The organism is Petropleomorpha daqingensis, from assembly GCF_013408985.1.
GTDB classification, from domain to species: domain Bacteria; phylum Actinomycetota; class Actinomycetes; order Mycobacteriales; family Geodermatophilaceae; genus Petropleomorpha; species Petropleomorpha daqingensis.
Genome location: NZ_JACBZT010000001.1, coordinates 3,547,798 through 3,603,388, shown reverse-complemented (window position 1 = coordinate 3,603,388; position 55,591 = coordinate 3,547,798). Strand labels below are relative to the sequence as shown.

Here is a 55,591-nt window from a genome sequence, read left to right as displayed (position 1 = left end):
CCTGCACCGAGTCGTAGACCAGGTCGGTGCGGACCGTCACGTCCTCGGTCACGAGGCCGTGGTCTCCCGGCGGACGGCGGGGATCACCTCGTCGCGGAACAGCCGCAGCGACCGCAGCGACGTCTCGACGTCCAGCGACCCCCAGGCGAACGAGCCGGCCACGTAGTTCACCTCGCCGGCCGTCACCGCCTCGGTCACCTGCCGGGCGACCGTCTCCGGCGACCCGGCGTAGAGCCGGCCGTCGGCGAGCAGCTGGTCGACGTCCACCGGCCGGCTGCGCTTCTCGTCACCGTGCAGCCGCCACAGGTGGGTGAAGTTGGTGTGGTGGTCGGCGAAGGCCGGCCGGAGCAGCTCGAGCGCCTCGTCGTCGGTGGGCGCGACGAGGACGTGCCGCATGAGCCCGAACCGCGGCGTCGTCCCGGGCAGACCGTAGCGGACCGTGCCGCGCTCGGCCGAGGCGCGGAACCGCTCGAAGAACAGCTTGCTCTGCTCCCGGATGACGTCCAGCGGCGGCGAGACGAACCCGAAGCCGAAGATCACGTTGTAGCCCTCGTCGCCCAGCCGCGGGATCGAGGCGGCGTTGGACGTCGGGTACCACAGCGGCGGGTGCGGCCGCTGGGCCACCGGCACGTGCAGCGGGATCGGGTCGCCGCCGCCGGGACGACGGAAGACGCCGGTCTCCAGCGCCTCGAGGATCGCCGGCATCAGCTCCTCGAACCGCTCGGCCGGCTGCGGACCGGTGAGCCCGAACATCGCGGCCTCGTGCGGCGAGGACCCCTTGCCGACGCCGATGTCCAGCCGGCCGCCGCTGAGGTGGTCGAGCATGCCGATCTCCTCCACCAGCCGGAGGGGGTCGTACAGCGGCACGATGAACGTCGTCGGCGCCAGCCGGATGCGCGAGGTCTCCCGGGCCGCCGCGGCGAGGAACACGGCGGGCGACGGCGACAGGCCCAGCGGCGCCCCGTGGTGCTCGGCGAGGTGGTAGACGGCGAACTCGCTCCGGTCTGCCTCGGCGAGCAGGCGCAGGCGGTCCTCGTAGACCTCGCCCACCGTCCTCCCGGGCGCTTCGTCGATCCAGTCGAACAGCCCGAAGGCCAGGTCCTGCATGCGTCGGTCCTCCCGTCCCCCGACGCCCGCGTCGTGTGGCGTCGTGAGCCCTAACGTATGCCGCGCTCGTGCGGCGTCTGCTCCCCGGCCTCGACCGCGATCGGCAGCCGGTTCTCGGCGGGCGGCAGCGGGCAGGTGGCCAGGTCGGTGTAGGCGCACGGCAGGTTGGTCGCGCGGTTGAAGTCGAGGACGACGGAGCCGTCCGTGTCCGGCACCGCGCGCAGCGACCGGTTCGCCGCGTACGTGGTGAGCCCCGAGGTGGCGTCGGTGAACAGCACCATCAGCTCGCCCGGAGCGTGGCCGGGGAAGGCGGTCAGGGCGAACTGCTGCCCGTCCAGCTCGAACTCGATCCGGCCCGGCGCGTCGTAGACGTGCTCGAGCCCGTCGACCGCTGCACCCACCGTCGTCGGGCGCGGCGCGTCGAACGGCACGTAGCGGCCGGTCACCCGCCAGCGCGGGTGCGGCGGGTAGGCCGGCGTCCCGGCGAACGCCGTCCGCAACGGGTTGTCCGGGTGGCGCGGTCGCACGATGTCGTGACCGCCGCGCTTGGCCACCTCGATCACCGCGTCGCCCCACACCGCGGTGCTGCCGCCGCGCTCCGGGACGACGCCGAACGCGTGCCGCCCGCGCACGGTGACGCCGTCGACGACCAGCTCCTCGCCGTCGGCCAGCTCGACCACGACGCCGTCCGGACCGGTGGACCACCCGCCCGGCGCGTCGGGGAAGCGCTGCGGCTCCCGGCTGAGCCAGTTCAGGCTGGTGACGGCGAGGAAGCCGTGCGGATCGGCGAGCCGCGCCTCCTTCTGCCGGTGCCACTGCGCCCAGTCGGCGGCGAAGACGTCGCGCGCCTCGGTGGTGGTCATGCGGTGCTCCCCTCGGGGACGCGGACGGCACCGAAGGGAACCGTCCGGCGCAGGCGGAAACCCAGCTGCTCGTACAGCCGGATGGCATTCGTGTTGCTCGCGGCCGCGTGCAGGAACGGCGTCTCGCCGCGCTGCCGGATGCCGTGCGCGACGGCGAGCACGAGCCGGCTCGCCAGGCCCCTGCCCCGGTGCGCCGGGTCGGTGCAGACGGCGCTGATCTCGGTGAAGCCGGGCGGGTGCAGCCGCTCGCCGGCCATCGCGACGAGTGCGCCGTCCGCGTCGCGCAGGCCCAGGTACGAGCCCATCTCGACGGTCCGCGGCAGGAACGGCCCCGGCCGCGTGCGCTCGACCAGGTCGAGCATCTCGGGCACGTCGGCCGTGGTGAGCCGCACCGCCTGCTCCTCGGGCGCGGCGGGCAGCCCGTCGTCGACCATCTGCACGCCCGGCATGAAGAAGACGGTCTCCCAGCCGGCCGGGGCTTCCGGACCGACCACCGCGAGGGGCACGACCACGCCTGGTCCGGCCAGCTCGGCCAGGTCGGCCCAGTCCTGCGCGGAGGGCTCGTCGGGCAGGGCCAGGAACGGCGAGACGTCGACCGGGTAGCGCAGCACGTTCCCCCGGCGCTCGGCGAAGCGAGCGTGCGGACCAGCGAGCGCGGCGCGCACCGGGTGGTCGAGCGGATGACCCGCGTGCCCGTCGACGGCCACGACCTCCGGGCACGCACTGGTCACGGAGAAAACCCTACCAATCCAGTGGAGAAAGGTCTCTACTCGAGGGGCGAACCGGCGCCGGCCTCCTGCATCGCGACCTCGCCGGAGCCGGCCAGCCCCTCCTCGGTCTCCTCCAGCAGCGGCCGCTCGACGTGCGGACGGGTCTCGGCACCGCGCAGCCAGGAGAAGATCGCGGCGAGGAAGCACAGCACCCCGGCCATGAGGAAGGCCAGGTGCAGGCCGTGCCCGAACGGCGAGGAGATGAGGTCGGGGAAGAACCCGCGGCCGGTCAGGAAGTCGTACTGCGACTGCGACACGTGCGCGGCCGAGGCCGAGGGCAGCAGCTGCTGGATCGGGTTGAAGCCGAGGAAGGAGGCGAACAGCAGACCGATCGGCGGCAGCTGCGCCACCTGGCCGGCCAGGTCCGCCGGCACACCCTGCCCGGTCAGCCCGCTCGACAGCGCGTGCGGCAGCGTGGCCGCGAGACCAAGCGTGATGACGGTGAAGAAGATGCCGATCGACAGCACGCTCGCGCTGTTCTGGAACGTGTTGAGCATGCCGGCGCCGCCACCGCGCTGGTTGGCCGGCAGGGAGTTCATGACGCTGGCCGTGTTCGGCGCCGAGAACAACCCCATGGACAGGCCGGCGAGGAACACCAGCACCGCGAACGACCAGTAGGGGAAGTCGATCGGCAGCAGGTCGAACAGCAGGAAGACGACGCCGGAGAGCGCCGCGCCCGCCGTGGCGAACGGCCGGGCGCCGTACCGGTCGGCCAGCCGGCCGGCCAGCGGCCCGGCGACGAGGAAGCCGATCGTCAGCGGGACCAGGTAGATGCCGGCCCACAGCGGTGTCTGCTCGAACGTGTAGCCGTGCAGCGGCAGCCAGATGCCCTGCAGCCAGATGATCAGCATGAACTGCAGCCCGCCGCGGGCGAGCGCGGCGAGCAGCGCGCTGAGGTTGCCCATGCTGAAGGCGCGGTTGCGGAAGAGCGTGAGCCGGAACATCGGGTCTGCGACGTTGAGCTCCACGACCACGAACAGGAGGAGGACGGCGGCGCCGCCGATCAGGCAGACCAGCACGAACGGCTTGGTCCAGCCCATGGTGTGCCCGCCGTACGGGTTCAGCCCGTAGACGATGCCGGTCAGGATCCCGATCAGGCCGACGGCGAACAGCGCGTTGCCGAGCCAGTCGATGCGACCCGGCGTCCGCACGCTGTTGTCACGGAGCTTGAGGATCGACCACACGGTGCCGAAGGCACCGATCAGCGCCGAGACGACGAAGACGAGGTGCCACTCGATCGGCGCCAGGAAGCCGCCCAGGATCAGGCCGAGGAACGACCCGCCGATCGCGGCGACGCCGTTGATGCCCAGCGCCAGGCCGCGCTGGTCCTGCGGGAAGGCGTCGGTGAGGATCGCCGAGGAGTTCGCGAAGAGGAACGCACCGCCCACGCCCTGGCCGAGGCGCATGAGCACGATCCAGAGCGCGGCCGCCGTCCCGGTCGTCCAGGTGACCGACAGCAGGATCGAGAACAGCGTGAAGATCGCGAAGCCCAGGTTGAACATGCGGACCCGGCCGTACATGTCCCCGATGCGCCCGAGGCTGACCACCAGCACGCTGGTGACCAGCATGAATCCCATGAGGATCCACAGGAAGTAGGACGTGTTCTCCGGGGCCAGCGGGTCGAGGCCGATGCCCCGGAAGATGTCCGGGAGCGCGATCAGCAGGATCGAGCTGTTGATCGTCGCCATCAGGATGCCGATGGTCGTGTTCGACAGCGCGATCCACTTGTAGTGCGCGCCCCGCGCAGGTTCCGCCATGTCCCCCAGAGCCCTTCCTCGCGCGCGACCGCACAGATAGTTGCTCGAAGCAACATATCATCGGTGGTCTGCCAGCAAGACGTGGCACGGTGGGGTGCTCCGGCGGAGGATCAGCGAGGAGAGGGCGACGTCATGTGGGAGAAGCGCCGAGCGTGGGCTGCCGGGCTGGTCGCGGCCGGTCTGGTGCTCGCGGCGTGCCAGGACGGCTCGTCGCACAGCGGCGCGGCCGCCACGTCCGCGTCGAGCAGCTCCGCCGCGCCGACGTCGTCCGCGGCACCGACCACTCCCCCTGGCGACCCGGTGCACGTGAGCACCTTCGAGGCCGACGGCAAGACCTACGGCGTCGGCATGCCGGTCATCGTGTACTTCTCGAAGAAGATCACCGACGCGTCGGCCTTCCGGAAGGCGGCCACGGTGACCGTCAACGGCCAGAAGGCCGACGGCGCGTGGTACTTCGAGCACTCGCAGCGGGACAACGCGGCGCTGGAGGCCCACTTCCGGATGCAGCAGTACTGGCCCGGGCACGCCAGCATCCACGTCGACCTGCCGCTGGAGGGCAAGACGGCCGGCACGGGGCTGACCTTCGACAACAGCCTGACGCTGGACATGGCGACCGGCGCCGCGCAGGTGTCGCAGGTCGACGGCAACGCCCACACGATGACCATCACCTCCGACGGTGCACCGGTGAAGACGCTCGAGGTGTCCCTGGGCAAGGCGACCACGCCGACCTACCTCGGCACCGCCGTCGTCATGGCCAAGTCCAACCCCGAGGAGATGAAGAGCGACCCGGGTGAGACGCCGGCCTACGACATCGAGGTGCCGTGGTCGGTGCGGGTGACCAACTCGGGCGAGTTCATCCACGACGCCTACTGGAACGGCTCGATCGGGACGCAGAACCTCTCGCACGGCTGCACGAACCTCAGCCCGGCCGACGCCGAGTGGTACTACGGCTTCGCCCAGATCGGCGACCCGGTGACCTGGACCAACACGGGGACCGGCACGGTCATCCCGGTCGAGGACGGCTGGGGCGACTGGAACCTCGACTGGGCCACCTGGTCGCAGGGCGGCCTGGTGCCGACCACCGGGAACTGAGCAGAATCCGGCATGCGACTCGTCCTGCTCGGCCCGCCGGGCTCCGGCAAGGGGACCCAGGCCGCCGTCCTGGCCGAGGAGTTGGGCATCCCCGCGATCTCCACCGGCGAGATCGTCCGGGCCCAGATCGCCGCCGCGACGGAGGCCGGCCGGCAGGCGGAGGTGTACTCCTCGGCCGGTGAGCTCGTGCCCGACGAACTCACCGTCGCGATGCTGGCGACGCGCCTGGCGGAGGCGGACTGCCGGGGCGGCTACCTCCTCGACGGCTTCCCGCGCACGCTCGGGCAGGCCGAGCGGCTGCACGACCACCTGGCCGCCGCGGGACTCTCGCTGGACGGTGTGCTCGAGCTCGTGGTGGACGAGGACGAGGTGGTCCGGCGGCTGGGTGCGCGGCGGGTGCAGGTCGACGGTGCCTGGGTGACCCGGGACGACGACCGGCCCGACACGGTCCTGCGGCGAATGCAGGTCTACCGGGAGCTGACCGCCCCGCTGTCGGACTTCTACGCCGCCGCGGGCCTGCTCCGGCGGGTCGACGCGCACGGCGAGGTCGCCGAGGTCACCGCCCGCCTCCGCGCGGCGCTGCCGCCCGCTGCGGCACCTGGCGGCTCAGGCGGGTGAACCGAGGGGGCGCACCGCGTCCATGGGCAGGTGCGCGTGCCGGGCCTTCGGGGAGCCCGGCCCGGGGACCACGAACCGCACCGCCGCGCGCCAGCCGGTCCCGTCGTCGTACATGCGCCAGCCGTACTGGACGCCGGGCCACCACCGGCCGTCGACGAGGACCTCGACCGGGCGCGCTCGGTGCATCTGCCGTTCCACCAGGCACTGCCCGCCGTTCACGGCGCGGACCCTAGGGGGTGGCGGTCGCGCGGGTCGACGCCTGTTCCGCGAACGTCCACCCAACGGGTGGTCGCTTCCGTGGCCGAGCGCGGTTTCTCAGGCGGCCAGCGGGACGGCGGCCGGGGCCTCCAGCGCGCGGGCCACGAGGTCGGCGACGTCGCCGACCAGGTGCACGGTCAGCCGCTCGCGGACCTCGGCCGGGACGTCGTCCAGGTCGGGCTCGTTGCGCGCGGGCAGGAACACCGTGGTCAGGCCCGCCCGGTCGGCGGCGAGCAGCTTCTGCTTCACCCCTCCGATCGGCAGCACCCGCCCGGACAGCGTGACCTCACCGGTCATGCCGACCTCGGCCCGGACCGGACGGCCGGAGGCGAGCGAGGTCAGCGCGGTCACCATCGTCACGCCGGCGCTCGGGCCGTCCTTGGGGACGGCGCCGGCCGGCACGTGCAGGTGCAGGCGCTTGGTCAGCACCGCCGGGTCGACGCCGAGCTCGGCGGCGTGGCCGCGCACGTAGGACAGCGCGATCTGCGCCGACTCCTTCATGACGTCGCCCAGCTGCCCGGTCACGGTCAGCCCGGGCTCGCCGTCCACCGCGGTGACCTCGATGAACAGGACGTCACCGCCGGTGCCGGTCACCGCCAGGCCGGTCGCCACGCCGGGGACGGCGGTGCGCTCGGCCGTCTCCGGCGTGAACCGCGGCCGGCCCAGGTAGGTGCGCAGCTCGTCGCGGGTCACCCGCAGCGGCGCGGCGGCCGGGTCGGTGGCCAGGGTGGCGGCCGCCTTGCGCAGGATCCGGGCGAGCGCCCGGTCGAGCTGGCGGACGCCGGCCTCCCGGGTGTGCTCGGCCGCGATGGCCCGCAGGGCGTCGTCGTCCACGGTGACCTCGTCGGTCGTGAGCGCGGCCCGGTCCATCTCCCGCGGCAGCAGGTGCCCGCGGGCGATGGCGACCTTCTCGTCCTCGGTGTAGCCGTCGAGCTGCACGAACTCCATGCGGTCCAGCAGCGGCCCGGGGATCGTGTCGATCACGTTCGCCGTCGCCAGGAACAGCACGTCGGACAGGTCGAGGTCCAGGTCGAGGTAGTGGTCGCGGAACGTGTGGTTCTGCTCCGGGTCCAGCACCTCCAGCAGCGCGGCCGCGGGGTCGCCGCGGTAGTCGCTGCCGACCTTGTCGATCTCGTCGAGCAGCACGACCGGGTTCATCGAGCCGGCCTCGCGGATGGCCCGCACGATCCGGCCGGGCAGCGCGCCGACGTAGGTGCGCCGGTGGCCGCGGATCTCGGCCTCGTCGCGCACGCCACCGAGGGCGACGCGGACGAACTTCCGGCCGAGCGACCGCGCGACCGACTCGCCGAGGCTGGTCTTGCCCACCCCGGGCGGGCCGACCAGGGCGAGGACGGCGCCGGAGCCACGGCCGCCGACCAGCTGCAGGCCGCGCGACGAGCGCCGGGCCCGGACGGCGAGGTGCTCGATCATGCGGTCCTTGACGTCGTCGAGGCCGAAGTGGTCGGCGTCGAGCACCGCGCGGGCGGCGCGGACGTCGTCGTTGTCCGGGGTGCGGACGTTCCAGGGCAGGTCGAGGACGGTGTCCAGCCAGGTGCGGATCCAGCCGCCCTCGGGGCTCTGCTCGCTGGTGGCCTCGAGCCGGTCGATCTCCCGGACGACCGCCTCGCGGACCTTGTCGGGCAGCTCGGTGGCCTCGGCGCGGGCGCGGTAGTCGCTGCCCCCGTCACCGTCCTCACCGAGCTCCTTGCGGATCGCGGCCAGCTGCTGGCGCAGCAGGAACTCGCGCTGGGACTTCTCCATGCCCTCACGGACGTCGTCGGCGATCTTCTCCGAGACCTGCATCTCGGCGATGTGCGCCAGCGTCCACTCGATCAGCCGGTGCAGCCGGTCGTCGACGTCGGTGGTGTCGAGCAGCTCGAGCTTCTGCCGGGCGTCGAGGTAGGAGGCGTAGCCGGCCAGGTCGGCCAGCCGGCCCGGGTCGGTCATGCGCTGGACCGAGTCGATGGTCTGCCAGTTGCCGCGGGTCTGCAGGACCGAGACGACCAGCCGCTTGTACTCGGCCGCCAGCTCGGCGGTGCCCGCGGTGGGCGCGGTGTCGTCGACCGGGGTGGCCTCGACCCAGAGCGCCGCGCCGGCGCCGGGCACACCCGTCCCGATGCGCGCGCGGCCGGTGCCGCGCAGGATCGCGGCCGGCTCGCCGGAGGGCAGCCGGCCGACCTGCTCAAGGGTCGCGAGGACGCCGACGGCGCCGTAGACGCCGTCGAGCCGGGGCACGACCAGCAGCTTCTTGTCGGCGGAGGACACCGAGGCGTCGACCGCGGCCTGGGATTCGGAGTCGAGGGTGACCGGCAGGACCATGCCGGGCAGGAGGACGGTGTCGTTGAGGGGCAGGACGGGAAGCCGCAGGGCTTCGGCCATGTCGTTCACTTCCTAGGGTTGAGCCTGCCCCACTCAACCCCGGCGTCGTCCCCTCTGTTCCTGTTCAGCTCTGGGCGGACGTAGCGTCGCGTCCTGCCCCTCCGAGCGCCGCCGGGAGCCCAGCCGTGGACACCGAAGCCCTCATCGACCCGGCCACCTACGAGAACGGGCCTCCCTTCGAGCTGCTGCGCCGGCTGCGCACCGAGGCGCCGGTCGCGTGGGTCGAGGAGCCGGCGCTGCACGGCCAGGCCGCCGGGCCGGGGTTCTGGCTGGTGCTGCGGCACGCCGACGTCGACCGGGTCCTGCGCGACCCGGCCACGTACTCCTCCTGGCTCGGGGCGACCCAGGTCCGCGACGCCACCGACCTCGAGTGGGTGCGCCGGATGATGCTGAACATGGACCCGCCGGACCACTCCCGGCTGCGGCGGCTGCTGTCGAGGTCGTTCACCCCCCGGGCGGTCGCGGCGCTCACCTCGTCGATCGAGGCCACGGCCGCCGGGCTGGTCGACCGGATGATCGGCGGGGCGAGGTCAGGATCCTGCGATTTTGCGAAGGACGTCGCCGCCGACCTGCCGCTGCTCACCCTCGCCGACGTCCTCGGGGTACCGGCCGAGGACCGCTGGCTGCTCTTCGACTGGTCCAACAGGGTGATCGGCTGGCAGGACCCCGACTACGCGAACTCGGCCGCGTTCGACGGCACCGGCGGGACGGCGATGGCCCGCGAGGCGCTCACCGTCCGACCGCGGCCGGACGACAGCGGCCGCATGCCGGACCCACGGACCCGCGCCGGGATGCCGGACCTCTACGCCTACGCCGGGCTGCTCGCCGAGGAGAAGCGCCGACACCCGGGCGACGACGTCATGTCGGTGCTGCTGGCCCAGGTCGACGAGGGCGGCGGCCGGGTCAGCGACGCGGAGTTCGAGAACATGTTCTGGCTCTTCGCCGTCGCCGGGAACGAGACGTTGCGCAACGGGCTGCCCGGCGGCCTGATCGCCCTGCTGCAGCACCCCGCCGCGCTGGCGGCCCTGCGCGCGGACCCGTCCCTGCTGCCCGGCGCGGTCGAGGAGATGCTGCGCTGGTGGACGCCGGTCATGGTCTTCCGCCGCACCGCGACCACCGACGCGCGGCTCGGCGACGTCGACGTCCGGGCCGGCGACAAGGTGGTCGTCTCCTTCACCTCCGCCAACCGCGACGAGTCGGTCTTCCCCGACCCCGACCGCTTCGACCCGCGCCGCGCGCCCAACCCCCACCTGTCCTTCGGCCACGGGCCGCACTTCTGCCTCGGCGCGCAGCTGGCCAGGGTGCAGATGCGGGCGCTGCTCGGCGAGCTGCTGCGCCGCACCCGGACGCTGGAGCCCGACGGGCCGCCTGCGCTGCTGCGGTCGAACTTCCAGCGGGGCGTGAAGAGGCTGCCGATCCGCTGGACCGCCGAACCGGCTCGGCTCAGGCCTGCGGCCAGGTCTTCGCCACCATGGTGAGGACGTCGTACGTGGCCACGGGCTTGCCCTCCCCGTTGACGACGACGGCGTCCCAGCGGACCTCGCCGTGGTCGGCGCCGCCGCGCGGGCTGATCTGCTTGGCGGTGAGCGTGACCGTCAGCTCCTCCCCCGGCTTGACCGGCGTGAGGAAGCGCAGGTTGTCCACGCCGTAGTTGGCCAGCACCGGGCCCGGCGCCGGGTCGACGAACAGCCCGGCCGCCCAGGAGACGATGAGGTAGCCGTGCGCGACGCGGCCGCCGAACAGCGGGTTGGCGCGGGCGGCCTCCTCGTCCATGTGCGCGTAGAAGGTGTCGCCGGTGAACTCGGCGAAGTGCTCGATGTCGTCGAGGGTGACCGCGCGCGGGCCGGCGGTGATCGAGTCGCCGATGCGCAGCTGCGCCAGCGACTTGCGGAACGGGTGGACGCCGTCGTCGGTCCGGTGCGCGCCGGTCACCCAGCGGCCGCCGATCGCGGTGAGCATGTCGGGCGAGCCCTGCACGGCGGTGCGCTGCATGTGGTGCAGCACGCCGCGGATGCCGCCGAGCTCCTCTCCCCCGCCGGCGCGGCCGGGACCGCCGTGCACGAGCACCGGCAGCGGCGAGCCGTGCCCGGTGTTCTCCTCGGCGTCGTCGCGGTCGAGCACCAGGATCCGGCCGTGGGCGTGCGCGGCGCCCAGCACGAACGCCCGCGCGAACTCGCGGTCGTGGGTGACCACCGAGCCGACCAGGCTGCCCTGGCCCCGGACGGCGAGCTCCACGGCCTGCTCGACCCCGTCGTAGGGCAGCACGGTGCTGACCGGACCGAACGCCTCGACGTCGTGCGGCTCGGCGGCGGCGAGGTCGTCGCAGCGCAGCAGCAGCGGCGGGAGGAACGCGCCGCGGTCGCGGTCGGCGCCGACCACCTCGAAGTGCTCGGGGTCTCCGGCGACCAGCTCGGCCACGCCGCGCAGTGCCTTGAGCGAGCGCAGCACCTCCTCGCGCTGGTCGAGGGAGGCCAGCGCGCCCATCCGGACGCCTTCTGCGCCGGGCGCGCCGACCACGACCTGGGCCAGCCGGTCGCGCGTGGCCTCGACGAAGTCGTCCACCAGCTCGCGCGGGACGAACGCGCGCCGGATCGCCGTGCACTTCTGCCCGGCCTTGACCGTCATCTCGGTGACCAGCTGACCCACGAACAGCTCGAACTCGGGGGTGCCGGGCGTGGCGTCCGGGCCGAGGACGGCGCAGTTGAGCGAGTCGGCCTCGGCGTTGAACCGGACGCTGTTGGCGACCACCGCCGGGTGGCTGCGCAGCTTGCGGGCGGTCGCGGCCGAGCCGGTGAAGGCGACGAGGTCCTGCCCGGCCAGCCCGTCGAGCAGGCCGGTGGCGCTGCCCGCGAGCAGCTGCACGGTGCCCTCGGGCAGCAGCCCCGACTCGACGATCGCCCGGAACACGGCCTCGGTGAGGTACGCGGTCTGGCTGGCCGGCTTGACGATCGTCGGCATCCCGGCGAGGAACGCCGGGGCCAGCTTCTCGAGGAAGCCCCAGACGGGGAAGTTGAAGGCGTTGATCTGCACCGCGACGCCGCGCAGCGGGGTGTAGAGGTGCTGGCCGGCGAACGTGCCGGCCCTGCCCAGCGGCTCGACCGCGCCGTCCAGGACGACGGTGTCGTCGGGCAGCTCGCGGCGGCCCTTGCTCGCGTAGGACAGCAGCGTGCCGAAGCCGCCGTCGACGTCCACGGCGCTGTCCCGGTCGGTGGCGCCGGTGCGGCGGGACAGCGCGTAGAACGCGTCCTTGTCGGCCATCAGCTTCAGCGCCAGGGCCTTGAGCAGGCCGGCGCGCTGGTGGAAGGTCAGCTCCCGCAGCGCGGGACCGCCGACGTCGCGGGCGTGCGCCAGCATCGCCGGGACGTCGAGGCCGGTGCTGCTGATCCGGGCGACGGTCTCCCCTGTCACCGCGTCGGCGATCGGGGTGCCGGCGTCGGGCGCGGCGTACCAGCGGCCGGCGACGTAGCTCTCGAGAAGCGGTGCGGTCATCGGGGAGTCCTCTCTGATGCGGTTTCGCGCGCTTAACCGTGCGCGGTTAAGCGCGCGAAACCGCAGATCGGCGGGGGCGGGTGCGCAGGCCGTCGAAGGTGGTGGCGACGAGGGCGTCGGCCAGGGCGTCGGCGGACAGGCCGCCGTCCGGCCGGTACCACTCGGTGAGGGAGTTGACGGTGCCGAACAGCAGCCGGCTGGTGACGGCCGGGTCGACGTCCTGCCGGACGTCTCCCTCGTCCTCCGCCGCGGCCACGAGGTCGGTGACGATCCGGTCGAACTCGCGCCGGCGCTTGAGCGCGGCCTGCTCGACCTCGGAGTTGCCGCGCACGCGCAGCAGCAGGGTGACGAACGGCAGCTCGCCGACCAGCACGCGGACCGAGCCGCGCACGACGTGCTCGAGCCGGTCGATCGCCCGCCCGGTCGTCGCAGCCGGCTCCTCGGTGACGGCGAACAGGCCGTCCAGCGCGCGGTCGAGCGCCAGGCGCAGCAGCTCGACCTTGCTCGGCACGTGGTGGTAGATCGCCGACTTCGTGATGCCCAGCCGGCCGGCCAGCTCGTCCATGCTCGTGGCGTCGTACCCGCGCTCGTTGAAGACGGCGACGGCGACGTCGAGCAGCGACTCCAGCGAGTGCCCGGGCCGGCCTCGGCGCGCGGTGGCGGTCACACGCGGTTCCGGTGGTCGACCAGCCGCTGCAGCTTGCCCACCGACCGGGCCAGGGTCTCCGGGTCGACGACGAGCACCTCGATGCTGGTGCCGACGGTGTCCTTGACCCCCTTGGCCACCTCGGCGGCGGCCGCCTCGCGGCGCTCGGGCGGGCAGTCGGGGCGGGCCTCGATCCGGCAGATGAGGTGGTCCATCCGGCCCTTGGTGATCAGCTCGAGGGCGAAGTGCGGCGACAGACCGGGGGTGCGCAGCACGATCTCCTCGATCTGCGTCGGGAACAGGTTCACCCCGCGCAGGATGATCATGTCGTCGGTGCGGCCGGTGATCTTCTCCATCCGCCGCATGCCCGGCCGGGCGGTGCCCGGGAGCAGCCGGGTCAGGTCGCGGGTGCGGTAGCGGATGACCGGCATGGCCTCCTTGGTCAGCGAGGTGAAGACCAGCTCGCCCTTCTCGCCGTCCGGGAGCACCTCGCCGGTGATCGGGTCGATGACCTCCGGGTAGAAGTGGTCCTCCCAGACGTGCAGGCCGTCCTTGGTCTCCACGCACTCCTGGGCGACGCCGGGGCCCATGACCTCCGACAGGCCGTAGATGTCGACGGCGTGGATGCCGGCGCGCTCCTCCATCTCCAGGCGCATCTGCTCGGTCCACGGCTCGGCGCCGAAGATGCCGATCTCCAGCGAGCTGTCCCGGGGGTCGACGCCCTGCTTCTCGAACTCGTCGATCACGGTGAGCATGTAGGACGGCGTGACCATGATGATCCGCGGCTCGAAGTCGCGGATGAGCTGGACCTGCCGCGGGGTCATGCCGCCGGAGACGGGGATGACGGTGCAGCCGAGCTTCTCCGCGCCGTAGTGCGCGCCGAGCCCGCCGGTGAACAGGCCGTAGCCGTAGGCGTTGTGCAGCTTGTCCCCGGGCCGCCCGCCCGCGGCGCGGATCGACCGGGCCATGACGGTCGCCCAGGTGTCGATGTCCTTCTCGGTGTAGCCGACGACGGTGGGGCGCCCGGTCGTGCCGGACGAGGCGTGCACCCGGCGGACCTGGTCCTGCGGGACGGCGAACATGCCGAACGGGTAGTTCTCGCGCAGGTCGGCCTTGCTCGTGGTGGGGAACCTGGCCAGGTCCGACAGGTCCGTGCAGTCGTCGGGGTGGACGCCGGCCTCGTCGAACGCGCGCCGGTAGTGCGGGACGTTCTCGTAGGCGTGCCGCAGGGTCCACTGCAGCCGCTCGAGCTGCAGGGCGCGCAGCTCGTCGAGGTCCAGCCGCTCGGCGTCGTCCAGGAGGGCGGGGTCCGGGGCGCTGCCCAGCCGTCGGTTGGTCTCGCTGGTCGCCGTCGTCATCGTCGGTGTCTCTCCCGCCGTCCTTGTGCCACCCGTTCCGGTGATGCACACTATTACCGACCGTCCGGTCAGTAAAGACCTCCGAGGAGTCCGATGTCCGCGCCTCCCCTCGACCGCCCGACCACCGACGAGTCCGCGCTGCAGGCCCACTTCGACGCGACGATCGCGGCCGACCACCGCATCGAGCCGCGCGACTGGATGCCCGAGGGCTACCGCAAGACGCTGATCCGGCAGATCGCGCAGCACGCGCACTCCGAGATCATCGGCATGCAGCCCGAGGGCGACTGGCTGCTCGCCGCGCCGTCGCTGCGCCGCAAGGCGATCCTGCTGGCCAAGGTGCAGGACGAGGCCGGCCACGGGATGTACCTGTACTCGGCCACCGAGACGCTCGGCGCCGACCGTGCCGACCTCACCGACAAGCTCATCGAGCAGAAGCAGAAGTACAGCTCGATCTTCAACTACCCGACGCTGACCTACGCCGACGTCGGCGTCATCGGCTGGCTGGTCGACGGGGCCGCGATCTGCAACCAGGTGCCGCTGTGCCGCTCCTCCTACGGGCCCTACGCCCGGGCGATGATCCGCATCTGCAAGGAGGAGTCGTTCCACCAGCGGCAGGGCTACGAGCTGCTGATGACGATGATGCGCGGCACCGAGGGCCAGCGGGCGATGGTGCAGGACGCCGTCGACCGGTGGTGGTGGCCGTCGCTGATGATGTTCGGCCCGCCGGACGCCGACTCCCCCAACTCGGCGCAGTCGATGGCGTGGGGCATCAAGCGGCACACCAACGACGAGCTGCGCCAGCGGTTCGTCGACATGACCGTCCCGCAGGCCGATGTCCTCGGTGTCACGCTGCCCGACCCGGAGCTGTCGCTGGACCCGGAGACCGGGCACTACCGGTTCGGCCAGATCGACTGGGCCGAGTTCAAGCAGGTCGTCTCGGGCAGCGGACCGATGAACGCGGTGCGGATCGCCCGCCGGCGGGCCGCCCGCGACGACAACGCCTGGGTGATGGACGCGGCCACGGCGTACGCGGAGAAGCACGCATGAGCTCCGACATGACCGCCGAGGGCGGGCACGGCGCCGTCCCGACCTCGGCCGACGTCCCGGTGACGCCGAAGGCGAGCACCGCCAAGCGCGACTGGCCGCTGTACGAGGTGTTCGTGCGCGGCAAGCGCGGGCTCAACCACGTGCACGTCGGGTCGCTGCACGCGCCGGACGACGAGATGGCCGTGCACGCCGCGCGCGACCTGTACACGCGGCGCAACGAGGGCGTGAGCATCTGGGTGGTCAAGGCCGCCGACATCACCGCCTCGAGCCCCGACGAGAAGGACCCGATGTTCGCCCCGAGCGGCGACAAGGTCTACCGCCACCCCACCTTCTACGAGATCCCCGAGAACGTCCCCCACATGTAGAAGGACCCCCTCCCTCCCCCGCACCTCGTACCTCGGCGCGGGGACCCCTGGGAGGGAGCCGTTCCAGCACCTCACCTGGAGTCCCCTTGCACGAAGAGACCGTCTACGACGCGCTGGCGAATGCGCACGACGACGCGGGGCACTGGGCGTTCGGCACGGGGTTCGACGACCCGCTGGCCGGCGTCGACACCACGGTGCCCGACGGCGTCGTCCCCGCCGACCTCGGCGCGTACTGCCTGATGCTCGGCGACGACGCGCTCGTGCTGGCGCAGCGGCTGACGCAGTGGATCACCAACGCCCCCGAGCTCGAGGAAGAGGTCGCGATCGGCAACATCGCCCTCGACCTGCTCGGCCAGGCGCGGCTGCTGCTCGCCCGCGCCGGCTCGGTCGGCGTGCTCGGCCGGTCGCGGGAGCGCGCGACCGAGTCCATCCCGGACGAGGACGCGCTGGCCTACTTCCGGGACGCCGACGAGTTCCGCAACACCGGGCTGGTCGAGGCGCCGAACGGGGACTTCGCGCAGACGATGCTCCGGCTGCTGGTCGCCTCCACCGTGCGGCTGGCGGTGCTGGCGCGGCTGCGGCAGTCCCGCGACCCGGTGCTCGCCGCGATCGCCGTCAAGGGCGTCAACGAGCTCACCTACCACCGCGACCACGCCGCGCGCTGGGTGCTCCGGCTCGGTGACGGCACCGAGGAGTCGCACCGCCGGGCGCAGGACGGCGCCACCGCCGTCTGGCCCCTGCTGGCCGAGCTGTTCACGGCGACGGACGTCGAGCGCCGGCTGGTGGAGGTCGGCGTCGCCGTCGACCCGGCCGCGGTGCGCGACGAGGTGCGCGAGGTGCTGACGACCGTGCTCGAGCGGGCGACGCTGCGGGTGCCGGAGTGGCCGTCCGACACCGGGCCCCGCGGACGGGACGGCGAGCACGGTGAGGAGCTCGCCGAGCTGCTGGCCGAGCTGCAGGGGCTGGCCCGCGAGCACCCGGCGGCGACCTGGTGACCGCCCTGCTGACCGACCCCCGCGCAGTCGCGGAGACGGTGACCGACCCCGAGCTGCCGATGCTCACGCTCGCCGACCTGGGCGTGCTGCGCGACGTCCGCGTCGAGGACGGCACCGTCGTCGTCGAGATCACCCCGACCTACAGCGGCTGCCCGGCGATGGGCGTCATGCGCGCCGACCTCGTGCACGCCCTGCACCGCGCCGGCTTCGCCGACGTCGACGTCCGCACCGTCCTGTCCCCCGCCTGGACGACGGACTGGATCAGCGACGCCGGCCGCCGCAAGCTCGCCGACGCCGGGATCGCCCCGCCCGGGACGGCGCCGGTGCGCGCGGCCGGCCCGGTGCCGCTGAGCCTCCTCCCCACCCGCCGCACCGCCGCCTGCCCGCTCTGCGGCTCGACCGACACCGTCGAGCTGAGCGAGTTCGGCGCCACCGCCTGCAAGGCCCTGCGCCGCTGCCGCGAGTGCGGCGAGCCGTTCGAGCACGTCAAGGAGATCTGACCCGTGACCGCACCCGCCCGGCGCCGACCGCAGTTCCACCCGCTGAGGATCGCGAAGGTCGAGCAGCTCACCGACGACGCCGTCGCGGTCACCTTCGAGGTCCCGGCGGAGCTGGCGGAGGACTACCGCTTCAAGCCGGGTCAGGCGCTCACCCTGCGCCGGGTCGTCGGCGAGCAGGACGAGCGGCGTTCCTACTCCATCTGCGCGCCGATGGGCGCCGCGCCGCGGGTCGGCGTCCGCGAGGTGCCGGGCGGCTTCTTCTCCTCCTACCTGGTGCACGAGGTCCGGCCGGGCGACGAGATCGAGGTGCTGCCGCCGTCGGGCACCTTCACCGCGGACCTGTCGGTGCCCGGCGACCACGTCTTCGTCGTCGCCGGCTCGGGCATCACGCCGGCGATCAGCCTGGCCGGCAGCGTGCTCCGGGACGGCGAGTCGACGGTCACCGTCTTCTACGGCAACCGGCGCACCAACACGGTGATGTTCGCCGACGAGCTCGCCGACCTGAAGGACCGCTACGGCACGCGGCTGCAGCTGGTGCACGTCCTCTCCCGCGAGCCCAGGGACGCCGAGCTGACCACCGGCCGGCTCGACGCCGGACGGCTGCGCACGCTCGTCGACGCGTTCACCGATCCCGAGCACGTCGACCACTGGTGGCTGTGCGGGCCGCACGGCATGGTCACCGACGCGAGGGAGCTGCTCACCGAGCTCGGCGTCCCCCGCGAGAAGGTGCACCAGGAGCTGTTCTACGTCGACGACATCCCGCCGCAGCCGGTCCGCGGCGACGACCAGCTGGTCGTCGGGCCGAGCAGCCAGGTCACCGTCGTCCTCGACGGGCGCTCGACGACGCTGGCCCTGCCCAAGGACGAGCCCGTGCTCGACTCGGCGCAGCGGGTGCGCTCGGACCTGCCCTTCGCCTGCAAGGGCGGGGTCTGCGGCACCTGCCGCGCCCGGGTCACCGACGGCGAGGTGGAGATGCGCCGCAACTACGCCCTCGAGCCGAACGAGGTCGCGGCCGGGTACGTGCTCACCTGCCAGAGCCTGCCGCTCACCGACGCGGTGACGGTCGACTTCGACGCCTGACTTCGCGGGCTCAGCACTGATCAGGTGACCTGATCGAAGGCTGTCCTCCTGCGGCAACGTTGCTGAGGGAGGACAGCTGTTGGTGCAGGGGGACCGTCCGCGTAGCGTCCGCCCATGGCAGCGAAGCCGTTCGCCTCCTCCGCCGACCTGGGCGTCAAGGAGCAGACCCTCGAGGTGCTCGCCGACGGCGTCTACGCGCTCACGGCCGAGGGCGACCCGAACATCGGCGCGATCGAGGGCGAGGACTTCCTCGTCTGCTTCGAGGCGCTGGCCACCCCGGTCGCCGCCCGCCGGTGGCTGGCCAGGCTGCGCGAGCACACCGACAAGCCCGTGCGCTACCTGGTCCTGTCGCACTACCACGCGGTGCGCGTGCTCGGCGCCAGCGCGTTCGACGCCGAGGTGATCGTCAGCTCCGAGCAGACCAGGCACCTCATCGCCGAGCGCGGCCGGCAGGACTGGGAGAGCGAGTACGGCCGCATGCCGCGGCTGTTCGAGGAGCCCGAGTCGATCCCCGGCCTGACCTGGCCGACGCTGACCTTCCGCGACACGCTGATCATCGAGCTCGGCGGCGACCGCGGCCGGCTCGTCCTGCAGTTCCTCGGCCGCGGGCACACCGAGGGCGACATCGTCGCCTGGCTGCCGGAGCAGGGGATCGTCTTCGCCGGCGACCTCGTCGAGTCGCAGGCCGCGCTCTACACCGGCGACGCGTTCCACTTCGACTGGGCCGCCGGCACCCTCGACCGCGTCAAGGCCCTCGGCGCCCAGCAGCTGGTCGGGGGCCGCGGCAGGATCGCGAAGGGTCGCGACCAGGTCGACGCGGCCATCGAGCAGACCCGCGACTTCCTGCGCACCATGCAGCGCACCGTCGGCGAGGCGCACCGCGCAGGAGGCACCCTCCAGGACGCCTTCGCCGCCACCCACGCCGCGCTGGCCCCGCAGTACGGCGCCTGGCCGATCTTCGAGCACTGCCTGCCGTTCGACGTCTCCCGGCTGTGGGACGAGTTCTCCGGCATCGAGCGGCCCGTCATCTGGACGGCCGAGCGCGACCGCGCCGTCTGGGACCAGCTGCAGGGCTGAGCGGCGATGGCGGACCCGGTCCTCGTCGTCGGTTGCGGGCCGGTCGGGCAGACGGCGGCGCTGCTGCTGGCCCGCTGGGGTCTGGACGTCGTCGTCCTCGAGGGCCGCGCCCGACGCGACCTGGTCGGCAGCAGGGCGATCTGCCAGCAGCGCGACGTCCTCGACGTCTGGGACGCCGTCGGCGCCGGCGCGGAGATCGCCCGCCGCGGCGTCACCTGGACCACCGCGCGCACGTTCCACCGCGACCGCGAGCTGTTCTCCTTCACCTTTCGCGACCGCGGCCGCTCGCCGTTCCCGCCGTTCGTGAACATCTCGCAGTGCGAGACCGAGACGCTGCTCGACGAGCGGATCGCCGCCGAGCCGCGGATCGACGTCCGCTGGGGGACGCCGGTGACCGGGATCGGGCAGGACGAGGACGGCGTGACCCTCACCTGCGCGGACGGGAGCGAGGTGCGCGGCTCCTACGCCCTGGTCTGCACCGGTGCCCGCGGCGACGACCTGCGCTCGGCGCTGGGCCTGTCCTTCCAGGGCCGGGCGTTCGAGGACCGGTTCCTCATCTGCGACATCCGCGCCGAGCTGCCCGGCTGGCAGACCGAGCGGCGGTTCTGGTTCGACCCGGAGTGGAACCCCGGCCGGCAGGTGCTCGTCCACCCGTGCCCGGGCTCGACCTTCCGCATCGACTGGCAGGTGCCGCCGGACTTCGACCTCTTGGCCGAGGAGGCCTCCGGCGGGCTGGACCGGCGGATCCGGCAGGTGATCGGCGACCGGCCGTACGAGGTCGTGTGGCGGTCGGTCTACCGCTTCTCCGGCCGGCTCGTCGACCGGATGCGGGTCGGCCGCGTGCTGCTGGCCGGCGACGCCGCGCACCTGTACTCGCCGTTCGGCGCCCGCGGCCTGAACTCCGGCGTGCTCGACGCGGAGAACGCCGCCTGGAAGACCGCCTTCGTGCTGCGCGGCTGGGCGCCGGACCGGCTGCTGGAGAGCTACCACGCCGAGCGGCACGCGGCCGCGCGGGAGAACCTCGAGGTCACCAGCGCCACCATGCGGTTCCTGGTGCCCGGCACCGAGGAGGAGGCCCGGCACCGCCGCGACGTCCTCGCCCGCGCCGCGACCGACCCGGCGGCCCGGGCGCTGGTCGACTCCGGCCGGCTGGCCGAGCCGTTCTGGTACGTCGACTCCCCGCTGACCACGCCCGACCCGCGGCGGCCGTTCGCCGGCCGACCGGCGCGCGGTGAGGTGCCGACCCCCGCGCCGGGGGTGCTCGTGCCCGACTGCCCGGTCACGGTGCCCGGCCGGCCGGACGTCGTCCGGCTCCGGCAGCTCGCCCGCGAGGGGATCACCGTGCTGGCGGGGGACGACGCCGTCCTCCCCGCGGCTGGTCCGCCGGTCGCCGTCCACCGGATCGCCGACCTCGACCCCACGCCGGTGCTGCGGGATGCGCTCGGCGCCCGACCCGACGAGCTCTGGGTGCTGCGCCCGGACGCCCACGTCGCCGCCGTCCTCACCCGCACCGAGGACGTCGGCCCCGCGATCGACCGCCTTCGCGGCCTCACCCGAGCAGCGGCCCCAGCCGGGCGGTGAACTCCCGGACCAGCCCGGCGTGCGCCACGGCCGCCGCCGGATCGGTGCTGCGCACGGTGACCACGAGGGCGGCCACGAGCGCTCCGGCCGGCGCGCGCACCGGGACCGCACAGCACGCGAGGTCCTCGTGCACCTGCCCGGCCTGGACCGCGCAGCCGCCGCCGCGGATCGCCCTCAGCTCCGCGTCGAGGTCGGCCGCGCGGGTCACGGTCCGGTCGGTCAGCCGGTGCAGCCGCTGGGCGTGGACGAGCTCCTGCCAGTCCGGCTGCTCGGCCAGCAGCAGCTTGCCCGCGGCCGACGCGTGCAGGTGCCGCTCGACCAGCTCCGGAGCCTGCAGCGGGTGGTCGGGGTCGACGTCGACGCAGCGGAGCGCGGTGGGGGTGTACAGCACCAGGTGGATGCCGCTGCGCACCCGGGAACGCAGCTCGGCCACCACCTCCCGCGCCGCGGTCGACAGCGCCGGCGCCACCGACGGACCGGCCAGCCCGGCCACCTTCCGACCCAGCGCGAACCCGTGCAGGTCCGGCAGCCGGACCAGGTACTCCTCCCCCACCAGCAGGTTCAGCAGCCGGTAGGTGGTCGCCGGGGGCAGGCCGACGTCCTCGGCGACCTCCTTCGCGGTCACCCCCGCGCCAGCGCGGGCCACCGCCTCGAGGATGGCCAGCGCGCTCTGCACCGCCTTCGGCTGCCGGCCGGTCAGGCCGCGGTCGACGGCGGGCGTCATCGCACGGCCGGCACGCTGCCGGGCAGGACGCTGCTCACGGTCGCCTGGTCGTAGACGCCGACCGCCCGCAGCCGGCCCGGCGACCGCCACCGCAGCCACAGGGCCCAGACCACCCCGGGCAGCAGCGCCAGCAGGAAGACCACCCCCAGCCCGCGAGCGCCCGACCACGCCGTCCCGGCCATCGCCGCGGCCAGCCCGCCGACCCCGACCACGAAGGCCACCACGCCGGCCACCGCCGGCAGCGCCGTCAGCTCACCGATCCGGCGCAGGAACAGCGGCATCGCCAGGCAGGCCAGGGCGTAGGCCACGACGTAGCCGAACACCGAGACGATCAGCGCGTCGGTGAGCACGGTGCGCGCCTGCGCGCCGAGGGCGAGCGCGACCACCGGCACGCCGACGACCGCCGGCAGCACCGTCGCCAGCGCCACGTGCGGCGTCTCGAAGCGCGGGTGCGTCGACCCGAGCGGGCGTGGCAGCACACCCTCCCGACCCATGGAGAACAGCACCCGCCCCAGCGCGTTCGTCGACCCGGTGACGCAGGCGAAGAAGGACGCCGCGATGCCGAGATCGAGCAGCCGGCGCAGCAGGTCCAGCCCGTCGCGCTGCGCCAGCTCGGCGACCGGTACCGGGCTGGTCAGCACGTCGAGCGGCGCGGCCCGCAGCAGCACCACCTGCGCCGCGGCCGCGCCGATGAACAGCACCCCGGCCACGACCGGCGTCCACAGCACCGCCCGCGGCACCGCGATCAACGGCCGGCGGGCCTCCACGCCCAGCGTCGCGGCGCTCTCGAAGCCCATGAACGCGGTCACGCCCAGCACCACGCCGACGGCCAGCCCGCCCCAGTGCACGCCGGCGTCCACCACCGGTGCCGCGCTGCCCGGGGCGCCCCGCGGTGCCACCAGCAGCGCCGTCAGCACGGCGACCACCAGGGCGATCGAGACCACCTCCAGTCCGAGCGCGACCCGCGCGGAAAGCTGGATCCCCCGGACGGCGAACAGCGTCGCGGCCAGCCCGAGGACCGCGCCGAGCCCGGCCACCCCGAACGGCGAGGCGGTCATCCCGAACAGGCCGGCCAGGTAGATCGCGGCCCCGACCAGTGCGGCCATGGCCACGGCGGCGTAGCCGATGAGGAGGGCCCAGCCGCCGATCAGCGCACCGACCGGGCCGAGCCCCTTCGCGGTGTAGCTGTACGTGCCGCCGACCGCGGCCATCCGGCGGCCGAACTGGGTCAGGCACCAGCCCACCAGCAGCACCAGGGCCGTCGCGATCGCGAAGGCGGGCAGGGTCGCCGCACCCGACGCGACCAGCACGATCGAGGGGACGACGACCATCGCGGCCGACGGCGCCAGCGAGGACACCGACTGGGCCAGCACCTCGACGAAACTCAGCCGGCGACGCCGCAGACCGGCGACCGGCGACTCGGCAGGCAGCTGTGCCATGGGTCCTCCCGGACGACGGGGAGGCGAGCCTAACGACGGCCCGTGACGGCGGGCCGGTTCTCGAATGAGAAAAGTGTGACGCCGGTCTCCCGTTCGATGTCACGGCGATGTTTCCGGAATATGACGATCGTGTAACCGACCCCGCCCCGGAAGGCGTCAGGCTCTTCGGCCATCGGCAACCGCCCCCGGCAGTCCTGGTGCTGCCCTCTCCCGGAGGTCCTGCGATGGCCACCGTCTCCGACCCGTCCACGGCCGGCGCGACCCAGAAACGGCTCTCCGGCCGGCTGGGTGTCGGCTCGATCGTCTTCATGGTCGTGGCCGCCGCCGCGCCGCTGACCGTCGTCGCCGGCACCGTGCCGATCGGCATCGCCGCGGGCAACGGCCCCGCCTACCCGTCCATGTACGTGATCAGCGCGGTCGTGCTGATGTTCTTCGCGGTCGGTTTCACCGCCATGACCCGGCACGTGCCGAACGCCGGCGCCTTCTACTCCTACATCGGCACCGGTCTCGGCCGCGGCGCCGGCCTGGGCAGCGCGATGGTCGCGCTGATCAGCTACGTCACGGTGCAGGGCGCCGTGTACGGCTACATCGGCTTCGCCCTCGGCGACCTCGTCTCCCGCTGGGGCGGCCCGAGCCTGCCGTGGTGGTTCTGGACCGGCGTGGTGATCGCGGTCGCCGGACTGCTCGGCTACCGGCACATCGAGCTGTCCAGCAAGGTGCTCGGCGTCCTGCTGGTCTGCGAGGTCGGCATCGTGCTGCTGCTGGACGCCGTGGTCACCGGCCAGGGCGGTGGTCCGGAGGGCCTGTCGACGGCGATGTTCCAGCCCTCGGAGATCTTCTCCGGCGCCCCGGGCATCGGCCTGATGTTCGCCATCGCCGGGTTCATCGGCTTCGAGGCGACCGCGATCTTCCGCGACGAGGCCCGTGACCCGAACCGGACCATCCCGCGCGCGACCTACGCCGCGCTCGCGCTCATCGGGGTCTTCTACACCGTCTCCGCGTGGGCCATCGTGAGCGCGTGGGGCGACGGACCCGCCGTCGCCCGCGCCACCGCCGACCCGGGGACGATGGTCGTGGAGACCGCGCAGCGCTATCTCGGCACGGCGGCGTCGGACGTGATGCAGGTGCTCTTCGTGACCAGCCTGTTCGCCGCCGTCCTGTCGTTCCACAACGTGCTCAGCCGCTACTTCTTCTCCCTCGGCAACACCGGCGTGCTGCCGGGCATCTGCGGCCGGTCGCACGCGCGGCACGCCTCGCCGCACGTCGCGTCGCTGGTGACCACGGCCGTCGGCGCGGCGCTCATGGCCATCGGCGCGATCGCCGGCCTCGACCCGGTGACCCAGATCTTCACCTGGCTGGCCGGGGTCGCCAGCGTCGGCATCGTCGTCCTGATGCTGCTGGCCTGCCTGGCCGTGCTCGTGTTCTTCCGCCGCACGAACACCGACCGGCGGCCGTGGAACACGCTGATCGCCCCGTCGCTCGGCCTGGTCGGGCTGGCGCTGATCCTCGTGCTCCTCGTCCAGAACCTGCCGCTGCTCATGGGCGGTTCCACGGCCCTCGGCGTCGGCGCGGGTGTGCTGCTCGCCGTCGCCCTGGTCGCCGGCTGGCCGCTCGCCCGCCTGCGCCCCCACGCCGCCCGCGAGCTCAGCCTCGCCTCGATCGCCGACTCCGCCCCGCAGATCTGAGAGGACCTCCGATGACCCTCACCGCCCCGAAGACCACCGCCACCCACCCCTTGTCGCGGATGACCGCCGAGGAGATCGCCGCCGCGAAGGCGGTCGTCGCGGACGCCGGGCTGCTGCGGGCGACCAGCAAGTTCGTCTACGTCGGCCTCGAGGAGCCGCACAAGCGCGACGTCCTCGGCTGGACGCCGGGGACGCCGATCGAGCGGCGGCTGCGCGTGCTGCTGCTCGACCGCGCCACCGGCCACGGCCGCGACCTCACCGTCTCGGTGACCGCAGGCGCCGTCGTCCGCGACGAGGAGATCGACGCCGTCGCCGAGGGGCAGCTGCCGATCCTCGACGCGGAGTTCGAGGCGATCGAGCCGATCCTCGCCGAGGACGAGCGCTGGGTCTCCGCCATGGCCAAGCGCGGTCTGGACGTGGCGGACGTGCGCGCCGTACCGCTGTCGGCCGGGTCGTACTTCCCGGAGGAGTTCGGCCACCGCACCGTCCGCGTGCTCGGCTTCCACCAGGCCGACGAGGCCGACCTGCCGTGGGCGCACCCGGTGGACGGCGTCGTCGCCTACGTCGACATCACGCGCGGCGTGGCGACCGCGGTGCACGACCACTTCGACCTGCCCGTGCCGGCCGAGCGCGGCGAGTGGGACGGCCCCGCGCACCCGGCGACACCCCGCGACCTGAAGCCCATCGAGATCACCCAGCCCGAGGGCCCGAGCTTCACGGTCGAGGACGACGTCGTCCGCTGGGCGGGCTGGGAGTTCCGGGTCGGCTTCGACGCCCGCGAGGGCCTCGTGCTCAACCAGCTCTCGATCGACGGCCGCTCGGTGGTCTACCGGGCCTCGATCGCCGAGATGGTCGTGCCCTACGCCGACCCCTCACCGGTCCGGTTCTGGCAGAACTACTTCGACACCGGCGAATACCTCTTCGCCCGGTACACGAACTCCCTCGAGCTCGGCTGCGACTGCCTCGGCGAGATCCACTACTTCGACGCGCTGCTCGCCGACGAGGACGGCAACCCGCGCACCATCCCCAACGCCATCTGCCTGCACGAGGAGGACTACGGCGTCGGCTGGAAGCACACCGACCTGTTCAACCAGATGGCCGAGACCCGCCGGTCGCGGCGGCTGGTGATCAGCTTCTTCACGACCATCGGCAACTACGACTACGGCTTCTACTGGTACCTCTACACCGACGGCACCATCCAGCTGGAGAGCAAGGCCACCGGCATCGTCTTCACCTCGGCGTTCCGCGGCGAGGAGCACCCGTACGCGACCGAGATCGCGCCGGGGCTGGGAGCGCCGTTCCACCAGCACCTGTTCTCCGCGCGGCTGGACATGGCCGTCGACGGGCAGCGCAACACCGTGCACGAGGTCGACGCCGTCCGCGTGCCCATGGGCGACGGCAACCCCTACGGCAACGCCTTCACCCGCCGGCTGACGCCGCTGACCCGCGAGTCCGAGGCGGCACGGGCGAGCGATGCCACCGTCGGGCGCACCTGGCACGTGCTCAACAGCGCCAGGACCAACCGGCTCGGTCAGCCCGTCGGTTACGCGCTGCACCCGCAGAACGCGCCCGTCCTGCTGGCCGACGACGGGTCGTCGATCCACCAGCGCGCGAACTTCTCGACGAAGAGCCTCTGGGTCACCGCCTACGACCCGGCCGAGCGGTATCCGGCCGGCGACTTCGTCAACCAGCACCCCGGGTCCGGCGGTCTGCCCACGTTCGTCGAGGACGACGCCCCGCTGGAGGACGCCGACGTCGTCCTGTGGCACACCTTCGGGCTGACCCACTTCCCGCGGCCGGAGGACTGGCCGGTCATGCCGACCGACTACACCGGCTTCACGCTCAAGCCGGTCGGCTTCTTCGACCGCAACCCGGCGCTGGGCCTGCCGCGGTCCACCTCGTCGCACTGCGCGTCGCACGAGTGACGACGGTGGTGCCGGTCGCCCGGCCGGGGGCGCTCGCCCTCGGCCGGGTGGCCGCCGTCCTGGTCGCGACGTCCGCGGTCGTCCACGTGCTGCAGGCCGACACGGCGTCGCTGGCCGGGCTGCTCATGCCGGTCATGGCCGTGGCCTGCCTGCCGTGCGCGTGGCACCTGTGGCGCGCGCCCACGCCGGCGGTGTGGGGCATGACCGCCGCGCTCGACGCCGGGATGATCCTGGTGCACGCGACGCTGATGGCCGGCGGTGGGATGGCGATGCACCACGGTGCCGCCGGTCCCGGCACCCTCGCATGGGCCGGCCTGGTGCTCGCCGGCGCCCAGCTCGCGCTGGCCGCCCTCGCCGCCGTCGCCGCGGTTCCGCGCGCCGGGACCAGGTGAGCTGATCGTGGCTGCGCCGACTTCGGCGCGCCTGGGCCGTTCTGTCGTACCCGGGGTCCACGCTGTCCTCGTCCGGGAGCTCCAGGAGGAGGCGACGGCGGGATGAGGACCTACGACCCCGCGGACCGCATCTGCTACGTCCACCTGGCGCAGGAGCCCGCCGGTGACCGCTGCGACCGGCTGCCCGCCGGCTACGCGAACACGTTCCTCCGGCCGCGTCCGGCCGGGGCCCGGCCCGCTCTGGTGCTGCTGTCCGGAGGGTCCGACGGCGGCTCCTCCCAGGCGCCGGCGCTGCGCGTGGCCCGGTAGGCCGCGGGCGGAATTGCCGCGACGGCCTCGGGCGCGGGTGCGAAGGTGCCCGCATGCCGGCAGTCGTGCTCCTCGAGGGTCGCAGCGACGTGGCGGCGGTCCGAGCGGTGGCGACGACGTCCGGCCTGCCCCCCGACGCCTACCGGCTCGTCGACATGGGCGGGGTCACGAACATCCGCCGGCAGCTGGCCTCTCTCGGCGGCGAGCAGGTGCTCGGGATGTGCGACGCGGGCGAGGCGCACGTCGTCGCCCGAGCGCTCCGGATCGGCGAGGAAGAGCTGGCCGAGCACGGGTTCTCCGTGTGCGACGCCGACCTGGAGGACGAGCTCATCCGCGCCTGCGGGCACGACCGCGTCCTCGACGTCCTCGACCGGCTGGGTCTGGGCGAGCGGTTCGCGACCTTCCGGAACCAGCCGACGTGGCGCGGCCGTCCGCTGGGCGACCAGCTGCACCGGTTCGCGGGGACGACGTCGGGGCGCAAGTCGCTGTTCGCGGCCGCGCTGGCCGCCGAACTGGTGCCCGATCAGGTCCCGGAGCCGCTGAGCCGGCTGCTCGAGCGGATCGCGGAGGCCGCCCGGCGCACCAGCGCCCACGCGGTCAGCATCGCGACCACGCCGGCAGGCAGAGCGAGCCCGAGCGCGAAGCCGCCGAGGGCCAGATAGGCCGTCGCGAGGAGCAGCGCGAGCAGGACCAGGGTCGACCGCAGGCCAGGAGCAGGCGGTGCACCCCACGCCGGCGCGCGCGACAGATCGGGGTCGCAGTCGTGCAGGACGATCCCCACGCGCATCTCCTCCGGGCCACCCACCGTGACGTCGATCACACCGGAAGTTACGTGGCGGAACGCGATCGCTCAAGGGCTGCCGAGCAGGGCCGCCAGCGCCGCCCGGGCCGAGGCGTTGCGCGCGGCCAGATCGGTCAGCTCGGCGGCGAGGGTCCGCACCCACTCCTCCACCGGCACCTGCTTCCGGCTGAGGACGACGCCGCGCACGACCTGCTGCACCTCGGCCTCCGGCCAGCCGCGGGTCGCGGTGAGGGACAGCCGCCGCTCGGGGAAGGTCAGCCGCAGCGCCGTCGGCGTCCCCGGGCGGCCGGCCAGCCGGTCCCCCATCGTCCGGTCGTGGTCGACGTCGACCACGCCCTCGGGCAGCGCGTCGGCCAGGCTGCGGGTGAACACCCGCACGAACATGCCGACGTCGGACAGGTCGGCAGACGCGGTCAGCGCCGAGGCGACCAGGTCGACGGAGTCCGGCCCGAGCGGTTCCAGCGTCACGGCGCGTCCGTCAGGGGCAGCACCAGCGACGGCGTGGCGATCGTGTGGTCCTCGCGCAGCGGCCGGACGGCGGTGCCGATCGCGAAGAACTCGGTGGTGTGCCCGCCCCAGCGGTGCGGCAGCGACAGCAGCTGCACGCCGACGATCCCCTCGGCCTGCAGCGACTCGGCCTCGGCCTGCATCCGGCTCATCGCCAGCTCGCGGGCGTCGTAGAGCGCCTCGGTGAACTGCGGGATCTCCACGTTCTGCCCGGTGTTGCCGATCGCCTGCCAGAACCGCTGGTGGGCGATGTGGTAGACGCAGCTGCCCATCACCATGCCGAGCGGCGCGTAGCCCGCCTGCAGCAGCGTCCAGAAGTCCTGGCCGGACAGGTCCGAGGTGAACGGCTTGCTCTGGTTGTTGCGCCAGGAGAACCCGTCCGGCGTCCGGGCGTGCGCCTCGTCGGCCTTGACCGCCGTCCCGACGGCGATGAATTCGGCCAGGTCGGAGCCGAACTCCTTGAACTCGATGTCCAGCCGCACGCCGACGATCCCGTCGGCACCGAGCACGTCGGCCTCGGCCTCCATGCGGGTCATCGCCAGCTCGCGGGCGTGGTACATCGCCTGCGAGAGCGTCTCGAGCTCCTGGTTCCTGCTCCACCGGCCCATCTGGAAGCCGACGTGGTAGATCGAGCTGCCCAGCACCAGGCCGAGCGGCCGGAACCCGGCCTCCCGGACCAGCAGGAACTCGTTGACCGACAGGTCCGAGGTGAACAGCGTCGTCCGCTGCCCCGGCCGCATCTCGGCGAGCCTGCGCAGGGCGTCCTCGGGGACGCCGAGCTCGTTGGCCTCGATGGTCATGGGGCTCCCGGAGGCTCAGACCCGCCGCAGCGGGAGGACGGTCAGGGCTCGGGTCGGCGCGGTGCGCCCCCGGTGGAAGCGGACGAGCGTGGTGCCGAAGACGGTGGACTCGGCGACGTGGTCGCGGTGGCCCTCCGCCGGCTCGCGCTCCCAGATCTGCAGGTCCATGTGCGAGACGATCGCGCCCTCGGCGCCGGCCCGGGCGGTGTGCTCGGCGAACCGGGTCCGGGCGTCGTGCCGCACGTGCTGCACCAGCTCGGTGTAGCCGGAGACCTCGGTGTTGTAGCCCCACGCGCGGGCCTGCTGCTGGGTGGCGTAGTCGTCGTGGCGGATCGCGACCGAGATGCCGAACGCGATCGAGACCGGCACCCACCCGGCGTGCAGCAGCTTGGCGACGTCGGCGCCGGGCAGATCGGTGACGAACGGCCGCGGGGCGTGCACCGGGCCGGCGGCGCGGACGGCGGTGCCGAGCGCGACGAACTCCCGGTTGTCCTGCCCGAGGTGCTCGACGGAGAGCCGGACGCCGACGACGCCGTCGGCGCCCATCGCCTGGGCCTCGGTGAGCATGCGGTGCAGCGCGGTGTCGTAGCCGCGGTAGAGCGCGTCGACGTACGGCGCGAAGCCCGCGTAGCGCGCGCCGGAGCCGCTGGTCACGGTGCCCAGGCCCCAGCCCGCGCCGGGTCCCCAGTAGCCGCAGCCGCCGAACCCCGCCCAGCCGATGTGCTCGACCATGCAGCCCATGACCTCGCCGACCGGCGGCAGGCCGACGCCGGTGACGGCGGCGGCGCCCGGGACGTCGAGCAGCGACGTGTGCACCCCGTCGGCCTGGAACCGCGCCATGCGAGCGGCCGCCGCGGGAGGGAGACCGCGGCCGTCCCACTCCGTCATGGCGCGGACCCTAGCTCCGCTTCCTGGCAGCCTTCCTGGCCGCACGGGCCACGCGGGCGAAGGACCGCGGGGAGCCGTCCCGCGCGGGCAACCGGCCGGCGAGAGCGTCGTCGAGCAGCGTGCGGACCGTCTCCGCGGCATCGACCCGGTTGTCGCCGATGCCCCCGGACGAGCCCCGCTTGAACCAGCCGACGGAGTAGGCGCCCGGAGCCCCGGTGATCCGCCCGGCCTGGTGCGGCACGGTGCCGTTGGCCCGGTCGAAGGGCAGCCCGGGCACCTCGTGGCCGCCGTAGCCGATGGCGCTGACGACCGGCCCGGCCAGCAGCGTGCTGCCGTCGTCCAGGCACACCCCGCGGACGGCGTCGTCCCCGAGCATGCGGGTCACCGAGCTGGCGAAGCGCAGCACGATCCGGCGGCCCGGCTTCGGCGGTCCGGCGTGGTCGAACGACGCCCGCCGCACCCCCTGCAGCAGCGCCGCCTGGCTGCCGGGCGCAGCTGCGTCGATGGCCTCGCCGATCGCGGGGTCGGAGTCGTCGACGACCAGCTCCACGTCGGGCAGCCGGCGCAGCGCCAGGAGCTCGGGCCCCGTGTAGGCGGCGTGCTCCGGGCCGCGGCGGCCGAGCAGCACCACCTCGCGCACCGCCGAGGTCCGCAGCGCGTCCAGCGCGGCGTCGGCGATCTCGGTGCCCGCCAGCCGGTCGGGGTCGGTGCTGAGGATCCGGGCGACGTCGAGGGCGACGTTGCCGGTGCCGATGACCAGCGCCCGCTCGTCGTCCAGCCGGACGGCGTCGGCCGGCACGTCCGGGTGGCCGTTGTACCAGCCGACGAACTCCGGACCGGTGTGGATGCCGGGCAGGTCCTCCCCCGGCACCTCCAGCCGGCGGCCGGTGGCCGCGCCGACGGCGTAGACGACCGCGTCGAAGTGCCGGGCCAGCTCGTCGACGGGCACGTCGGTGCCGACGTCGACGCCGAGCACCGTGCGCACTCGGGGGTGGTCGTGCAGCCGGCCGAGCGTGCGCCCGATCCGCTTGGTGCTGGGGTGGTCGGGGGCCACGCCGTAGCGGATCAGCCCGCCCGGTGTCGAGAGCCGGTCGACGAAGGTGACGGTCGAGCGGGTGCGCAGCAGGAGCAGCTCGGCCGCGTACAGCCCGGCCGGCCCGGTGCCGACGACGGCGACGTCCAGACCCCGGAAGTCGCTGGGCAGCGACCAGTCGAAGCGCGCCTCGTCCCAGGCGTGGAACAGCGGCCCGGAGGCCACCGGCGACACCGGCTCCCGGCCGCGGTAGTAGTCGGCGTTGAGGTCGGCGTAGACCTGCTCGGCCTCGCTCAGCGCGTCCGCCGGGACGGCGGCGTCGACCGGGCAGGCGTCGGCGCAGGCGCCGCAGTCGATGCACACCGCCGGGTCGATGAACAGCATCGGCGGCTCGTCGAAGTCCGCGGCACCGGGCACCGGCGCGATGCAGTTGACCGGGCAGGCCGAGACGCAGGTGGCGTCCTTGCAGCAGTTCTGCGTGATGACGTAGGTCATGGCGGCGCGGTCAGAGCAGGTTCGCCCGTTTGTACATCTGCGCGGCCGGTGGTGTCAGCAGGCCGACGCCGTGCAGGAACTCCATGAGGTTGCGGCAGCTGGAGCGCAGCAGCGACGTGTAGTGCTCGTTCGCCGCGGCCTCGCGCTTGGCGCGGGCCACGTCCAGGCCGACGTCGGCGTAGACCTTCGGGCTGACCATGCTGGTCACGATGTGGTATGCGGCCGACGCGACGAGCATCGCGCTGACGTGCCGGCGCACCGGCCCGGCGCCCTTCATGCGCTCGGCCACCTCGTCGCGGGCGAACTTCATGTGCCGCGACTCCTCGACGACGTGGATGTTGTTGATCGTGCGCACGAACGGCGCCACCCGCTCGTCGCGCATCCAGTCGCGCTGCATGACGTCGAGGACCTCCTCGGCGACCAGGATCGCGGCGTAGGCCGCCTCGCCCCAGGCGACCGTCTTGAAGAACCGGCCCAGCTCCAGCACCTTGCGCGAGGGCAGGTAGGCCGGCGCGTCCAGCTTCTCCACGCCGCGGGCGAACATGATCGAGTGCCGGCACTCGTCGGCGATCTCGGTGAGCGCCCACTGGAACTCCGGCGACTTCCGGTCGGCGGTGTACATGTCCCGCAGCACCATCTGCTGCAGCACGATCTCGAACCAGATGCCGGTGCAGGCGACCGACGCCGACTCGTGGCGGGTGAGCTCGGCGCGCTTGCTCTCGCTCAGCTCGTCCCAGTAGGGCGTTCCGTAGAGGGTCGACCACTCGGGGCTGGCGCCGTGGTGGCTCCGGTCGAGCGGGGTGTCCCAGTCGACCTCGACCAGCGGGTCGTAGGAGAGCTCCTGGCTGGACTGCAGCAGGCGCTCCGCGATCGAGCCCTCGCGAGTGGTGGCGGTGTCGTCGATGGTGGTCATCGCGCTGTCCCAGGTCTCGGAGTCGTGATGGACGCGTCCGGTCGGTTACCCGTGACGCCTGGACATAGATAACCCGGTTCAGCGCATGTGACACCTCTCGATGTCAGATTCCTGCGCCCCCGACGAAGATCCTGGTCAGGCGTGCATCTCCGCCCGGTGCCGGGCCAGGACGTCGAGGCCGAAGTCGGCACCCGGATCGCGCCACACGGAGTGCGCGTGGTTCGCCCCGCGCTGGGTGTTGTCCCACTCGAGAAGCAGGCGCGGCCCCTGCAGCCGGTAGTAGTTCGGCGCCCCGGGCTCGGTCGACCCGGCCCAGGCGACGTGCACCGCGTCGAGGGCGGCGTCGTCGTCGTAGCGGGAGAGCACCGACACCTCGTCGGGGACCCGGCCGAGGTAGGTGCCGAGCAGCGCCCGCAGCATGCCCCGCTGCTCGGCGTCCAGCTCGGCGGCGGCGACCCCCTTGGGCGCCGCCGTGTACTCCAGCACCGCGTGGTCCTCGTCGCGGTAGCCCGCGGCCGCGTCGATGGCGTCGCTGGCGGCCCGCAGCTTGGCCCACTCGACCGGGTCGGCGAAGGCGCCCCGCCAGATCCCGGCCAGCGGGACCACCCGGTTCCCCGGCGCGACCGTCGTGCGGTTGGCGGTGACGAGGTCGGACGGCGGGGCCGGCAGCAGCACCGCGCGGTCGGCCAGCTCCGGCGGCAGCGACCGGACGAGGTCGCGCGCGAGGTCCTCGACCCGGCCCAGCGGCCGGTTGACCGCCCCGCCCAGCAGCGGCGACGTGGCCGGGTCGGCGCCGAGGAAGCACGGGGTCGTGGCGACCACCGCGCCGCCGACCACGAGGTTGTTCAGCGAGACGTGGTGGCCGCCGAACCGCCAGCCCCACGGCGCGCTCCCGCCGGGTTCGCCGAACACGCGCAGGTAGTACAGGCCCGGGTCACGACCGCGTTCCCGGTCGAACCGGGCGAGGAAGCCCTCGACCTGATCGAGCACGTTCTCCAGGCCGATGATCGTCGCGACCGTGACGTAGGCGGCCGCGGACAGGCCGGTGGAGACCAGCCGCATGGCGGCCCGCTGCTGGGCCGGCCGCTGCTCGTGGAAGGTCAGGCCGCCGTGGTCGGTCGGCGTGTAGAACCAGCGCCGGCGCTCGGCGTCGTCGTCGTCGGGCCCCGCGCCGACCGCGACCGTCCGCTGCCCCGGCTCGAGGCTGTCCAACCAGGAGCCGGCCGCCTCGGCCATCCGCCGCGCCACCGCCCGCGCTCCGGGGTCCACGGCGACGGCCATGGGGCAATCTAGTGCCCGCGCGCGACGCCGAGGTGGTCCCGCACGGCCTCGCCCAGCGCCACGGCGTCGGCGGCGACCGTCACGATCGTCGCCCCCTCGGCGGCGTACCCGCCTGCGTCGGTCCCGCTGTAGGCGTGCACGCCGACCGGCACCCCGGCGGCACGGGCCCGGGCGATGATCGAGGACAGGACCTCGCGCAGCTCGGCCCGGCGGTCGGCACCGGTCAGGCCCAAGGACAGGGAGAGGTCGCCCGGACCGACGTACACGCCGTCGATCCCCTCCACGGCGAGGACGGCGTCGAGATCGGCGAGCGCGGTCGCCGACTCGACCATGACGATCACCAGCGGCTGGTCGGCGCCGCCCGAGAGCCGCCCGATCGACCGGCCGCCGTCCGGGGCGTACCGGCAGGCGGCGACCACCTCGCGGGCGTGCTCGGCATCGCGCACGTTGGGCACGATCACGCCCCGGGCACCCAGGTCGAGCGGGCGGCCGACGTCGGCGAAGAACGGGCTGCGGGTCCGGACCAGCGGCACGGCGTCGGCGGAGCCGATCGCCGCCGCGACGCCCGGCAGCTCGGCCTCCGCGACCGCGCCGTGCTGCAGGTCGACGACGACGAAGTCCACCCCGGTCCGGGCCAGCACCTCGCCGGTCACCGCACCGGGCAGCGAGCTCCACACGCCGTGACAGGCCTGCCCGGCGGCCCACCGCTGACGCAGGTCGACGTCGGGGCCCGCCATCTACTTCTTCTTGCCGCTCTTCGCGGCCGCCTTCTTGGGGGCCTTGGCGGCGTCGGCCTTGGCCTTCTTCGCCGACGCCTTCGCCGGCTTGGCCGCCTTGGCCGGCTTCGCCGCCTTGCCGTCGGAGGGGGCAACGGCACTCGCCACCGCCGCTGGGACGGCCTGGGCGACCGAGGCCACCTCCGCCACGGCGGTGCGCGCGGTCCCCACCGCCGTCCCGGCCGCCTGGGTGACCACCTGCCGGAGACCCGCACCGGCCCGGAACACCGGCGCCACCGTGGCGCCGATCTGGATGGTCTCGCCGGTGGCCGGGTTGCGACCCGTGCGCGGCCCGCGCTCCCGCCGGTCGAAGGTGCCGAACCCGGCGAGGATCACCCGCTCCCCGCGCGCGAGGCCCTGCTGGATCTCCTCGAGCACACCGTTGACGGCGGCGATCGCCGCCTTGCGGTCGCCGTCGAACCGGTCGGTCAACCGCGACACCAGGTCGGTCTTGTTCACCGGGTGATCTCCTGCCGTGGGAGGGTGCGCCGCTCTGCGCACGGTGGGCCAAACCTAGCGGGACGGCCGCTGAGCAGGCACTTCACGAGCGCCTGGTGTCTGATCGGTGCATGGTCAGCGAGCCAGGGGTCGAGGGCCTCGGTCGGGCGGTGGGCGCGCTGCGGCAGTGGCAGGACGACGCCGCACCGTTCCAGCTGCACCCGGGCGACCTGGGCTGGTTCTGGCGGTTCGGTGCCGAGGCGACGGCCGCGGCGGTGCGGACCTGGAGCCGGGGCGGCGAGCTCGTCGCCGTCGGGCTGCTCGACGGTCCGACGCTGCTGCGCCTGGGGATCGCGCCGGGGCTCCAGCGGGACCCGGAGCTGGCCCGGCAGCTGATCACCGACCTGGGCGCCGTCCTCCCGCCGGGGCCGGCCTCGGTCGAGGCGCCGACGGGCGCACTGGTCGACGAGCGGCTGGCCGAGGAGGGCTGGTCGAGCGACGAGGTGTGGACGCCGCTGCGCCTCGAGCTCACCGAGCCGGTCGAGGAGCCGGGGGTCCGGATCGAGGTGGTCGGGCCTGAGCAGGCGGAGGTGCGGGCCGCCGTCCACCGGGCCGCGTTCGACCGCTCGACGTTCACCGACGGGTCCTGGCACGCGATGGCGGGCGGACCGGCGTACGCCGAGGCGCGCTGCCTGGTCGCCCACGACGACGGCGACGCGGTGGCGGCGGTGACCGTCTGGTCGGCCGGCCCGGGACGACCCGGGTTGCTCGAGCCGATGGGTGTGCACCGGGACCGCCGCGGGCGGGGCCACGGCCGGGCGATCTGCCTGGCCGCGGCCGCCGCGCTCCGCGACCTGGGCTCGTCGAGCGCGACCGTCTGCACACCGAGTGCCAACGTCGGCGGAATCGCCACGTACGAGTCCGCGGGGTTCCGGCGACTCCCCGAGAGACGCGACCGACGCCGGGACGCGCCGGGGCGTCAGCCGGACGCGGCGCCGTAGACGGAGGCGGGGCCTCCGGCGGCGATCAGCGCCATCAGGCCGGCGAGATCACCGGTGGCGTCCTCGCGGCGCAGCGACCGGCCCAGCAGGACGAGGCCGACCAGGACCAGGACCGCGGTGAGCACCAGGGCCGCGACGGACAGGCCGCTCACCAGTTGGCCGGCGGGTCGCTGGCCGGGAAGGACTGCAGCCCCCACTCCTCGACGATGTCGTCGGCCGTCCGCCGCCGGGGCGCGTCGGGGACGACCCGTCGTTCCAGGACCGCGACCCGGGCGAGTTCGGACTCCGGCGGCCTGACGAGGGTGAGAGGCACGCGTTCTCCTGTTCTCTTCGAGTGCTGGTGCCTCCAGCGTGCCCTCGGACATCGGGACGGACCACGGCCGCGGCCGGACGACTCGAACCCGCCCCGGTTGCCGACGACCGGCAAGCCCGCCGCTCACTGCTCGGCGGGCAGCGCCCTCCCGGGCCACTCGAGCAGCCGTGCACCGAGCACCGCCGCGTGCAGCGCGAACCGCTGGTCGGGCTGCGCGACGCTGTGGCCGGTCAGCTGCGCGACCCGGGCCAGCCGGTAGGTGACCGTCCGGACCGACACGTGCAGCCGGCGGGCGGCCTCGGTCGCGACCTCGCCGGCGGCGAAGTACTCGCGGAGGGTCTCCAGCAGCACGTCCGCACCGCCGCGCACCCGGTCCAGCGGGGTCAGCACGTCGCGGACCAGGTCGACGAGGGCCGCCTGGTCGCGGCCGAGCACCCGGTAGACGAGCAGGTCGCGGGCGTGCACCACGTCGGCGTCCAGGCCCAGCCGGTCGGCGAAGGTCAGCGCCTCCAGGGCCTCCTCGTAGGAGCGGGCCACACCGTAGGCGCCGGGGAACGCGCGTCCGGCAGCCACGCGCCACCGGCCGGGGAGCTCTCGCCGGCGCAGGTCCTGCTGGATCGCCGTCCCCACCTCGGGTGCGACGGACCCGCCGGGGGCGACGACGACCACCCGCCCGTCCTTGGTCGCCACCAGCACCTCGCGGTCGCCGAACCGCTCGACCACCGCCCGCTCCAGCGCGATCGCCACCCGGTCGGCCGCGCCGTCCTCGTCGAGCGGGGCGACCAGCGCGACCTGGTGCGGCTTGCCCAGATCGATGCCGAACGGCTCGGCCCGCACCACCATCCGGGAGACGTCGGCGTCCCCGCGCAGCAGGTCGTCGACGAACTCGACCCGCAGCGTCTCCTCCTGGCGGATCATCGCGCGGCGCTCCGCCTGGTGGCCGGCGACCAGCACGCTGATGGCGTCGTCGAGCACCCGGAGCACCGCCTCGGCGGCCCGGCGGACCTTCTCCGGATCGGACGAGCGCTCCACGACCGGCAGCTGCCGCCACAGCCGCCACGCCGCGGACAGGTAGAGGTCGACCGCGCGGCGCGCGGTGACGCCTTCGGCGGCGGCGCGCCGGCCGAGCTCGCGCACCGCGTCGAGCTCGAACGAGTCGGGACGGCGGCCGTTGATGGCCGCGTCGGCCAGCAGCGGCAGGTACTCCCCGAGCAGCTCCTCCGGCGCCGTGACGTCGGCGGCCGCCGCCGCCCCGACCGAGGCCAGCCAGTCGTCCACGCGCTCCACCTCCTGGCCTTTGCCGACGATCGGCAAGGACATCGTGCCGGGTCAGCGCAACGGGTCGAACGGCGCGAGCTCCGGCGGGGTCTCCCCCTTGAGCACGGCCTGGGACACCAGCTGGCCGGTGACCGGGCCCAGCGCGATGCCCCACATGCCGTGCCCGCCGGCGACGAACACCCGCGGCGACGCGGTCGCCCCCAGCAGCGGCAGCCCGTCGGGGGTGCAGGGCCGCGAGCCGACCCACTCGTTGCGCCGCTCGTCGAGGTCGACCCCGGTCAGGAAGGGGCGGACGGCGTCGACGATCGCCGCCACGCGGCGCGGGTCCAGAGGGTCGCCGGGACGGCGGAACTCCATCATCCCGGCCACGCGCAGCCGCTCCCCCAGCGGCGTGAGCGCCACTCGCTGGGTCGGGAAGTACAGCGGCCCGCGCGGCATCCGCTCCACGGGCACGCTGAAGCTGTAACCGCGGCCGGCCTGCACCGGGAACCGCACCCCGAAGGGCGCCGCCAGCCGGCCGAGGTCGGCGCCGGTGGCCACGACGACCGCGTCGTGCTGCAGCCGCTCACCCGCCGCCGTGACGACGGTGATCCCGCCCGTGCGGTGCTGCAGGTGCGCCACGTCGGCGCCCTGGACGACGACTCCGCCACGGGCCTGCACCGCGAAGGCGAGGCTGGGAACGAACTCCGGCGGGTGCAGGTAGCGCTGCCCGTGGATCTCCACTGCGGCGTCCACCCGGTCGGTCAGCACCGGCTCCATCGCCCGTACCCGCCAGCCGAGCAGCGGCGAGAAGCCGGTCTTCTGCCCCGCGTCGCGGATCTGCTCCAGCTCCGCGCACAGCCGCTGGGCGTCTCGTGCGGTGGCGAAGCAGGCGAGGAACGGTTCGGCCCGGTGGGTGGGGGCCATCACCCCGCCGGCGGCCAGGACGTCGAACGCCTCCAGTGCGCGCTGGTTGAGCGGCACCAAGGCGGCCATGCCGCGCCGCCACGCCCGGGCGGTGCTGTGCCGGACGAAGCCGGCGAGGAAGCGGGCCAGGGTGCGGTCGCCACTCGGCGGCAGGTACACCGGCGAGCGCGGGCTGAGCACCGCACGCAGCCCGTAGCGCAGCACCGCCGGCTCGGGCAGGGGCGCGGTCAGCGCGGGGGTCAGCCAGCCGGCGTTGCCCCAGGAGGCGCCGGCGGCGACCCGGTCGCGGTCGTAGACGGTGACCTGGGCGCCGGCCTCCTGCAGGAACCAGGCGGTGGACAGGCCGACCATGCCGGCCCCGATCACGGCGACGTCCACGTCAGCGCACCGAGGACTGGCAGGTCACGCAGCCGGCTGCGAACGGCCGGAACTTCAGCCGCTCGACGGGGATCGCGCCCCCGCAGTGCACGCAGGACCCGTACGTGCCCCCGGCGATCCGGTGCAGCGCCGCGTCGATCTCGTCGATCGTCAGCGCCAGGGAGGCGGCGCGGCTCTGGGCGACCGGATCGGGCACCGAGGTGGCCGCCTCGGCCAGGGCGAGCTCGCGCTGCCGGAGGCAGTCGGCGCGCTGCTCCTCGAGCAGGACCCGGAACGACTCCCACGCCGGCGAGCTGAGGGTGACGGACATGGCGCTCTCCTTCGGACAACGAGAAGGCGCGCCCACCGATCGGTGGGACGCGCCTGGGGACGTGAGCTGGGACGACGGGGTCAGCGCACTCCCGGGGGCGACCGGTCCTGACTGCGGTGCAGCGACGCCCTGCTGGTCATCCCGATCACCCCCTCTGCGACTGCGTCCCCGACGCCGGAACCCGACCATCCCGTCCTACCGGCGGCGCGAACAGGGCGGCCGCCGGTGAACCGGGAGCCCTCTCCGTTGCCGACGCCCGGCAACCGGCCCGCTCCTTGCCGGTGCTCGGCAAGCACTGCCGGTCCGGGATGGCCGACGCCGGCCCTGGTCGGGGCGTGGCCGCGCACGCACGATCGGAACCGAGGAGGTGGATCGTGCACACCGATCGGGAGGGTCTTCGCGCGCTCGCGGTCGGCGCGGTCGGCGTGGCGATCATGTTCGCCGCGGTCGGTGCGCCGCTCGCCGGATTCGTCGTCCTGCTGATCCCCCTAGGAGGTTGGCTGCTGTCGCGCTACGAGGACGGCGCGCCTCACGACGCCCGTTCGGCGAGGACCTCCGCGACGGCGTCGAGCACCGCCTCGCTGCCCGCGAAGGGCTCGGAAGAGCGCGGCCAGGAGATCACCACGTCGGTGTAACCCAGTTCCGCGGAGCGACCCAGCAGATGGCGGGCGTGGTCGGCGCCGGTCACCCGGAACGACTCCGCGTCGAGCAGCCGGACGAACCCGTCGGGTGCACCTCCTACGCCGGCGAGGAGGTCGTCCATCCGCGCCCCGGTGGCCGCGACGCCGGTCCACCACTCCGCCTCCGTGGTCGCCTCGGCGGGCCCCAGGGTCACCCACCCGTCGCCGGGCCGGCGCGCCGATGATGCGGCGAGCCGCATCGCCCGGGGACCGTTCGCCGCGATCAGCAGCGGCGGCCGCGGCTGTTGACGGGGGCCGGGGATCATGCGGGCGTCGACGGCCTGGAAGTACGCGCCCGACCACGTCGTCCGCTGCTGGCTCAGCAGGAGGTCGAGGAGCTCGCGGAACTCGGCGAACCGGTCGAACCGCTGCGCGGGCGTCAGCGCGGGGCCACCGAGGACGGCGGCGTCGAATCCCGGGCCGCCGGCTCCCAGCGCGACGGAGAGCCGGCCGTCGGAGATGACGTCCAGGGTCATCAGGTCCTTGGCCAGCGGCACCGGGTGGCGGAAGTTCGGGGAGGTCACCAGGGTGCCCAGCCGGATCCGCGTCGTCGCCAGGGCCGCCGCGACGAGGGTGGGGATCGTGGCGTGCCAGGGCCCGCCGGCCAGGGACCGCCACGCGAGGTGGTCGAAGGTCCACGCGTGGTCGAATCCGTGCTCCTCGGCCCGCTGCCACCGCTGCCGGTCCTCCGCCCAGTCCAGCTCGGGCAGCAGGACGATCCCCACGCGCATGCCGGTCAGCCTCTCAGGAACCCCCGCCCTCACTGCGACGAGGACCGGCCCCTGCCCGGACTCGCCGGGCAGGGGCCGCTTCGTGCCTGTGCCGCGCTCAGGCGGCGGGGATCACTTGGTCTGGACGGTGATGGTGGAGATGCCGACGACCAGGCCACCCTTGACGGCATCGGTGCTGAAGGTCTGGTCGAGCAGCTGGGCGGCCTCCGGCGAGATGGTGACGGTGGTACCGGAGAGCACCGCGGAACCGTCGGAGTTCATCGTGATCGGCTCGAGCGTGCTGCCGTTGAGATCGAAGATCGGGGCGCTCGGCGCGGCCAGCTGACCGTTGACGGTCACGTCGCCGAAGACCCGGGCCGGGTTGCCGGGGTCGACGGTGAAGTTGGTCAGCTGGACCGTGGTGCCGCCGGCCGCGAGGGACAGCCCGCTGCCCTCGTGCAGCAGCACGCCCTGCACGTAGGGCCGGTAGCCGGTCGTCTTGTCGTAGAGCGTCACGGTGCCGCCGGTGATCGGGAAGGTCACCGTGGTGCCGTCGAGCGCGGCGTTGCCGACCGTGCCGGGCGTCAGGCCGAGCTGGGTCAGCGCCGCGACGAAACCCTGGTCCAGGGCCACCGAGGTGGTGCCGCCGGGGACGGCCGCCACGGTCGCGGTCGGCTCCGGAGCCGTGTGTCCGGAGCTGCTGCTGGTCGTGGACGCGGCCGCCGAGGTGCCGGAATCGCTGCTGCAGGCGCCGAGTCCGAACACGGCGCTCGCGGCGATCGCGGTGGCGATCGTGCCCTTGGCCAGGAGGGTGGTGCGGCTCATCGAGTTACCCCTTCGGAAATTGATTGACGTCAACAAGATTTGGCGTCATCTACCACTGGGGGTTCGCAGCCGACCCGCGATCCGGATGTACCGGAGCGGCATCGATCACGTGGCGGGGCTCCGGCGGCTCGCCGCGACGGCCCAGAGGGCCGTGACGACCAGGATCGCGGCGTCGATCAGCAGCAGGTTGCGCCCGTAGTCGCGGGGCAGGAAGGACGGGTTCGCCGGGTCGCGGCCCGGCGCGAACACGAAGGGCAGGGCCACGAGGGTGAGCACCCCGGTGACGGCGCCCCCGACGACCAACGGGGGGCGGGCCGCCGCAGGCAGGAACCTGGTGGTCAGCCAGCCCAGGCCGATCCAGATCGGCGCGATGACGAGGTCGTGGAGCAGGGCGCTCCCGATGAACCAGGTGGCCCAGGCGGACAGCGGCACGCTGTTCCCGGCGGTCAGCAGCCCGACCGCGCCGTAGCCGACGGCGGCCAGCCCAGGGACCACGAACAGCCAGCGCCACCACGGGCCCCGTGCCGGCGTGGGCGGGCGCGACGTCGACGTGGGTTCGCTCATGCCGGTCGCACCCGGTGCACCCATTTGGTCTGCAGCACGCCGGGTCGGTTCGGCGCGATCAGCCGGACGGGGTAGCCGTGGTCGGCGGCCAGGACCTCTCCGTTCAGCCGGGTGGCGAGCAGCGTCAGCGGACTGCGCACGTGCGGGGCGGCCACGGTCGACGTCCGGTAGAGACCGCCTTGCTGCAGCGACTCGACGACGACCGGGGTGCCGGCCGGGAGGCCGGCGGCCGCCAGGACATCCATGAGCCGGACGCCGGTCCAGCCGGCCTCTGCGCTCCAGCCCTCGACGCAGGTGATCGGCAGCCGGACGGTGCGCTGCGGAAGCCGGCCCAGGTCGTCGAGCGTCAGCTGCAGCGGCGTCGGGCCGTCGACCAGCAGCCGGTAGTCCGGTCCGACGTCGGTGACCCTGGCCCTGCGGGCGGTCTGCCGCACCGGCAGGCCCTGCGGCCCGATCCCGGGAACCCGGGGTGAGAGCAGCGAGACGCTCGCCAGCGGGGACAGCGTCTGACCCACCGTCGCGAGGGTGACGGCTCCGACACCGAGCCCCGCGGCGAGCACGAAGGCGCGCCGGCCCACCGTGGGGACCCCGTCGTCGGGAGCGGCGTCGTCCGAGCGGACCGGGAGCGACGGCGCTGCACCGCGACGGGCCAGTCCCCGGCGGATCTGCGGTGCCTTCGCACCGACGTGCACGGCGACCGCCCCGATCGCGATCCAGCCCGTCCAGTAGTGCGCGGTCGTGAAGAAGAAGCCGAAGGGATACCACTCGGCGATGTTGATCAGCCCGGTGAGCAGCTGCATGGCCCCGGCGCCGACCAGGACGAGGATCGAGAGCCGGCTGATCAGCCGGGCCGGGGTGCCGGCCGGTGGCCATTCGAACAGCTTGGGGTAGACGGTCCACAGCTTGACCAGGAACAGCGGGATCGCCGCGAGGCCCGTCGCGACGTGCACCCCCTGGGTGAGCCGGTAGAGCCAGCTCGGCGAGGCCGGCCACCAGAACCAGCCCGGTGGATGCTGGATGAGGTGGCTGGTCAGGCCGGTGACGAAGCAGACCGCGAACGCGATGCCGAGCCAGACACCGACCCGCGCCGCGCGCCGCTCCGAGTGCAAGGGGCTGGGGAAGGCACCCGCGCGGAACGGCCCGCGGCGCAGCCCGTCCGGAGGACCAGGGAGGCGGGCACCGAGCAACCGGTCCAGCCGGGCGCTCACGCGGCCCGCTCCAGCTCGTCGACGATCCCGCTCACGGTTCTCGCGATGCGGCTGGTCGGCGGGCAGCGCGCCGCGACTGCCAGCGCCTGGGGGAACTCGTCGATGTCGGTGAGGGTGGGCAGGTCGGTGACGGTCAGCCCGGCGTCCTCGAGCGCCGCGCGGGTGCGCGAGCCGGTGTCCGCCCGCGACATCGGCACCCGGGGCAGCACCTGCGCCGGCTCGGCCGAGTGCAGGCCGAGTGCCCACCAACCGCCGTCGGTCGACGGGCCGAGTGCCGCCGCCCCGGGTCCGGCGGTCGCCAAGTGCTCGAGGCAGCGGTCGAGCAGGGCCGGTGAGACCTGCGGGGTGTCCATCCCGATCAGCAGGGTGGGGAGCGGCCCGCCGGGCAGGGCGGCGGAGAAGGCGGCGGCCAGCCGGGTGCCCAGGTCTCCCTGGGCCTGCGGGACGACGACGCAGCCGCTCAGGTCGAGCAGGCCCGGATCGCCGTCCAGCGCGACGACGACGCGAGCGTCCGGCACGGACCGAACGACGTCGAGCGTGTCACCGACGGCGGCGGCGGCGATCGCTGCCGCCTGCTCGGGGCTGCAGGGTGGGGCCAGGCGGGTCTTGCTGCGGCCGGGCACCGGCGCCTTCGTGATCACCAGGATCTGCCTCGGGCTCATCGGGCGAGGACCGACCGCATGTCGCGCACCGTGCGCACGGTCCCGCGCAGCGTGCCGGTCACCTTCGACCGGCTCCCGGGGGTGCGCAGCCCGTAGTCGACGTCGACCTCGCGTATCCGCCAGCCTGCGGCGGCCGCCCTCGTCACCATCTCCAGCGGGTAGCCGAACCTCCGGTCGGTGAGACCCAGGCCGAGTAGCTCAGTGCGGGAGGCGGCTCGCATCGGGCCCAGGTCCCGCAGCGACAGGCCGGTGCTGCGACGGAGCCTGCGGGCGAGGACGGCGTTGCCCAGTCGCGCGTGCACGGGCCATGCGCCGCGGACCGGTCGGCGCCGGCCGAGGACCAGGTCGTCGTTCCCGGCGAGCACGGGGTCGGCCACGCGCGGGAGCTGGGCGGGATCCATCGACCCGTCGGCGTCGCAGAAGCACACGACGTCGGCGGTCGCCGCCTCGAGTCCTGCGTGCGCGGCGGCGCCGAAGCCGCGCTGAGGCACCGGCACGACCAGTGCGCCGTGCGCGGCGGCCACCTCGGCCGATCCGTCGGTCGAGCCGTTGTCGGCGACGATCGCGCGGTACCCGTCGGGCAGCCGGGACAGCACCCACGGCAGGGACGCGGCCTCGTCCAGGCACGGTAGGACGACGTCCACGTGGATTCTCTCGGGGGCGGGCACTGGGTGTGTTCGCGCCGCTGCCCTGTGCCGGTTCACCACGGTGTGCGCACCGTGATCTCGACCAGCAGCCCGACCACGGCGGCCGCGACCAGCCAGGGCTGGCGCCGGCTGTCCGGGATGGTCGCGGTCGCCGGGAGCAGCCAGACGACGAACGGCAGCCAGATCCGCTCGGTCTCCCCGAGCACCAGCCCGGAGCTGACGCTGACCGCCATCGCGCCCAGCGCGGCCAGCGGGAGCCAGCGCAGCGCTCCCCGGCGCAGGCCGGCCAGCCCGGCGACCACGGCCGGGCCGGCGGCGACGGCACCGGCGGCGACGTCGGCGAACAGGAAGTACTCGCCCGGTCTGCCTGCATACGCCGCGCCGTCCCGCACCCGTTGCGCGTCCACCGGCAGAGCGCTGAACCAGTCGTAGCCGCCCAGGCGGAAGACCGCGAACACCACGGTCACGCCGATCCCGGCGATCGCCAGCACGCGGAGCACCGCGACCCAGCCGATCCGTCGCCGCTGAACGACGACGACGGTCAGCGCGATCAGCCCGGCCGCGACCAGGCCGAAGGACAGGAAGAGGCTGCCGCCGAGCAGCAGACCGCCTGCCAGCGCCCGCACATCAGCAGCAGGGCCCCGCCGGCGCCGGGCGGCCGTCGCGAGTGCCGCGACGCCGCAGGCGCTGACCCCGGCGAAGAACGCGTCCGCGCTGGTGGCGATCCACACCGCGGCCGGCACGAGCACGGCGAACGGGGCGACCGTGCGCGCCGCCGTCTCGTCCGCCACGGCACGCACGGTGATGAGCACGGCTGCCACGGCGAGCGAGCCGCCGGCGATGCACAGCGCGGCCGCCCAGCCCGGACCGCTCAGCCCGATCCGGTCGAGCAGCACGAAGGTCAGCAGTGCCCCCGGCGGATGGCCGGCCACGTGCGTCGTCCAGTGGTCAGCGGCGGTGACCGGCACGTGGTCGACGAACGTGGACAGCAGGGTGCCGAGACCACGCACCCGCGGCACGTCGTGCAGGTAGTCGTGGCGGCTGAGCAGCGGCGCGACGAGCCGATCCCAGCCGCTGCTCAGTGCGAGGGTCACCGCCCAGAGGGCGCTGCCCGCCGCGGCGATCACGAGCAGGGGCTGCCACCGCAGCCGCGCAGCCAGCGCCGGCCCCCAGACGACGATCGCCGTGGCCACCCCGAGCGGCAGCAGCACGCGGGGGGTCAGCACCACGGCGAACCGGCCGACGAGCAGGTAGCCGCCGGCGAGGCTCAGGTTCGTGCCGGTGCGCGTGAGGTGCCGGCCGGTGAACCACACCGCGGCGACGAACACCGCGACGGCAGCGACCAGCAGCACGGGCCGCCGGCCCCGTTCCTGCGGCGCCGTCTCGGCTCGGACGGGCGAGGTCTCCAGCTGCGGGGTGCTCATGCCACTGCGCCACGCAGCGGCGCGGTGGCGAACGAGCGGACGCCGTCCTCGAAGGCCGTTCCTGCCCGGAAGCCCAGCTCCTCGGCCGCACGCTCCGGACTGGCGACCACGTGCCGGACGTCGCCCACCCGGTACTCGCCGGTGACCTGCGGCGCCGGACCGCCGAAGGCATCGGCGAGAGCGCGGGCCATGTCGCCCACCGAGCGCGGGGTGCCCGACGCCACGTTGTAGGCCCGCAGGCAGTGATCGGCGCCGCCCCGGGTCAGCGCCGTCCGGTTGGCGGTCGCGACGTCTCGGACGTGCACGAAGTCCCGCTGCTGAGCGCCGTCCTCGAACACCCGTGGCGCCCGACCGGCCTCCAGGGCGCTCCGGAACAGCGCCGCCACGCCGGAGTACGGGGTGTCGCGCGGCATCCGCGGTCCGTAGACGTTGTGGTAGCGCAGCGCCACGGCACTGCCACCGGTCGAGGCAGCCCAGACCCCGGCCAGCTGTTCCTGCGCCAGCTTGGTGACCGCGTAGGTGTTGCGCGGGTCGGGGACGTCGTCCTCGGTCACCCGCTCCCAGGCCAGTTGGCGGCCGCACAGCGGACAGGGAGGCTCGAAACGGCCGGCGTCCAGATCGGCGCGCCGTCGCGCCGCCGCCCGCACCGGGCCGTGCTCGGGGCAGCGGTAGCGGCCCTCCCCGTAGACGACCATCGAGCCGGCGAGGACCAGGCGTCCGACACCCGCGGAGGCCATCCCGGAGAGCAGCACCGCGGTACCGACGCCGTTGATGCCGGCGTAGTCGGGCATGTCACCGATGTCGATGCCGAGGCCGACCATGGCCGCCTGGTGGCAGACCACGTTGACCCCGTCGAGCGCGCGCCGCACGACGCCGGCGTCCCGCACATCGCCCACCACCATCTCGACGCCATGCGGAACCGGCGGTGGCGGAGAACCGGGTGGATGGACCGCGGGCAGCAGCGCGTCGAGCACACGCACCTCGATGCCCGCGTCCAGGAACTCCTCGACGACGTGCGAACCGATGAAGCCACAGCCACCGGTGACGAGCACTCGCACCGCTCAGCCCCTGCCACGGACGAGGGACAGGGCGGCGAACGAGCGACCGTGGTGCTGCCACGCGTCGTCGACGTGCAGACCCGCCGCGCGAGCCGCCCCGTCGATCGCGTCCGGGCCCAGGTCCGCCCAGGGGAACCAGCCCCCGTTCTGCGTGTCGCTCTCGAGGCGGAGCAGCCCCGTGCGCAGGCCCGTCGCCCCGGTGCGCAGCTCGGCCAGGATCGTGCCGCGGGGATCGATCAGCTCCCGGCACCGGGCCAGGAGCGCAACCGGATCACCACCGATCCCGACGTTGCCGTCGGCGAGCAGCACCGTGTCCCACCGCCCCTCCCCCGGCAGCGGATCGAAGACCGAGCGGTGGAAGACGGCGGCGCTGGTCCGCCGAGCCAGCGCGACGGCTGCTGCCGAGGTGTCGACGCCCGCCGTCTGACGGCGTTGCCTGGTCAGCTCGGTCACCAGCCGACCCGGCCCGCAGCCGACGTCCAGGACCATGCCGTGGCTGCGGCGGAGCAGGGCGAGGTCGGTCGGATCCGCAGGCCCGCACCACCGGTGCAGCTGCGCTCCCAGCGAGGATCGCTCGCCGTCCTCCCACCGGGAATACCAGTGCCGGACACCGCCGGGCCGGCGCATCGAGCGCAGCGCAGCGGCGTAGAGGTCGTGCATCTGGGTGCTCAGAACCCTCTCCGATCGACCAGGGCGCCGGCCCCCCGGTCTCGAAGGCTCCTGCGACAGCGTCACCCAGCCTTCGCACGCTCGGGTGGTTCCGGTTCACGCCCGTCCGGTCGTCGGTGATGAGGTCAGCTCGTGGGTGTGACCTGAGCGGTGACCACGCACGACCCGCTGTTGTCGCCCGAGAGCGCGAACGTGACGGTGAACGTCGTGCTGCCCTGCGTCACGAGCAGATTCCCGGTCGTGAGCCCGGCCTGCTGCCCGAACGTGGTCGTGCCCTGGAAGCTCACGGATCCGGTCGACAGCGGATCCAGGGCGTCGGAGCCGTTGTCGAAGTAGGCCTGGCTCCCGGAGGTGGGCGCGACGAACCCTCGGACGACGATGCCGGTCGCCCCGGGCCTGTTTGCGACCCTCATCTCCGGCGCGGATCCGCAGAAGGCCTCCACCTCGGCCTGGCCGCCGTTGAAGATCCGGTCACCTTCGGCAGCGGGCGTTCCGATGACGGAGAAGGGCTGCGCGCCGGAGCTGCCCGCCGCGCCCTGGGGACCGACGAGGCTCGTCCCCGGCGTCGGCCACACGCCGTTCGCCTTCGGCCCGTACAGCGTGGTGGTCGCCGTGTCGATGTAGAAGTCGCCGTCGTGCCCGACGGAGTTCGCCGGAGCGCCCGATCCGTTGAGCACGGAGGCTCCGTCCTTGCCCGGAGACCCCTGAGAACCCTGCGCTCCGCGGGGACCTGTCTGGTTCCACTGGATCGCCGTCGTCCCTCGGGGGCATGACGTCCCTGCATCCTGCAGGACGACGACGTGGCTCCCCCTCACCGCGGCGCTGGTCCAGCAGCCGTGGATCACCCCCGAGCTGTCCACCGGACTCGGTGACAGCGCGGACGCTGTTCCCGCAGCTCCGAGCAGCGCAACAGCGCCGGCGGTGATCACGACGACCCGACTTCTTCTCACGAGGCCCCCCAAGGCAGCGCCCCGGCCGATCCTCATCCGGCCGCAAGCGGCGGGGGAAAGCTATGCCCGCCCAAACCGTTTCTTCCGCCAACTAAGCGCACCATCTGGAGTCGTAACGCCCAAGGCACGGCGACACCCGCCGACCCGTGCGCCGGCGTCCAGGCAGCCGAACGTCTCGCGCTGGTCTCGGCCCCTTGCTCTCACCGCAACCCTCGGGAAGAGTCGACCCGCCGCGATCGGCGCGGGCTGACCGGTTGGGCGGGTATGACGCAGGACGAAGCGGATGCACTGATGGGTGTCGGGTTCGCCGACCCCGGCGGGCGGACCCGGGGCGAGAGCCTCGGCGAACGGCTGCTGGGATCTCTGCTCGACCGGGCGCACCTCATGCCTCCGCGCCTGGTCGGTCCGCTCGTCGCCCAGGAGGTCGCCGAGATGGGCGGCCGCGACGTCGCCGTCTACCTGCAGGACTTCGAGCACGCGATGCTGCGTCCGCTGCAAGGGCCGGGGCTGGTCGGACGGCCCGAACCGATCGACGGCAGCCCGGCCGGCGACGCGTTCCGCACCGACCAGCGGTGCGAGGTGCCCCAGGCGGACGGCACGGTGCGGCTGTTCGTGCCGATGCTCGACGGCTCGGACCGTGTCGGCGTGCTGGCCCTGACCCTTCCCGAGGTGGACGACAACGATCGGCGGCTCGCCCAGCGCATCGCCGGCCTCACCGCGGACCTGGTGGTCACCAAGTCCGGCTACACGGACACCTTCGCGCGCGCCCGCATGACCAAGCCCATGAGCCTGTCGGCCCACCTGCAGTGGCAGACGCTGCCGCCGCTGGTCATGACCACGCCCGACATCGCGCTGGCCGGAGCCTTGGAACCGGCCTACGAGGTCGGCGGCGACAGCTTCGACTACGCCCTGGACGAGCACACGCTGCACCTGGCGGTCTTCGACGCGATGGGCCACGGCATCGAGGCGGCCAGCATGGCCAGCCTGCTGATCGCCGCCTACCGGCACGGTCGGCTCTCCGACCAGGCACTGCCGGACATGTACCGGCAGATGGACGACGTCATGGCCGCCTCGTTCCCGGGACGGTTCGCCACCGCGTTGATCGGACAGCTCGACACCGTCACCGGACGGCTTTCGTGGATCAACGCCGGCCACCCCAGCGGGTTGCTCATCCGCAACGGCCTCGTACTCGGTGAGCTGGGTGGACCGATCACCCGGCCGGTCGGGTTCGGCCATGCCGAACCCCGTGTGCACTCGACGCAACTGGAGCCCGGGGACCGTGTGCTGTTCTTCACCGACGGCGTGGTCGAGGAACGGCTCGACGACGGCGGCCAGTTCGGAGAGCAGCGGCTGCAGCAGTTCGTCGAGGACGCCTCGCTGCTCGCGCTGCACCCTGCCGAGACCGTGCGGCTTCTCTCGCACGCGCTCCTGAGGGGGCGCGGCGGCCGGACCAGCGACGACGCCTCGCTGCTCATGGTCGAGTGGAAGAGCCCACCCCGGGACGACGAGCTGGCGCGCGGGATCCCCGAAGCGGTCCCGACCGGGACCGTGCTCGACTGATCCGCGGTGCGCCCGGGGCCCGGTCACTGGACCGAGGGGCAAGCCGCTGACCTGCGGTTGTGCTCCCCCGATTGGACTCGAACCAATAACCCTGCGATTGATCGGCTCCATTCGACTGGCATCACGTTGCTGCACCTTGTGTACGCACCTGACCTGCAGACTTCCTCCAGTTTCCCTCCAGCCCTGTCCGGTGTTGCCCCTTTCTGACCCCTGTGGACTCTTGATTGGTGGGGGATAAATGGGGGCTAGGGTGCGCCGGCATGGGACGCCCACCGATGGCCCTGGGCACCGCCGGCGCCATTCGCATCTACAAGACCAGCACCGGCTTTCGCGCCCGCGTGCTCGTCCGCGACTACGACGGGCACGTGCGGGCCGTGGAACGCAACGCCGCCAGCAGGATCGCGGCCGAGCGCGCGCTCAAACTCGCCCTGCGCGACCGGGCACCCGGCAAGTCGGGCGGCGAGCTCACCGCAGACAGTCGCGTGCTGTTGCTGGGCGAGGCCTGGTACGCGGGCCTGGACAACCTGTCCCCCATCACACTGCAGGCCTACCGCGACCGGCTGGACCGCCAGCTCCTGCCCCGTCTCGGCCAGCTCCGCATCCGCGAACTGTCCGTGGGGATCCTCGACCGGCACCTGCGCGACATCGCCGACCACCACGGGATCGCCACCGCCCGGATGTGCCGGTCCGTGCTGTCGGGCATGTGCGCGCTGGCTGCCCGCCACGACGCCCTCCCCCACAACCCCGTCAAGGACCTCGGCCGCATCAACGGCCGGCCGAAGACCGCCCCCCGCGCGCTGACGCTGGCCGAGCTCCGGCAGCTGCGCGCCGCGCTCACCTACGACGAGAAAGCCATAGCACGCGACCTACCCGAGCTGGTCGCCTTCCTGATGGCCACCGGCCTGCGCATCGGCGAAGCCTGCGGCCTGACCTGGAGCGCCGTCGACCTCGAGGGCGGGCTGGTCGAGGTGACAGCCGCCGCGGTGCGCGTGCGTGGCGAAGGGCTGGCGATCAAGTCGACCAAAACCGACGCCGGCCGCCGCACCCTGATCCTCCCCCGCTGGTGCACCGACATGCTCCGCGACCGAGCGCGCCGCTCCGGAGGCACGACCGGCGGCAGAGGAGCTCGTCCGGTGTTTCCTGCACCGCTTGGCGGCTGGCGCGACCCGTCCAACACCCAGGCCGACCTACGAGATGCGTTTGCCGCCGCCGGCTTCGACTGGGTCACCTCCCATGTCTTCCGCAAGACCGTCGCCACCCTCATGGACCAGGCCGGTCTGTCCTCCCGCGCCGCCGCCGACCAGCTCGGCCACGCCAACACGTCCATGACCACCGACGTCTACTTCGGCCGCAAGATCGCCGCGACCGGCGCCGCCACGGTTCTCGAAGCACTGGCCGACACCGAGTCGCTCAACAGCACAGGCACCGTCAGAGACGGCGTCTCCAAATGAGAGCCTCCGCAACCCCGGTCACCAGGACCGGGACAGTCCCACGTGGCCGCACCGTCGTATGACTGGAGAGGAGTAATCCATGGACCACGTTCGCAGCACCGGTCGGCCATGTCATCGGTGATCCGCGCCGGCTTGCCACCGGGCAACCACAACGAAATCCTCCTCGTCGACGAAGCGCAACAGTTCGTCGTCTGCAGCGCGGCGGTCAGCACCAATCGCCGACTTCTCGCCAAGAACCTGATCAAGAGAAGGCAGGCCGAAGTCGTGCTGTGGGAGTCCTGTGCGCAGTACGTAGGCCTTGTCATCGCTCATGACGCCGCGGGTCTTGTCGGTCAGGTCGGTGCCAGCGTGAGCCGTAGGAAGCCAGCAGTTGGCCCTCTGCCCGAATCGCGCAGAGGGCCAACCATGGCAACGGCTGCTTGGCCGATCAAGGCCGCCCCATGCCATGCAAGGGAAATTGCTCATGCGGCTGGATCAGAGCCGCCCGGAGCTGGGCACTCGTCCGCACATCGGCCCGCCGAACGATCCATCAACCAGGAGCTGACCGACTGCTGTCGACGGTGCCGTCAGTGGCTATCGCGCTCCCTCCCCCCGGCCAGAGACGCCGGACCTGCACCCCGAGTAAGCGCCGCAGCGGCACGAGCAGCCTGGCGTTACTGAGCGGCGAGTTCGACGAGCACCACGGATTGCGGCTCGATCTCGACATCCAGGTCGAGGGAGCCGGAATCGGTTACGAGCTCTTCCCGGGTTGCTCCGAGTTCGCCGCGTAGCGATCGCTGGCTGATCGACACGGCCCGCCCCTTCCACGGGAGGTTGGTCAGCCGTACCTGCGCGGACTCGACGCCGGCCGATGCCAGTCCGTCGCGCTGCGGTGGGAGGCGGTAGCTGAGCTCGATGTGCTTGGGGCCGATCGGGATGCGGAACCGGAACTCGTCGCTGTTCCTCGCCGTGAGCGCTGACTCCGGTGCCACGAAGTTGGCGATGAGGATGCGCGCGCGGTCGCCGTCGCGGCTGGCGAGACAGGCGAAGCCGGCCTCGTCCCCGCCGGTGACGGCGAGTCGCTGACCGGTCATGGCCTGCCCGATGAAGGAGAACGCCATGGCGCGCTCGTCGGGCGAGCCCTCCCGGTTGTAGATGGCAGCCGGGTCGACGAAGCCGTAGTGAGGGTCCCGGCCGCTGTCCGCCCGGAAGAAGAGGGCGTGGTGCACGGGCGTGTCCTGCAGGTAGATCGCGGCGGCGGCCTGGAACGCCGCCTTCTCCGGTGACGGGGCGTCGTTGCTGGGGATCGCCAGGTAGTTCCAGTAGGACAGCATCAGCTCGGTGTCATCGAAGCCGTAGCTGTCCAGCAGCGCGCGCATCTCCCCGGCGACGAACCGGAAGTCCAGAGGATCCCGCGTGGGGTCCACGAACCACAGGAACGAGAAGAAGTCCAGCGGCAGTCGTCGTTCCCGCACGAACGAGAGGAAGCCCTCGCGGTAGTCGGCGTCGGGGTTGAGCGGGAAGGCCAGCGACGGGCCCCCGACCACCAGGGTGTCGTCGACCCGCTTGACGGCCGCGCAGAAGGCCTCGTACATGGCGAAGAAGTCATCGGCCGGACCCTCGAAGTGCAGCGGTCCCAGGTCCGGCTGGTCGCCGAACTCGTACATCCGGATGGGCCTGGCCGGGCCATCGGCCCAGCCGCGGGCGTAGTGGCGCACGACGTGCTCGACGACCACGCCGTACTTGTCCACGTCCAGCGCCGGAAGCTTGTTGGCGGGGATGGCGCTCGCGAAGGTGAACAGGACGTCGGCGCCGATGGAGTGCACCGCCTGGACCCACTGGTCGGTCGCCGCGAAGTTGTAGCTGGCCGGGTCGGTCGGATCGGCGTCCCAGTCGGGGAAGAGGCTCGCCGGGTTGTTCCTCGTGTCGAGCCGCGAGATCCAGTCGTAGGACCGCACCAGCGTCACGCCGGCCTCCCGCCACAACGGGGTCATGTCGGGAAAATCGGGGTGCTCGGGAAGGGGGCCGGGGATCCCACCCAGCCCCTTGTGCGACCTGAAGTCACGGGCGTCACCCGCGTCGATCTCCAGCACGCGCACGTGTGGCTCTGCTTGCAACTCCGGCATGATCGATCCTTTCGTCTCGCGCGTGATGTCGACATGCGTCCCGTTGGTGCGCCGCGGGCAGAGGGACGTGTTGGCCGCCGACTGGGGTCAGTAGGGCAGGGCCAGGAGTCGGTTGGAGTACTCGTTCGCGATCGGCTCCAGGTCGCGCAAGAACTGCAGTCGCCGTTGGAAGGCCTCGGGTGTGACCGAGTCGAATTCCTCGAGCATCGACTCGATCGACCGCTCGTGCACCGCTCTCGCGCGGGGAAGGCGTCGTGCCATGAACATCAGCTGGGCGTCGAGCAGGGAGTGGTCCTTGGCCAGTTCCTGGGCGAGGACGACGCCGTCCTCGATGGCCATGGCAGCGCCCGAGCCGAGGTACGGCGGCATGGTGTGCGCTGCGTCGCCCCCGATCATCACCCGGCCGCGGAACCAGGGGTAGGGCACCCACACCGTCGAGTACGGCGTGTAGGCGACACTGGTCGACTGCAGGACCTGCACGATGGATTCGGCCATGAACTCCGAGTCCCCCATGAGCGCGCGGGCGCGGTCATACATGATCCGGGGCATCTCGGCCGGGTCGTAGCGCGGGCGGCCCTCCTCGGCGACGGTCAGCACCATGTACATCATGTCGCTCGACAGCGGAGAGAAGACGATCTTGCCCCCGTGGCCCTGGAGGAAGGTGGTGTCGGTCAGGCCGTCCGCGAGCGGCAGAGGACATCGCCACGCCACGCCTCCGGCCGGGGTGGGGTCGTACCGGGCGCCGAAGTACTCGTGGCGGATCTGTGAATTGATCCCGTCGAAGCCGACGACGAGGTCGTATTCCGCACTGTCCCCGTTGCTGAAGGTGACCGCGACGGTGTCCGGCTTCTGCTCCAGGCTCGCCACGGTCGTTCCCATCCGGATGTCGCATCCCAGTTCCTGCGCCCGGGCGGTGGCGACGTCCAGGTAACCGATTCGCGACATGACGAGGATGCTCGGGACGTCACCGTCATCGGGGCCGTAGCTCAGTGTGCTTAGGTGCTGGCCGCGGTTGTCGTAGTACGTCAACCCCGACGGCTTGGTCCCGAACGCCTTGCACTGCTCCAGAAGTCCGAGCTCGCGAACAGCGCGCATGCCGTTGAGCCGCAGGCCGAAACCGACTCCCGGCACGCTGTTGTCCGGCTTGATCTCGATGACATCGACCTGGGCTCCGATCTGCGTCAGCGCGATCGCAGCGCTCAGACCGCCGACGCCGGCCCCGACCACCAGGATCTTCAGCCGCTTCCCCGTCCCCGGCGCATTCCGAAGACTTGTCATGTCGAGTTCGTCGTGGACGCGGCGCAGTTGGTCGAGATCGGTGTCAGACATCAGGAACCTCCGGGTGAATGTGGGTGGGGAAGGCGAGACAGGCGCGGCGGGCGGTCGCGGCGCCGAGCGGGTTGTCGAGGTGCTCGACCCGCAGATGCGGCGGGGCGCTCACCGGCCGCGCCAAGACCTGAGACGGTCGGACACGCGCAGGCATGGACCTCTCACGATCGGCGT

Annotated in this window: 57 protein-coding genes (2 of these 57 running past the window's edge); 18 read left to right on the top strand and 39 right to left on the bottom strand. The window is 73.2% G+C overall.

Translation table 11 applies throughout. The annotated features are described in order from the left end of the window. The 5 genes in view from GGQ55_RS17860 to GGQ55_RS17840 are tightly spaced (at most 50 nt apart) and all read right to left on the bottom strand, a layout consistent with a single transcriptional unit that may run on beyond the window. On the bottom strand, nt 1–52 hold the beginning of the coding sequence (locus GGQ55_RS17860) for an alpha/beta hydrolase fold domain-containing protein (RefSeq protein ID WP_366489612.1). It extends 755 nt beyond the left edge of the window; the window shows 52 of its 807 coding nt (coding positions 1–52); its start codon is at nt 50–52; its stop codon lies off the left edge, out of view. Next, on the bottom strand, nt 49–1,107 hold the full coding sequence (locus GGQ55_RS17855) for an LLM class flavin-dependent oxidoreductase (RefSeq protein ID WP_179718998.1): 1,059 nt from the start codon (nt 1,105–1,107) through the stop codon (nt 49–51). Before GGQ55_RS17855 ends, GGQ55_RS17860 begins: the two co-directional genes overlap by 4 nt. Before the next feature lie 50 nt (nt 1,108–1,157). Continuing rightward, nucleotides 1,158–1,970, bottom strand: a complete 813-nt coding sequence (locus GGQ55_RS17850; protein ID WP_179718996.1) for a DUF1684 domain-containing protein — start codon at nt 1,968–1,970, stop codon at nt 1,158–1,160. Then, on the bottom strand, nt 1,967–2,701 hold the full coding sequence (locus GGQ55_RS28530; RefSeq protein WP_218859326.1) for a GNAT family N-acetyltransferase: 735 nt from the start codon (nt 2,699–2,701) through the stop codon (nt 1,967–1,969). Before GGQ55_RS28530 ends, GGQ55_RS17850 begins: the two co-directional genes overlap by 4 nt. Before the next feature lie 35 nt (nt 2,702–2,736). Continuing rightward, a complete protein-coding gene (locus GGQ55_RS17840; RefSeq protein WP_179718994.1) occupies nt 2,737–4,497 on the bottom strand; it encodes an MFS transporter in 1,761 nt (586 codons plus the stop codon). Between the two features lie 132 nt (nt 4,498–4,629). On the opposite strand from GGQ55_RS17840, the gene GGQ55_RS17835 reads away from it, so the two are divergent. Both GGQ55_RS17835 and GGQ55_RS17830 read left to right on the top strand, forming a co-directional pair. After that, nucleotides 4,630–5,589, top strand: a complete 960-nt coding sequence (locus tag GGQ55_RS17835) for a L,D-transpeptidase (protein ID WP_179718992.1) — start codon at nt 4,630–4,632, stop codon at nt 5,587–5,589. Nucleotides 5,590–5,601: 12 nt separating this feature from the next. After that, nucleotides 5,602–6,207: an adenylate kinase gene (locus tag GGQ55_RS17830; RefSeq protein ID WP_179718990.1), complete on the top strand. Its 606-nt coding sequence runs from the start codon at nt 5,602–5,604 to the stop codon at nt 6,205–6,207. On the opposite strand, the gene GGQ55_RS17825 is transcribed toward GGQ55_RS17830, so the two are convergent. Next, the gene (locus GGQ55_RS17825; RefSeq protein ID WP_179718988.1) at nt 6,196–6,426 is read right to left on the bottom strand and encodes a hypothetical protein; all 231 of its coding nucleotides are present in this window, start codon (nt 6,424–6,426) and stop codon (nt 6,196–6,198) included. The genes GGQ55_RS17830 and GGQ55_RS17825 overlap by 12 nt on opposite strands. Nucleotides 6,427–6,522: 96 nt before the next feature. Beyond that, nucleotides 6,523–8,844, bottom strand: a complete 2,322-nt coding sequence (lon, locus tag GGQ55_RS17820) for an endopeptidase La (protein ID WP_179718986.1) — start codon at nt 8,842–8,844, stop codon at nt 6,523–6,525. Nucleotides 8,845–8,969: 125 nt separating this feature from the next. Here lon and GGQ55_RS17815 point away from each other — a divergent pair, with 125 nt between their 5' ends. Further along, nucleotides 8,970–10,322 (top strand): cytochrome P450, encoded by a 1,353-nt coding sequence (locus GGQ55_RS17815; RefSeq protein ID WP_179718984.1) that lies wholly within the window; start codon nt 8,970–8,972, stop codon nt 10,320–10,322. Here GGQ55_RS17815 and paaZ read toward each other — a convergent pair. Genes paaZ through paaK form a run of 3 tightly spaced genes read right to left on the bottom strand, consistent with a single transcriptional unit; the run spans nt 10,288 to nt 14,337 of the window. After that, nucleotides 10,288–12,333, bottom strand: a complete 2,046-nt coding sequence (paaZ, locus tag GGQ55_RS17810; protein ID WP_179718982.1) for a phenylacetic acid degradation bifunctional protein PaaZ — start codon at nt 12,331–12,333, stop codon at nt 10,288–10,290. The genes GGQ55_RS17815 and paaZ overlap by 35 nt on opposite strands. A 46-nt stretch (nt 12,334–12,379) precedes the next feature. After that, nucleotides 12,380–13,000, bottom strand: coding sequence for a TetR/AcrR family transcriptional regulator (locus tag GGQ55_RS17805; protein ID WP_179718980.1), 621 nt, complete (start codon nt 12,998–13,000; stop codon nt 12,380–12,382). After that, nucleotides 12,997–14,337 carry a phenylacetate--CoA ligase PaaK gene (gene paaK / locus GGQ55_RS17800; protein WP_179718978.1) on the bottom strand — a complete coding sequence of 447 codons (1,341 nt, stop codon included), beginning with the start codon at nt 14,335–14,337 and terminating at the stop codon, nt 12,997–12,999. The genes GGQ55_RS17805 and paaK overlap by 4 nt, the downstream gene beginning before the upstream one ends. A gap of 93 nt (nt 14,338–14,430) precedes the next feature. Between paaK and paaA the strand changes: the two genes are divergently transcribed. The 7 genes from paaA (at nt 14,431) to GGQ55_RS17765 (ending at nt 20,982) form a co-directional block, all read left to right on the top strand. Further along, entirely contained in the window at nt 14,431–15,384 is a 954-nt protein-coding gene (gene paaA / locus GGQ55_RS17795; protein WP_179718976.1) for a 1,2-phenylacetyl-CoA epoxidase subunit PaaA, read from the top strand. Next, nucleotides 15,381–15,749 carry a 1,2-phenylacetyl-CoA epoxidase subunit PaaB gene (gene paaB, locus GGQ55_RS17790; RefSeq protein WP_179718974.1) on the top strand — a complete coding sequence of 123 codons (369 nt, stop codon included), beginning with the start codon at nt 15,381–15,383 and terminating at the stop codon, nt 15,747–15,749. Before paaA ends, paaB begins: the two co-directional genes overlap by 4 nt. Nucleotides 15,750–15,835: 86 nt before the next feature. Further along, a complete protein-coding gene (gene paaC / locus GGQ55_RS17785) occupies nt 15,836–16,744 on the top strand; it encodes a 1,2-phenylacetyl-CoA epoxidase subunit PaaC (protein ID WP_179718972.1) in 909 nt (302 codons plus the stop codon). After that, the gene (paaD, locus tag GGQ55_RS17780; RefSeq protein ID WP_366489606.1) at nt 16,741–17,244 is read left to right on the top strand and encodes a 1,2-phenylacetyl-CoA epoxidase subunit PaaD; all 504 of its coding nucleotides are present in this window, start codon (nt 16,741–16,743) and stop codon (nt 17,242–17,244) included. Before paaC ends, paaD begins: the two co-directional genes overlap by 4 nt. 3 nt (nt 17,245–17,247) lie before the next feature. After that, a complete protein-coding gene (gene paaE, locus GGQ55_RS17775) occupies nt 17,248–18,324 on the top strand; it encodes a 1,2-phenylacetyl-CoA epoxidase subunit PaaE (protein ID WP_179718969.1) in 1,077 nt (358 codons plus the stop codon). Nucleotides 18,325–18,438: 114 nt separating this feature from the next. Further along, entirely contained in the window at nt 18,439–19,401 is a 963-nt protein-coding gene (locus GGQ55_RS17770) for an MBL fold metallo-hydrolase (protein WP_179718967.1), read from the top strand. 6 nt (nt 19,402–19,407) lie between these two features. After that, complete coding sequence (locus GGQ55_RS17765; RefSeq protein WP_179718965.1) at nt 19,408–20,982, top strand: FAD-dependent monooxygenase; 1,575 nt, start codon at nt 19,408–19,410, stop codon at nt 20,980–20,982. Here the strand turns inward: GGQ55_RS17765 and GGQ55_RS17760 are convergent. Both GGQ55_RS17760 and GGQ55_RS17755 read right to left on the bottom strand, forming a co-directional pair. Further along, a complete protein-coding gene (locus GGQ55_RS17760; RefSeq protein ID WP_179718963.1) occupies nt 20,951–21,706 on the bottom strand; it encodes an IclR family transcriptional regulator in 756 nt (251 codons plus the stop codon). The genes GGQ55_RS17765 and GGQ55_RS17760 overlap by 32 nt on opposite strands. Beyond that, the gene (locus GGQ55_RS17755) at nt 21,703–23,145 is read right to left on the bottom strand and encodes an APC family permease (RefSeq protein ID WP_218859325.1); all 1,443 of its coding nucleotides are present in this window, start codon (nt 23,143–23,145) and stop codon (nt 21,703–21,705) included. Before GGQ55_RS17755 ends, GGQ55_RS17760 begins: the two co-directional genes overlap by 4 nt. A gap of 224 nt (nt 23,146–23,369) precedes the next feature. Between GGQ55_RS17755 and GGQ55_RS17750 the strand changes: the two genes are divergently transcribed. The 5 genes from GGQ55_RS17750 (at nt 23,370) to GGQ55_RS17730 (ending at nt 28,118) form a co-directional block, all read left to right on the top strand. Next, nucleotides 23,370–24,830 (top strand): APC family permease, encoded by a 1,461-nt coding sequence (locus tag GGQ55_RS17750; RefSeq protein ID WP_179718961.1) that lies wholly within the window; start codon nt 23,370–23,372, stop codon nt 24,828–24,830. Between the two features lie 11 nt (nt 24,831–24,841). Continuing rightward, a complete protein-coding gene (locus GGQ55_RS17745; RefSeq protein WP_179718960.1) occupies nt 24,842–26,755 on the top strand; it encodes a primary-amine oxidase in 1,914 nt (637 codons plus the stop codon). Beyond that, the gene (locus GGQ55_RS17740; RefSeq protein WP_179718958.1) at nt 26,752–27,147 is read left to right on the top strand and encodes a hypothetical protein; all 396 of its coding nucleotides are present in this window, start codon (nt 26,752–26,754) and stop codon (nt 27,145–27,147) included. Before GGQ55_RS17745 ends, GGQ55_RS17740 begins: the two co-directional genes overlap by 4 nt. A 102-nt stretch (nt 27,148–27,249) precedes the next feature. After that, nucleotides 27,250–27,456: a hypothetical protein gene (locus GGQ55_RS17735; RefSeq protein WP_179718956.1), complete on the top strand. Its 207-nt coding sequence runs from the start codon at nt 27,250–27,252 to the stop codon at nt 27,454–27,456. A gap of 53 nt (nt 27,457–27,509) precedes the next feature. Beyond that, nucleotides 27,510–28,118: a hypothetical protein gene (locus GGQ55_RS17730; RefSeq protein ID WP_179718954.1), complete on the top strand. Its 609-nt coding sequence runs from the start codon at nt 27,510–27,512 to the stop codon at nt 28,116–28,118. A 188-nt stretch (nt 28,119–28,306) separates the two neighbouring features. Here the strand turns inward: GGQ55_RS17730 and GGQ55_RS17725 are convergent, their stop codons facing one another. The 8 genes from GGQ55_RS17725 to GGQ55_RS28525 form a co-directional block, all read right to left on the bottom strand. Continuing rightward, nucleotides 28,307–28,726, bottom strand: coding sequence for a hypothetical protein (locus tag GGQ55_RS17725; RefSeq protein ID WP_179718952.1), 420 nt, complete (start codon nt 28,724–28,726; stop codon nt 28,307–28,309). Next, a complete protein-coding gene (locus GGQ55_RS17720) occupies nt 28,723–29,565 on the bottom strand; it encodes a heavy metal-binding domain-containing protein (RefSeq protein WP_179718949.1) in 843 nt (280 codons plus the stop codon). Before GGQ55_RS17720 ends, GGQ55_RS17725 begins: the two co-directional genes overlap by 4 nt. Nucleotides 29,566–29,580: 15 nt before the next feature. After that, nucleotides 29,581–30,453, bottom strand: a complete 873-nt coding sequence (locus tag GGQ55_RS17715; RefSeq protein WP_179718947.1) for a heavy metal-binding domain-containing protein — start codon at nt 30,451–30,453, stop codon at nt 29,581–29,583. Nucleotides 30,454–30,463: 10 nt separating this feature from the next. Then, nucleotides 30,464–31,981, bottom strand: a complete 1,518-nt coding sequence (locus tag GGQ55_RS17710) for an FAD-dependent oxidoreductase (protein WP_179718945.1) — start codon at nt 31,979–31,981, stop codon at nt 30,464–30,466. A 10-nt stretch (nt 31,982–31,991) separates the two neighbouring features. After that, nucleotides 31,992–32,894, bottom strand: coding sequence for an AurF N-oxygenase family protein (locus GGQ55_RS17705; RefSeq protein ID WP_179718943.1), 903 nt, complete (start codon nt 32,892–32,894; stop codon nt 31,992–31,994). 135 nt (nt 32,895–33,029) lie between these two features. Continuing rightward, entirely contained in the window at nt 33,030–34,175 is a 1,146-nt protein-coding gene (locus GGQ55_RS17700) for a DUF3500 domain-containing protein (RefSeq protein ID WP_218859324.1), read from the bottom strand. A gap of 8 nt (nt 34,176–34,183) precedes the next feature. Then, a complete protein-coding gene (locus tag GGQ55_RS17695; RefSeq protein ID WP_179718941.1) occupies nt 34,184–34,912 on the bottom strand; it encodes an HpcH/HpaI aldolase family protein in 729 nt (242 codons plus the stop codon). Continuing rightward, nucleotides 34,913–35,410: an HU family DNA-binding protein gene (locus GGQ55_RS28525; RefSeq protein ID WP_179718939.1), complete on the bottom strand. Its 498-nt coding sequence runs from the start codon at nt 35,408–35,410 to the stop codon at nt 34,913–34,915. Nucleotides 35,411–35,520: 110 nt separating this feature from the next. Here GGQ55_RS28525 and GGQ55_RS17685 point away from each other — a divergent pair, with 110 nt between their 5' ends. Beyond that, nucleotides 35,521–36,390, top strand: coding sequence for a GNAT family N-acetyltransferase (locus tag GGQ55_RS17685; RefSeq protein WP_179718937.1), 870 nt, complete (start codon nt 35,521–35,523; stop codon nt 36,388–36,390). Here the strand turns inward: GGQ55_RS17685 and GGQ55_RS17680 are convergent. From GGQ55_RS17680 to GGQ55_RS17610, 15 genes are all read right to left on the bottom strand, one after another. Then, nucleotides 36,369–36,542, bottom strand: coding sequence for a hypothetical protein (locus GGQ55_RS17680; protein ID WP_179718935.1), 174 nt, complete (start codon nt 36,540–36,542; stop codon nt 36,369–36,371). The two genes, GGQ55_RS17685 and GGQ55_RS17680, sit on opposite strands and share 22 nt — an antisense overlap. Beyond that, entirely contained in the window at nt 36,539–36,703 is a 165-nt protein-coding gene (locus GGQ55_RS17675; protein WP_179718933.1) for a hypothetical protein, read from the bottom strand. Before GGQ55_RS17675 ends, GGQ55_RS17680 begins: the two co-directional genes overlap by 4 nt. Nucleotides 36,704–36,826: 123 nt before the next feature. Continuing rightward, complete coding sequence (locus GGQ55_RS17670) at nt 36,827–37,981, bottom strand: PucR family transcriptional regulator (protein WP_366489599.1); 1,155 nt, start codon at nt 37,979–37,981, stop codon at nt 36,827–36,829. A gap of 51 nt (nt 37,982–38,032) precedes the next feature. Beyond that, nucleotides 38,033–39,265 carry an NAD(P)/FAD-dependent oxidoreductase gene (locus GGQ55_RS17665; protein ID WP_218859323.1) on the bottom strand — a complete coding sequence of 411 codons (1,233 nt, stop codon included), beginning with the start codon at nt 39,263–39,265 and terminating at the stop codon, nt 38,033–38,035. 1 nt (nt 39,266) lies between these two features. Beyond that, a complete protein-coding gene (locus GGQ55_RS17660; RefSeq protein ID WP_179718929.1) occupies nt 39,267–39,575 on the bottom strand; it encodes a TraR/DksA family transcriptional regulator in 309 nt (102 codons plus the stop codon). Between the two features lie 529 nt (nt 39,576–40,104). Continuing rightward, nucleotides 40,105–40,986, bottom strand: a complete 882-nt coding sequence (locus GGQ55_RS17655) for an LLM class flavin-dependent oxidoreductase (RefSeq protein ID WP_179718927.1) — start codon at nt 40,984–40,986, stop codon at nt 40,105–40,107. A gap of 111 nt (nt 40,987–41,097) precedes the next feature. Beyond that, complete coding sequence (locus tag GGQ55_RS17650) at nt 41,098–41,790, bottom strand: hypothetical protein (protein ID WP_179718925.1); 693 nt, start codon at nt 41,788–41,790, stop codon at nt 41,098–41,100. A gap of 105 nt (nt 41,791–41,895) precedes the next feature. Beyond that, entirely contained in the window at nt 41,896–42,354 is a 459-nt protein-coding gene (locus GGQ55_RS17645; RefSeq protein ID WP_179718923.1) for a hypothetical protein, read from the bottom strand. Then, nucleotides 42,351–43,562, bottom strand: a complete 1,212-nt coding sequence (locus GGQ55_RS17640; protein ID WP_179718921.1) for a molybdopterin-dependent oxidoreductase — start codon at nt 43,560–43,562, stop codon at nt 42,351–42,353. The genes GGQ55_RS17645 and GGQ55_RS17640 overlap by 4 nt, the downstream gene beginning before the upstream one ends. After that, complete coding sequence (locus tag GGQ55_RS17635; RefSeq protein ID WP_179718919.1) at nt 43,559–44,224, bottom strand: TIGR04282 family arsenosugar biosynthesis glycosyltransferase; 666 nt, start codon at nt 44,222–44,224, stop codon at nt 43,559–43,561. Before GGQ55_RS17635 ends, GGQ55_RS17640 begins: the two co-directional genes overlap by 4 nt. After that, the gene (locus tag GGQ55_RS17630; protein WP_179718917.1) at nt 44,221–44,868 is read right to left on the bottom strand and encodes a glycosyltransferase family 2 protein; all 648 of its coding nucleotides are present in this window, start codon (nt 44,866–44,868) and stop codon (nt 44,221–44,223) included. Before GGQ55_RS17630 ends, GGQ55_RS17635 begins: the two co-directional genes overlap by 4 nt. A gap of 56 nt (nt 44,869–44,924) precedes the next feature. Further along, nucleotides 44,925–46,295 carry a hypothetical protein gene (locus tag GGQ55_RS17625; RefSeq protein WP_179718915.1) on the bottom strand — a complete coding sequence of 457 codons (1,371 nt, stop codon included), beginning with the start codon at nt 46,293–46,295 and terminating at the stop codon, nt 44,925–44,927. Beyond that, the gene (locus tag GGQ55_RS17620) at nt 46,292–47,353 is read right to left on the bottom strand and encodes an NAD-dependent epimerase/dehydratase family protein (RefSeq protein WP_179718913.1); all 1,062 of its coding nucleotides are present in this window, start codon (nt 47,351–47,353) and stop codon (nt 46,292–46,294) included. The genes GGQ55_RS17625 and GGQ55_RS17620 overlap by 4 nt, the downstream gene beginning before the upstream one ends. A gap of 3 nt (nt 47,354–47,356) precedes the next feature. Next, nucleotides 47,357–48,013, bottom strand: a complete 657-nt coding sequence (locus GGQ55_RS17615) for a methyltransferase domain-containing protein (protein WP_179718910.1) — start codon at nt 48,011–48,013, stop codon at nt 47,357–47,359. 134 nt (nt 48,014–48,147) lie between these two features. Next, on the bottom strand, nt 48,148–48,699 hold the full coding sequence (locus GGQ55_RS17610) for a hypothetical protein (protein ID WP_179718908.1): 552 nt from the start codon (nt 48,697–48,699) through the stop codon (nt 48,148–48,150). A 564-nt stretch (nt 48,700–49,263) separates the two neighbouring features. On the opposite strand from GGQ55_RS17610, the gene GGQ55_RS17605 reads away from it, so the two are divergent. Together GGQ55_RS17605 and GGQ55_RS17600 are read left to right on the top strand one after the other, a co-directional pair. After that, the gene (locus GGQ55_RS17605; protein WP_179718906.1) at nt 49,264–50,532 is read left to right on the top strand and encodes a PP2C family protein-serine/threonine phosphatase; all 1,269 of its coding nucleotides are present in this window, start codon (nt 49,264–49,266) and stop codon (nt 50,530–50,532) included. A 275-nt stretch (nt 50,533–50,807) separates the two neighbouring features. Next, a complete protein-coding gene (locus tag GGQ55_RS17600; protein ID WP_246323832.1) occupies nt 50,808–51,983 on the top strand; it encodes a site-specific integrase in 1,176 nt (391 codons plus the stop codon). Between the two features lie 111 nt (nt 51,984–52,094). On the opposite strand, the gene GGQ55_RS17595 is transcribed toward GGQ55_RS17600, so the two are convergent. From GGQ55_RS17595 to GGQ55_RS17580, 4 genes are all read right to left on the bottom strand, one after another. Then, entirely contained in the window at nt 52,095–52,295 is a 201-nt protein-coding gene (locus tag GGQ55_RS17595) for a hypothetical protein (protein ID WP_179718902.1), read from the bottom strand. Nucleotides 52,296–52,636: 341 nt separating this feature from the next. Beyond that, nucleotides 52,637–54,061, bottom strand: a complete 1,425-nt coding sequence (locus tag GGQ55_RS17590; RefSeq protein WP_179718900.1) for a GH39 family glycosyl hydrolase — start codon at nt 54,059–54,061, stop codon at nt 52,637–52,639. Nucleotides 54,062–54,175: 114 nt separating this feature from the next. Continuing rightward, nucleotides 54,176–55,417 carry an FAD-dependent monooxygenase gene (locus GGQ55_RS17585; protein WP_179718898.1) on the bottom strand — a complete coding sequence of 414 codons (1,242 nt, stop codon included), beginning with the start codon at nt 55,415–55,417 and terminating at the stop codon, nt 54,176–54,178. Nucleotides 55,418–55,578: 161 nt separating this feature from the next. After that, nucleotides 55,579–55,591: the 3' portion of a glycoside hydrolase family 43 protein gene (locus GGQ55_RS17580; RefSeq protein ID WP_179718896.1), read on the bottom strand. It continues 1,466 nt past the right edge of the window; only the last 13 of its 1,479 coding nucleotides appear in the window; its start codon lies off the right edge, out of view; it ends in the stop codon at nt 55,579–55,581.

Bases quoted from the DNA above. Each gene is read 5' to 3' on its own strand.
- GGQ55_RS17855 (WP_179718998.1), bottom strand. From the start codon at position 1,107: ATGCAGGACCTGGCCTTCGGGCTGTTCGACTGGATCGACGAAGCGCCC.
- GGQ55_RS17850 (WP_179718996.1), bottom strand. From the start codon at position 1,970: ATGACCACCACCGAGGCGCGCGACGTCTTCGCCGCCGACTGGGCGCAG.
- GGQ55_RS17840 (WP_179718994.1), bottom strand. From the start codon at position 4,497: ATGGCGGAACCTGCGCGGGGCGCGCACTACAAGTGGATCGCGCTGTCG.
- GGQ55_RS17835 (WP_179718992.1), top strand. From the start codon at position 4,630: ATGTGGGAGAAGCGCCGAGCGTGGGCTGCCGGGCTGGTCGCGGCCGGT.
- GGQ55_RS17830 (WP_179718990.1), top strand. From the start codon at position 5,602: ATGCGACTCGTCCTGCTCGGCCCGCCGGGCTCCGGCAAGGGGACCCAG.
- lon (WP_179718986.1), bottom strand. From the start codon at position 8,844: ATGGCCGAAGCCCTGCGGCTTCCCGTCCTGCCCCTCAACGACACCGTC.
- paaZ (WP_179718982.1), bottom strand. From the start codon at position 12,333: ATGACCGCACCGCTTCTCGAGAGCTACGTCGCCGGCCGCTGGTACGCC.
- paaK (WP_179718978.1), bottom strand. From the start codon at position 14,337: ATGACGACGGCGACCAGCGAGACCAACCGACGGCTGGGCAGCGCCCCG.
- paaA (WP_179718976.1), top strand. From the start codon at position 14,431: ATGTCCGCGCCTCCCCTCGACCGCCCGACCACCGACGAGTCCGCGCTG.
- paaB (WP_179718974.1), top strand. From the start codon at position 15,381: ATGAGCTCCGACATGACCGCCGAGGGCGGGCACGGCGCCGTCCCGACC.
- GGQ55_RS17770 (WP_179718967.1), top strand. From the start codon at position 18,439: ATGGCAGCGAAGCCGTTCGCCTCCTCCGCCGACCTGGGCGTCAAGGAG.
- GGQ55_RS17765 (WP_179718965.1), top strand. From the start codon at position 19,408: ATGGCGGACCCGGTCCTCGTCGTCGGTTGCGGGCCGGTCGGGCAGACG.
- GGQ55_RS17760 (WP_179718963.1), bottom strand. From the start codon at position 21,706: ATGACGCCCGCCGTCGACCGCGGCCTGACCGGCCGGCAGCCGAAGGCG.
- GGQ55_RS17755 (WP_218859325.1), bottom strand. From the start codon at position 23,145: ATGGCACAGCTGCCTGCCGAGTCGCCGGTCGCCGGTCTGCGGCGTCGC.
- GGQ55_RS17750 (WP_179718961.1), top strand. From the start codon at position 23,370: ATGGCCACCGTCTCCGACCCGTCCACGGCCGGCGCGACCCAGAAACGG.
- GGQ55_RS17745 (WP_179718960.1), top strand. From the start codon at position 24,842: ATGACCCTCACCGCCCCGAAGACCACCGCCACCCACCCCTTGTCGCGG.
- GGQ55_RS17735 (WP_179718956.1), top strand. From the start codon at position 27,250: ATGAGGACCTACGACCCCGCGGACCGCATCTGCTACGTCCACCTGGCG.
- GGQ55_RS17730 (WP_179718954.1), top strand. From the start codon at position 27,510: ATGCCGGCAGTCGTGCTCCTCGAGGGTCGCAGCGACGTGGCGGCGGTC.
- GGQ55_RS17720 (WP_179718949.1), bottom strand. From the start codon at position 29,565: ATGACCATCGAGGCCAACGAGCTCGGCGTCCCCGAGGACGCCCTGCGC.
- GGQ55_RS17715 (WP_179718947.1), bottom strand. From the start codon at position 30,453: ATGACGGAGTGGGACGGCCGCGGTCTCCCTCCCGCGGCGGCCGCTCGC.
- GGQ55_RS17710 (WP_179718945.1), bottom strand. From the start codon at position 31,981: ATGACCTACGTCATCACGCAGAACTGCTGCAAGGACGCCACCTGCGTC.
- GGQ55_RS17705 (WP_179718943.1), bottom strand. From the start codon at position 32,894: ATGACCACCATCGACGACACCGCCACCACTCGCGAGGGCTCGATCGCG.
- GGQ55_RS17700 (WP_218859324.1), bottom strand. From the start codon at position 34,175: ATGGCCGTCGCCGTGGACCCCGGAGCGCGGGCGGTGGCGCGGCGGATG.
- GGQ55_RS17695 (WP_179718941.1), bottom strand. From the start codon at position 34,912: ATGGCGGGCCCCGACGTCGACCTGCGTCAGCGGTGGGCCGCCGGGCAG.
- GGQ55_RS17685 (WP_179718937.1), top strand. From the start codon at position 35,521: ATGGTCAGCGAGCCAGGGGTCGAGGGCCTCGGTCGGGCGGTGGGCGCG.
- GGQ55_RS17660 (WP_179718929.1), bottom strand. From the start codon at position 39,575: ATGTCCGTCACCCTCAGCTCGCCGGCGTGGGAGTCGTTCCGGGTCCTG.
- GGQ55_RS17655 (WP_179718927.1), bottom strand. From the start codon at position 40,986: ATGCGCGTGGGGATCGTCCTGCTGCCCGAGCTGGACTGGGCGGAGGAC.
- GGQ55_RS17650 (WP_179718925.1), bottom strand. From the start codon at position 41,790: ATGAGCCGCACCACCCTCCTGGCCAAGGGCACGATCGCCACCGCGATC.
- GGQ55_RS17645 (WP_179718923.1), bottom strand. From the start codon at position 42,354: ATGAGCGAACCCACGTCGACGTCGCGCCCGCCCACGCCGGCACGGGGC.
- GGQ55_RS17635 (WP_179718919.1), bottom strand. From the start codon at position 44,224: ATGAGCCCGAGGCAGATCCTGGTGATCACGAAGGCGCCGGTGCCCGGC.
- GGQ55_RS17625 (WP_179718915.1), bottom strand. From the start codon at position 46,295: ATGAGCACCCCGCAGCTGGAGACCTCGCCCGTCCGAGCCGAGACGGCG.
- GGQ55_RS17615 (WP_179718910.1), bottom strand. From the start codon at position 48,013: ATGCACGACCTCTACGCCGCTGCGCTGCGCTCGATGCGCCGGCCCGGC.
- GGQ55_RS17605 (WP_179718906.1), top strand. From the start codon at position 49,264: ATGGGTGTCGGGTTCGCCGACCCCGGCGGGCGGACCCGGGGCGAGAGC.
- GGQ55_RS17600 (WP_246323832.1), top strand. From the start codon at position 50,808: ATGGCCCTGGGCACCGCCGGCGCCATTCGCATCTACAAGACCAGCACC.
- GGQ55_RS17595 (WP_179718902.1), bottom strand. From the start codon at position 52,295: ATGAGCGATGACAAGGCCTACGTACTGCGCACAGGACTCCCACAGCAC.
- GGQ55_RS17585 (WP_179718898.1), bottom strand. From the start codon at position 55,417: ATGTCTGACACCGATCTCGACCAACTGCGCCGCGTCCACGACGAACTC.